General features: G+C 68.2%; 56 protein-coding genes and 1 pseudogene (1 of these 57 cut by a window edge). 27 read left to right on the top strand and 30 right to left on the bottom strand.

Annotated features, from left to right (window positions below; genetic code table 11):
• Positions 1-281: 281 nt before the first annotated feature.
• The 6 genes from HCN51_RS42135 (at position 282) to HCN51_RS42160 (ending at position 4,213) form a co-directional block, all read left to right on the top strand.
• Positions 282-584, top strand: coding sequence for a hypothetical protein (locus tag HCN51_RS42135; RefSeq protein WP_168017605.1), 303 nt, complete (start codon positions 282-284; stop codon positions 582-584).
• Between the two features lie 18 nt (positions 585-602).
• A complete protein-coding gene (locus tag HCN51_RS42140; protein WP_168017606.1) occupies positions 603-1,322 on the top strand; it encodes a hypothetical protein in 720 nt (239 codons plus the stop codon).
• 57 nt (positions 1,323-1,379) lie between these two features.
• Positions 1,380-1,814, top strand: a complete 435-nt coding sequence (locus tag HCN51_RS42145) for a YbaB/EbfC family nucleoid-associated protein (RefSeq protein ID WP_240973822.1) — start codon at positions 1,380-1,382, stop codon at positions 1,812-1,814.
• Positions 1,815-1,949: 135 nt separating this feature from the next.
• Positions 1,950-2,297, top strand: coding sequence for a hypothetical protein (locus HCN51_RS42150; protein WP_168017608.1), 348 nt, complete (start codon positions 1,950-1,952; stop codon positions 2,295-2,297).
• Positions 2,298-2,339: 42 nt separating this feature from the next.
• The gene (locus HCN51_RS42155) at positions 2,340-3,626 is read left to right on the top strand and encodes a hypothetical protein (protein WP_168017609.1); all 1,287 of its coding nucleotides are present in this window, start codon (positions 2,340-2,342) and stop codon (positions 3,624-3,626) included.
• A 239-nt stretch (positions 3,627-3,865) separates the two neighbouring features.
• Positions 3,866-4,213 carry a hypothetical protein gene (locus tag HCN51_RS42160; RefSeq protein ID WP_168017610.1) on the top strand — a complete coding sequence of 116 codons (348 nt, stop codon included), beginning with the start codon at positions 3,866-3,868 and terminating at the stop codon, positions 4,211-4,213.
• Positions 4,214-4,617: 404 nt separating this feature from the next.
• On the opposite strand, the gene HCN51_RS42165 is transcribed toward HCN51_RS42160, so the two are convergent.
• Both HCN51_RS42165 and HCN51_RS42170 read right to left on the bottom strand, forming a co-directional pair.
• Positions 4,618-5,031: a hypothetical protein gene (locus HCN51_RS42165; RefSeq protein ID WP_168017611.1), complete on the bottom strand. Its 414-nt coding sequence runs from the start codon at positions 5,029-5,031 to the stop codon at positions 4,618-4,620.
• 308 nt (positions 5,032-5,339) lie between these two features.
• Positions 5,340-6,614 carry a serine hydrolase domain-containing protein gene (locus tag HCN51_RS42170; protein WP_240973817.1) on the bottom strand — a complete coding sequence of 425 codons (1,275 nt, stop codon included), beginning with the start codon at positions 6,612-6,614 and terminating at the stop codon, positions 5,340-5,342.
• Positions 6,615-8,356: 1,742 nt separating this feature from the next.
• Between HCN51_RS42170 and HCN51_RS42175 the strand changes: the two genes are divergently transcribed.
• From HCN51_RS42175 to HCN51_RS42185, 3 genes are read left to right on the top strand one after another with little or no spacing between them, the layout of a single operon-like run.
• Complete coding sequence (locus HCN51_RS42175) at positions 8,357-9,505, top strand: bifunctional DNA primase/polymerase (protein ID WP_168017612.1); 1,149 nt, start codon at positions 8,357-8,359, stop codon at positions 9,503-9,505.
• Positions 9,502-11,016: a DNA primase family protein gene (locus tag HCN51_RS42180; RefSeq protein WP_168017613.1), complete on the top strand. Its 1,515-nt coding sequence runs from the start codon at positions 9,502-9,504 to the stop codon at positions 11,014-11,016. The genes HCN51_RS42175 and HCN51_RS42180 overlap by 4 nt, the downstream gene beginning before the upstream one ends.
• Entirely contained in the window at positions 11,013-11,414 is a 402-nt protein-coding gene (locus HCN51_RS42185; protein ID WP_168017614.1) for a DUF6009 family protein, read from the top strand. Before HCN51_RS42180 ends, HCN51_RS42185 begins: the two co-directional genes overlap by 4 nt.
• Positions 11,415-11,694: 280 nt before the next feature.
• Here the strand turns inward: HCN51_RS42185 and HCN51_RS42190 are convergent, their stop codons facing one another.
• The 10 genes and pseudogenes from HCN51_RS42190 to HCN51_RS42235 form a co-directional block, all read right to left on the bottom strand.
• On the bottom strand, positions 11,695-12,258 hold the full coding sequence (locus tag HCN51_RS42190) for a hypothetical protein (protein ID WP_168017615.1): 564 nt from the start codon (positions 12,256-12,258) through the stop codon (positions 11,695-11,697).
• Positions 12,259-12,719: 461 nt separating this feature from the next.
• Positions 12,720-12,947: pseudogene (locus HCN51_RS42195) on the bottom strand (ATP-binding protein); the annotation flags it as partial.
• Positions 12,898-13,179, bottom strand: coding sequence for a hypothetical protein (locus HCN51_RS42200; protein WP_168017616.1), 282 nt, complete (start codon positions 13,177-13,179; stop codon positions 12,898-12,900). The gene HCN51_RS42200 and the pseudogene HCN51_RS42195, both read right to left, overlap by 50 nt.
• 12 nt (positions 13,180-13,191) lie before the next feature.
• Positions 13,192-14,025, bottom strand: a complete 834-nt coding sequence (locus HCN51_RS42205) for an alpha/beta fold hydrolase (RefSeq protein WP_168017617.1) — start codon at positions 14,023-14,025, stop codon at positions 13,192-13,194.
• A 27-nt stretch (positions 14,026-14,052) separates the two neighbouring features.
• Positions 14,053-14,475, bottom strand: a complete 423-nt coding sequence (locus tag HCN51_RS42210) for a DoxX family protein (protein WP_168017618.1) — start codon at positions 14,473-14,475, stop codon at positions 14,053-14,055.
• A gap of 102 nt (positions 14,476-14,577) precedes the next feature.
• Positions 14,578-15,423 (bottom strand): ABC transporter permease, encoded by an 846-nt coding sequence (locus tag HCN51_RS42215; protein WP_168017619.1) that lies wholly within the window; start codon positions 15,421-15,423, stop codon positions 14,578-14,580.
• The gene (locus tag HCN51_RS42220) at positions 15,420-16,385 is read right to left on the bottom strand and encodes an ATP-binding cassette domain-containing protein (protein WP_168017620.1); all 966 of its coding nucleotides are present in this window, start codon (positions 16,383-16,385) and stop codon (positions 15,420-15,422) included. The genes HCN51_RS42215 and HCN51_RS42220 overlap by 4 nt, the downstream gene beginning before the upstream one ends.
• 104 nt (positions 16,386-16,489) lie before the next feature.
• Positions 16,490-17,083 carry a PadR family transcriptional regulator gene (locus HCN51_RS42225; RefSeq protein WP_168017621.1) on the bottom strand — a complete coding sequence of 198 codons (594 nt, stop codon included), beginning with the start codon at positions 17,081-17,083 and terminating at the stop codon, positions 16,490-16,492.
• A gap of 151 nt (positions 17,084-17,234) precedes the next feature.
• Positions 17,235-17,483, bottom strand: a complete 249-nt coding sequence (locus tag HCN51_RS42230) for a hypothetical protein (protein WP_168017622.1) — start codon at positions 17,481-17,483, stop codon at positions 17,235-17,237.
• A gap of 266 nt (positions 17,484-17,749) precedes the next feature.
• Positions 17,750-18,109 (bottom strand): TnsA-like heteromeric transposase endonuclease subunit, encoded by a 360-nt coding sequence (locus HCN51_RS42235; RefSeq protein ID WP_168017623.1) that lies wholly within the window; start codon positions 18,107-18,109, stop codon positions 17,750-17,752.
• A 487-nt stretch (positions 18,110-18,596) separates the two neighbouring features.
• Between HCN51_RS42235 and HCN51_RS42240 the strand changes: the two genes are divergently transcribed.
• The 5 genes from HCN51_RS42240 to HCN51_RS42260 all read left to right on the top strand — a co-directional run bounded on the left by HCN51_RS42240 (position 18,597) and on the right by HCN51_RS42260 (position 25,114).
• Positions 18,597-19,394 (top strand): hypothetical protein, encoded by a 798-nt coding sequence (locus tag HCN51_RS42240; protein WP_168017624.1) that lies wholly within the window; start codon positions 18,597-18,599, stop codon positions 19,392-19,394.
• Positions 19,395-20,179: 785 nt separating this feature from the next.
• Positions 20,180-20,875 carry a CTP synthase C-terminal region-related (seleno)protein gene (locus HCN51_RS42245; RefSeq protein ID WP_346433991.1) on the top strand — a complete coding sequence of 232 codons (696 nt, stop codon included), beginning with the start codon at positions 20,180-20,182 and terminating at the stop codon, positions 20,873-20,875.
• Positions 20,872-21,741: a LysR family transcriptional regulator gene (locus HCN51_RS42250; RefSeq protein WP_168017625.1), complete on the top strand. Its 870-nt coding sequence runs from the start codon at positions 20,872-20,874 to the stop codon at positions 21,739-21,741. The genes HCN51_RS42245 and HCN51_RS42250 overlap by 4 nt, the downstream gene beginning before the upstream one ends.
• A gap of 1,358 nt (positions 21,742-23,099) precedes the next feature.
• Positions 23,100-24,041, top strand: a complete 942-nt coding sequence (locus HCN51_RS42255; protein WP_240973824.1) for a ParA family protein — start codon at positions 23,100-23,102, stop codon at positions 24,039-24,041.
• Positions 24,038-25,114, top strand: coding sequence for a hypothetical protein (locus HCN51_RS42260; RefSeq protein ID WP_168017627.1), 1,077 nt, complete (start codon positions 24,038-24,040; stop codon positions 25,112-25,114). Before HCN51_RS42255 ends, HCN51_RS42260 begins: the two co-directional genes overlap by 4 nt.
• A gap of 1,610 nt (positions 25,115-26,724) precedes the next feature.
• On the opposite strand, the gene HCN51_RS42265 is transcribed toward HCN51_RS42260, so the two are convergent.
• Positions 26,725-28,029: a M50 family metallopeptidase gene (locus tag HCN51_RS42265; RefSeq protein WP_168017628.1), complete on the bottom strand. Its 1,305-nt coding sequence runs from the start codon at positions 28,027-28,029 to the stop codon at positions 26,725-26,727.
• Between the two features lie 221 nt (positions 28,030-28,250).
• Positions 28,251-28,613: a carboxymuconolactone decarboxylase family protein gene (locus tag HCN51_RS42270; RefSeq protein ID WP_346433992.1), complete on the bottom strand. Its 363-nt coding sequence runs from the start codon at positions 28,611-28,613 to the stop codon at positions 28,251-28,253.
• Positions 28,614-29,242: 629 nt separating this feature from the next.
• Between HCN51_RS42270 and HCN51_RS63150 the strand changes: the two genes are divergently transcribed.
• Positions 29,243-29,539 (top strand): transposase, encoded by a 297-nt coding sequence (locus tag HCN51_RS63150; protein WP_206068527.1) that lies wholly within the window; start codon positions 29,243-29,245, stop codon positions 29,537-29,539.
• Positions 29,540-29,681: 142 nt separating this feature from the next.
• Here the strand turns inward: HCN51_RS63150 and HCN51_RS42280 are convergent, their stop codons facing one another.
• Positions 29,682-29,822: a hypothetical protein gene (locus HCN51_RS42280; RefSeq protein ID WP_168017629.1), complete on the bottom strand. Its 141-nt coding sequence runs from the start codon at positions 29,820-29,822 to the stop codon at positions 29,682-29,684.
• Positions 29,823-29,881: 59 nt separating this feature from the next.
• Between HCN51_RS42280 and HCN51_RS42285 the strand changes: the two genes are divergently transcribed.
• From HCN51_RS42285 to HCN51_RS42295, 3 genes are all read left to right on the top strand, one after another.
• Positions 29,882-30,427 carry a TetR/AcrR family transcriptional regulator gene (locus tag HCN51_RS42285; protein WP_346433993.1) on the top strand — a complete coding sequence of 182 codons (546 nt, stop codon included), beginning with the start codon at positions 29,882-29,884 and terminating at the stop codon, positions 30,425-30,427.
• Between the two features lie 13 nt (positions 30,428-30,440).
• Entirely contained in the window at positions 30,441-31,436 is a 996-nt protein-coding gene (locus HCN51_RS42290; RefSeq protein WP_168017631.1) for an AraC family transcriptional regulator, read from the top strand.
• A 65-nt stretch (positions 31,437-31,501) separates the two neighbouring features.
• Entirely contained in the window at positions 31,502-32,659 is a 1,158-nt protein-coding gene (locus HCN51_RS42295) for an alpha/beta hydrolase family protein (RefSeq protein WP_168017632.1), read from the top strand.
• Between the two features lie 3 nt (positions 32,660-32,662).
• On the opposite strand, the gene HCN51_RS42300 is transcribed toward HCN51_RS42295, so the two are convergent.
• A complete protein-coding gene (locus tag HCN51_RS42300; RefSeq protein ID WP_168017633.1) occupies positions 32,663-33,373 on the bottom strand; it encodes a sulfotransferase family protein in 711 nt (236 codons plus the stop codon).
• An 825-nt stretch (positions 33,374-34,198) separates the two neighbouring features.
• Between HCN51_RS42300 and HCN51_RS42305 the strand changes: the two genes are divergently transcribed.
• The 4 genes from HCN51_RS42305 (at position 34,199) to HCN51_RS42320 (ending at position 37,727) form a co-directional block, all read left to right on the top strand.
• On the top strand, positions 34,199-34,972 hold the full coding sequence (locus HCN51_RS42305) for a GNAT family N-acetyltransferase (RefSeq protein ID WP_168017634.1): 774 nt from the start codon (positions 34,199-34,201) through the stop codon (positions 34,970-34,972).
• 111 nt (positions 34,973-35,083) lie between these two features.
• Positions 35,084-35,890, top strand: a complete 807-nt coding sequence (locus tag HCN51_RS42310; protein ID WP_168017635.1) for a hypothetical protein — start codon at positions 35,084-35,086, stop codon at positions 35,888-35,890.
• Positions 35,891-35,930: 40 nt separating this feature from the next.
• A complete protein-coding gene (locus tag HCN51_RS42315) occupies positions 35,931-36,725 on the top strand; it encodes a hypothetical protein (protein ID WP_168017636.1) in 795 nt (264 codons plus the stop codon).
• 156 nt (positions 36,726-36,881) lie between these two features.
• On the top strand, positions 36,882-37,727 hold the full coding sequence (locus HCN51_RS42320) for an SAM-dependent methyltransferase (RefSeq protein ID WP_168017637.1): 846 nt from the start codon (positions 36,882-36,884) through the stop codon (positions 37,725-37,727).
• A 29-nt stretch (positions 37,728-37,756) separates the two neighbouring features.
• On the opposite strand, the gene HCN51_RS42325 is transcribed toward HCN51_RS42320, so the two are convergent.
• The 8 genes from HCN51_RS42325 to HCN51_RS42360 all read right to left on the bottom strand — a co-directional run bounded on the left by HCN51_RS42325 (position 37,757) and on the right by HCN51_RS42360 (position 45,572).
• On the bottom strand, positions 37,757-38,638 hold the full coding sequence (locus tag HCN51_RS42325; RefSeq protein WP_168017638.1) for an SDR family oxidoreductase: 882 nt from the start codon (positions 38,636-38,638) through the stop codon (positions 37,757-37,759).
• Between the two features lie 115 nt (positions 38,639-38,753).
• Complete coding sequence (locus HCN51_RS42330) at positions 38,754-39,443, bottom strand: carboxymuconolactone decarboxylase family protein (protein ID WP_168017639.1); 690 nt, start codon at positions 39,441-39,443, stop codon at positions 38,754-38,756.
• Positions 39,444-39,612: 169 nt separating this feature from the next.
• Entirely contained in the window at positions 39,613-41,727 is a 2,115-nt protein-coding gene (locus tag HCN51_RS42335) for a molybdopterin-dependent oxidoreductase (protein ID WP_206068528.1), read from the bottom strand.
• 174 nt (positions 41,728-41,901) lie between these two features.
• Entirely contained in the window at positions 41,902-43,122 is a 1,221-nt protein-coding gene (locus tag HCN51_RS42340; protein WP_168017640.1) for a cupredoxin domain-containing protein, read from the bottom strand.
• A 336-nt stretch (positions 43,123-43,458) separates the two neighbouring features.
• Positions 43,459-43,791: a hypothetical protein gene (locus HCN51_RS42345; RefSeq protein WP_168017641.1), complete on the bottom strand. Its 333-nt coding sequence runs from the start codon at positions 43,789-43,791 to the stop codon at positions 43,459-43,461.
• Positions 43,792-43,826: 35 nt separating this feature from the next.
• Entirely contained in the window at positions 43,827-44,663 is an 837-nt protein-coding gene (locus HCN51_RS42350) for a CU044_5270 family protein (RefSeq protein ID WP_277350224.1), read from the bottom strand.
• Positions 44,660-44,905, bottom strand: coding sequence for a hypothetical protein (locus HCN51_RS42355; RefSeq protein ID WP_168017643.1), 246 nt, complete (start codon positions 44,903-44,905; stop codon positions 44,660-44,662). The genes HCN51_RS42350 and HCN51_RS42355 overlap by 4 nt, the downstream gene beginning before the upstream one ends.
• 67 nt (positions 44,906-44,972) lie before the next feature.
• A complete protein-coding gene (locus HCN51_RS42360) occupies positions 44,973-45,572 on the bottom strand; it encodes a TetR/AcrR family transcriptional regulator (protein ID WP_168017644.1) in 600 nt (199 codons plus the stop codon).
• Between the two features lie 202 nt (positions 45,573-45,774).
• On the opposite strand from HCN51_RS42360, the gene HCN51_RS42365 reads away from it, so the two are divergent.
• The 3 genes from HCN51_RS42365 (at position 45,775) to HCN51_RS42375 (ending at position 49,068) form a co-directional block, all read left to right on the top strand.
• Complete coding sequence (locus tag HCN51_RS42365) at positions 45,775-46,581, top strand: SAM-dependent methyltransferase (RefSeq protein ID WP_346433994.1); 807 nt, start codon at positions 45,775-45,777, stop codon at positions 46,579-46,581.
• A 144-nt stretch (positions 46,582-46,725) separates the two neighbouring features.
• Positions 46,726-47,649, top strand: coding sequence for a DnaB-like helicase C-terminal domain-containing protein (locus tag HCN51_RS42370; protein ID WP_168017645.1), 924 nt, complete (start codon positions 46,726-46,728; stop codon positions 47,647-47,649).
• 990 nt (positions 47,650-48,639) lie between these two features.
• Positions 48,640-49,068: a hypothetical protein gene (locus HCN51_RS42375; RefSeq protein WP_168017646.1), complete on the top strand. Its 429-nt coding sequence runs from the start codon at positions 48,640-48,642 to the stop codon at positions 49,066-49,068.
• Between the two features lie 74 nt (positions 49,069-49,142).
• On the opposite strand, the gene HCN51_RS42380 is transcribed toward HCN51_RS42375, so the two are convergent.
• The gene (locus tag HCN51_RS42380) at positions 49,143-49,505 is read right to left on the bottom strand and encodes an SPW repeat protein (protein WP_168017647.1); all 363 of its coding nucleotides are present in this window, start codon (positions 49,503-49,505) and stop codon (positions 49,143-49,145) included.
• A 162-nt stretch (positions 49,506-49,667) separates the two neighbouring features.
• Here HCN51_RS42380 and HCN51_RS42385 point away from each other — a divergent pair, with 162 nt between their 5' ends.
• Positions 49,668-50,597: a hypothetical protein gene (locus HCN51_RS42385; protein ID WP_168017648.1), complete on the top strand. Its 930-nt coding sequence runs from the start codon at positions 49,668-49,670 to the stop codon at positions 50,595-50,597.
• A 620-nt stretch (positions 50,598-51,217) separates the two neighbouring features.
• On the opposite strand, the gene HCN51_RS42390 is transcribed toward HCN51_RS42385, so the two are convergent.
• Positions 51,218-52,435 (bottom strand): MFS transporter, encoded by a 1,218-nt coding sequence (locus HCN51_RS42390; protein WP_168017649.1) that lies wholly within the window; start codon positions 52,433-52,435, stop codon positions 51,218-51,220.
• Between the two features lie 329 nt (positions 52,436-52,764).
• On the opposite strand from HCN51_RS42390, the gene HCN51_RS42395 reads away from it, so the two are divergent.
• Positions 52,765-53,229, top strand: coding sequence for an ester cyclase (locus HCN51_RS42395; RefSeq protein WP_206068529.1), 465 nt, complete (start codon positions 52,765-52,767; stop codon positions 53,227-53,229).
• A 668-nt stretch (positions 53,230-53,897) separates the two neighbouring features.
• On the opposite strand, the gene HCN51_RS42400 is transcribed toward HCN51_RS42395, so the two are convergent.
• The 4 genes in view from HCN51_RS42400 to HCN51_RS42415 are tightly spaced (at most 39 nt apart) and all read right to left on the bottom strand, a layout consistent with a single transcriptional unit that may run on beyond the window.
• Positions 53,898-54,368: a flavin reductase family protein gene (locus HCN51_RS42400; RefSeq protein WP_206068530.1), complete on the bottom strand. Its 471-nt coding sequence runs from the start codon at positions 54,366-54,368 to the stop codon at positions 53,898-53,900.
• A gap of 1 nt (position 54,369) precedes the next feature.
• A complete protein-coding gene (locus HCN51_RS42405) occupies positions 54,370-55,476 on the bottom strand; it encodes an LLM class flavin-dependent oxidoreductase (RefSeq protein ID WP_168017652.1) in 1,107 nt (368 codons plus the stop codon).
• Positions 55,460-56,281 carry a TetR family transcriptional regulator gene (locus HCN51_RS42410; RefSeq protein WP_168017653.1) on the bottom strand — a complete coding sequence of 274 codons (822 nt, stop codon included), beginning with the start codon at positions 56,279-56,281 and terminating at the stop codon, positions 55,460-55,462. The genes HCN51_RS42405 and HCN51_RS42410 overlap by 17 nt, the downstream gene beginning before the upstream one ends.
• Before the next feature lie 39 nt (positions 56,282-56,320).
• Positions 56,321-56,500, bottom strand: the 3' end of a protein-coding gene (locus tag HCN51_RS42415; RefSeq protein ID WP_168017654.1) for a hypothetical protein. Its footprint extends 315 nt past the window's final position; 180 of the gene's 495 nt are visible here — the last part of the coding sequence; its start codon lies beyond the right edge, outside the window — the gene reads right to left on this strand; it ends in the stop codon at positions 56,321-56,323.

Here is a 56,500-nt window from a genome sequence, read left to right on the forward strand (position 1 = left end):
CCTCAACAGGCATCCAGCTCATCGACGGCCGACCCTACAAGACCTCTCAAGCCGGCCTCCCCATAGCGGTGAGCCGGGCTCCGTCCACGAAGACCAGGCGGCGGAGGGGTTGGCGCCGATGCTGTCGGCGCGACCCGCGGGCGACAGCTGATGACCAGTCAATTGACGGATTCACCGTCTTGCTCGGTTTACCTAATGTTCACTGCGACGTCCATCCCCGGCGAGCCCAGCCGACTCATGGCGGCGCCGAGGCCAGCCACTATTGCGGGGAGGAGCCGACCATGGCCCAGGAGATTTATGTCACTTCGGCTGCGATCTCCAGCATCCAGCACCACCTTGACGAGACGTTCATTCCGGCCCTGGAAGCCTTGAAGAAGACCATCGACGACACCGACGTTCCCGCTCCGGGTTTCGGCATGCCTTTGGGCTTGGCGCTGAGCCAGGCGTACGGGGCGAGACAGGATGACGTGCGGGGTGCCGTGGACAAGGCAGTCAAGACGGTGGAGGCGTGGGTCACGGCCCTGGAGACGATCAAAAAGAATTGGCGGGACGCCGAGGAGAGCAGCACCGTCGTCTACAAATAAGATCGGAGGGGAACCCGCGTGGTCTACTTTCCTGCTTTGCAGCAGGCGGCCGCCTGGAATTCTTTCAAGGAGGCCGCGAGGTGGGAGAAGCGGCTCGTCCCGACCGTCGTCATGTTGAGCACGGCGGTGGCGAATGTTCCCGGCATGGGGGATGCGAAGGCGAACTGGAACGCGCTTGCCAAGGCTTTGGAGGTCGAGTATCCGGGCCTGCTGGGCAATGCGGTGTTCCTGTCCCGCGCCGACTGGATCGCCGATGACCGTCAGGCGTTTTTGAACGCGGCCGCCGTTTTCGGAGGCGATCTGCAGAAACTGAGCGGCCTTTGCTACACCATGGAGGGTCAGGTCGATCAGATACGGGACGCCTATGCGCGGTACTGGTACGAGATCGGGGCTCTTGCCTCCATCGTCTTGAGCTATCTGGCCGCGACCTTGCTCATGAGAGCCACGCCGTATCTGAGAGCCCAGGGGGAAATCGCGCTTGCCCGGCTCGTCGCCTTCACCAATTTCGTCCTCGCCAACCAGACGAAGATCCTGGCGACCTTCCTGGCGGCGGTGGCCGTCACCATGGCCGACACCGGCACGGCGCTGCCGAAGATATTCAACCTTACACCGACCGGGGGAGCCCGCATCGATTTCCAGAGGGCGGTGATCTCCATGGATCCCCCCTCTCAGTGGGTGGCGCCCAAGCGCGAGAAGCCGGAGCATGCCAAGAACACCGGCTCGGCCGCGTCGGCCTGAAGAGCCCGTCATCGGTGGTGAAGCAGTCACCGCGGAGAAGGAGTCATCGTGTCCGCCATGCCATTCGACCCTGCGAAGATCGACCTTGCCGATCTGGACCGCATCCGAGACGAAGCCCAGCAGACCATGCGTCGCCTGTCCGGAGCGGAGGGGGAACTGTCCAGCGTGCAGGGCGTGGGGAGCGGCGCCAGCGGTCTGATCACGGTGCTCACGGATGGCGCCGGCCGGGTGACCAAGATCGATCTGAATCCTCGGGTGACGCGGCTCGACTCGCCTACTCTGGCGGAGGAACTCCTGCGGGCGATCGGCACCGCTCAGGATGAGGCGGCGCGGCGTACGCAGGAATTGCTGGAGAACGCCCTCGGCGGTCAGCTTCCCCAGCAGATGTTCGATCCGGACAGGATCGAGGCCTTGCTGGCCGAGTCCGACGCGTCCTTCGCCGCGTTCATCAACGAAAAGACCAGGCGGATGGGAATCGACGGGGGCAGATGAGACCCCCTGCTTGGTCTCCAGGCGCTGATGCGGCTGTGAGGTGCGATAGGCGGCTCCCCGGGCGATGGGTGTCGCAGCGGGACAGTCGTGGGGCGCGCCGGTCGAGCGCAGGCGTCCCGATCTACCGTGTGGATCATGATCGAGCGCACCAGGATCGAGAGCCCGGCACCAGGCCTCTTCGACGCCGCGTCAGGGGTGCCGTCATCGCACCCCGGCCGGGAAACCTCCCTGATCACCCAGTCGCCGTTGTCGTCTCGTATTGGCTCGTGCTCCTCATCCAGCAGCTCGAGGACGTCGTTGACGATGAGCGTCTGCTCGCGGACATGCCCTGAGGCGCGGACCAAGGTGCCGGTACAACTCGGCGAGCTCGGGTTCCGGGAGGTCACCGCACAGGTCCATGGTAACCATGACTGCGTGAATGTCTGCGATGGCGGCAATGTGGGAAACGGGACCGACATTCACCGGGTGAGGCGTCGTCTGTGACCAGCCTGTTCATGATGTCGTGGACCGCCGTACACTGCCGCCGTGGATGATCTTGACCGGGTGGGCGCGGCAGGCCGGAACCCAGGTTCCCGGACGGAGTTGCTCTCCTCGATCGGTGCGGCCCTGGGCCTGGGCGGCCGCTATGAGGCGTCCCCGCTGCCACGCGCGTCCGGTTACCTCTCCCCAGCGACGATGCAGGAAGCGCCCAGCGATCGCGGTGTCGAGATCCTCGCCGGAACGATCGACCGGCAGGACGGCCGCGTCGGGTGGGTCGAGCAGGTGGCAGGCAGCCCCGCGCACGGTCACATCCCGGTGAACATCACGATCAACGTGGCCGGAGGTGGCCTGCCACATCTTCGAGTGGATCTGCCCACCTACAACCCGTTTTTCGGCTGCAATGTGAAGGAGATGCGGTTCTTCGACGAGACGCTCGTCATCGTCTACCGGGAAAAGCATCACACGATCGCCTGCAGCCTCGATCTGCCCTCCGGTGAGCAGAGGCTGAGCACCGTCGGGGCTCAATGTGTCCTCGCCGGTGCGCTGCTGTGCCACCTGTCATGGCGTGGCGATCGGGTGGACCTCCTGGCTCTGCCGGATCTGATGCCCTGCCTGCCGCTGCCGGTCCCGCCGATCGACGCCGGTAGTTCGGCCTCGATCGGCGCCGACGCTGGACCGGACGGTTCGTGGCTGCGCTGGGCCGAAGTGGGAGCCGCTGCCGAGCATGACACCGGCGGCGCCACGCTCCTGCGTGAGCGGCAGGTCCACCGGTGGTTCCTGCCGGACGAGGCGCAACGCGGCGTGCACCTTGACCGGGTGGCGGTGTGGACCAGGCTGCGCGAGTTGCTTACCGCTTTCGGCCTGAACCACCAGGAGGCCGACATCCTCATCGGCGTAGCCGCCATGCCGCTACTGTACGTTCCCCGCTTTGTCGCCGGAACGTACGCCCGCCTGCTGGATCACGACACCGGGTCGCCCCCGTGGTGGTTTCCCGTCGCGTGGTATCAGCATCTGCTCAGCAGCGAGGGGAACGGTGAGGCGGCGCGTTGGCTGGCCGGTCTCGACCGCTTGTCCTCGGGGAATGCCGAGGACTTCGCCGGTTGGCGGGCCGGGTGGAGTCGTGAGGAAGGGGCGGCCCAGCTCGCCCTGGCCCATCTGCGTACGCATGCTTCCAGGCTCGCGTCGGCCTGCCGCGCTGGCCGGCTCCCGGCCGATCAACACGATTGGCACAACGGCTGGGGTCACCCGCTGCCGATCGGTGCGTTCCCGAGGGGGTTCCGCCGCGCGTGGAATCATCTCCCCGCGCGGTTCCGGCCGGGGCGCCGGCCGTGATCCGCGATCTCCTGATGACGTCCGGGTGGAGTGTCACCGCGTCCGTTTGACGGGATGATCTCGGCAGCGGCGGGACGCGTGCCAGTGTCAGCTGACCCGTCTGCCTCCATCCGGGCGACGTCGGTTGGGACCAGCGGTACGGCCACTCGCACTTCGGACGGTGCAGCACGATCTGGCTGCGGAGCTCGCACCGGAGATCAGCCTGTACCTGCTTTTGCTGGTACGGCGCCCGTCTGACCTTGGACGTCTACCAGCAGGGGATGCAGGCCGATTCGATCGACCGGCATCCGTTCCTGGCGATCTCAATAACAGGCTATCCGGACATCACGTTCACCGGGCCTGAGGAGCAGGTGGGGTATGACTTCGAGGCCGATGAGAAGGCAGAGGACGAAATCCAGACTCCGTCGTTTCGCATGTTCGCCGGAGAGCTCGGGGACGCGGTATCCGTCACTGTCCACTGGGACCGTATCGAGGTGCCGCCCTTGCGAGGGGAGGTCGCGCGAGAGGGAGACGTAGTCGCACTGCGCCCGCTGCCCGGGCACTTTGAGCACACTGCCGAGTACGGCTACCAGGATTTCGAACTCTGACGGCGGTAGAAGAACGACCCCGCCTACCGCGACCGCACGTTGAACCGAGCTCATCCGATCCCCGATCGGGAACTGCACCCATCGACCTTGATGCCGTAGCTGCCGACCTGCGCATAGCTGTCCCCACAGGGGCCGGCGGCTTGCGCCGGTGCGGCCTTGGCAGGAAGGCAGAGGCAGGCCAGCATCGCACCTGCCAGTACAGCGATCCTTTCGTGATGCTGCATCGGTTTCCATCCGCTGAGCGATTCGGCGGCTGGAAACGGTAGGGGAAGGATCTGTCGGGGTGAACCTGTCAGCGAACCTCAGATGACTGGTGTGCGGATCGGATCTTCGCCGTCGGCCTCGGGTCAAGGGCCGGCGCAGCATGGACTCGACCGAACGGGCCGAAGGCGTCGTCCGAGGGATCAGTGGCACTGTTCGCCGCTCACCTGGCGGGTGAGCGGGCCGATGATGGCGATCAGATCGATGCAGGACCGGCCCCCCGATGACACGTACACAGGCCCTGCTCGATGCTTGCGCATACCGAAGTCGGCATCAGCCGACTTCTTGGCACCAGCGAGCGCGATGTCCACGGACATGAACTGCCTCTCCCCCGACGCCTGCGCCTGGACGATCGCGCAATTCCTCTCCATGTCCGGGTTGTAGTAGACCTCGATGGAGCCTGTCTTCGGCCCATGGTCGGGGATACGGTGGCTGTCCACCCACTCGTAGCCACGACCGCACGGCCCGGCGGCTGCGGCGGGTGCCGCGTTCACGGCCAGCCAGCATCCTGCCAAGGCCATTCCTGCAAGAGCCGCGAGCTTCTTGCGGTAGCGCATGTGTGTCCTTTCTTGCGGAAACGTGCGGCATGGCAGGCTATGAGAGGGACGGGGACGGGCGCATCCGTCACGCGACTGGCATGCGCCGCGTCGGCGGCCTTGGCTCGCTTCGCCGCACCCGCAGGCGGGCGGCCAACTGGCGGCGCGCTGGCTCATTCTGCGGCCTGAGTTGCGCGCGACGGTCAGATCGCGTCAGGGGGTCTTGAGAGAAGGATGCCGATGCCGCCAGGTCTGGCGAGCGCGTGGAGCGATGCCACGGCTCGCCGGTCGAGATCCCTCATGGACTTCGGTTCGCGCCCGAGCCGACCTCAGAGGTAGCGGGGGAACAGGTCCGTCGTGGGCCAGGAGGTCACCTTGCCGATCTCGGCGTTGATACGGGGGCTGAGCACGTCGAAGTCCGGTGACCCGCTCTCCTCGTTGCGGTTGAACAGGGCGGCGTAGGTGAAGCCGTTCTGCAGGCGCGCGGTGTAGGTGTAGGTGCCGGGCAGGCCACCGCTGTGCCAGGTGTTGAGGTGTCCCGTGACCTGGCGGACCCACAGACCGGCGCCGTACCAGGAGCCGCTCTCGGTGACGCCGGTCTCCGGTTGGGCCACCATCCTGGAGATGGAGGTGGCATTGAGCACCGTGCCGGGCGCGTCGAGGATACGCGCGAAGCGCACCAGGTCCACCGCGGAGGCCAGCCAGCCGCCGCCGGGGCCGCGGTTCTCCATGCTGAAGCCCCCGTACGGGGCCTGCACCGTCGCGCCGGAGGCGTCGGTGACGGTCGTACTCGTCTGTGCCGACTCATAGACGATCTCGCCGGGCGCGGCCTGTGCCTTGAGGGTACGGCCGAGCCGCATCCGGGTGATGCCGGCGGGGGCCAGGATCTTCTGCTGGACGTATGCCTCATAGGTCATGCCCGACACCTTCTCGACGATCATGCCGAGCAGCAGGTAGCCGTAGTTGCTGTAGGCGTACCGGCTGCCGGGTGTGAAGTCGAGCGGGCGGCCGCAGGCGTACTGGACGATGTGCTCGCGCGTGATCGGCAGGGGCACGCCGAGGGAGCGGGCGATCGTGTGGTCCAGGTACAGGTAGTCGCCCGACAGGTCGCGGTCCCAGCCGCCGGTGTGCTGCAGCAGCCGCCACACTGTCACGTTGGCCAGCCGGGGGTCGGCCGTGGTGGGCAGTCCGAGCAGGGAGGCGACGGATGTGCCGAGGTTCAGCTTGCCGTCCTGGGCGAGCCGCACGATCGCCACAGCGGTGATGTGCTTGCTCAGGCTGGCGATGCGGAACAGCGAGGTAGGGCCGAGCGTGGGCACGGCCGGATCGTCGCTGTAGCGGTAGGCCCGTGCGAGCACGAGCTTGCCGTCCTTGGTGATGGCGAGCTGGGCGCAGGAGATGGCGCGCTCGACGATGTAGGTCTTGATCACGTTGTCGAAGCCGGCCAGCGCGGCCGGGGCCACTCCGGCGGTCTGCACCGTCGCGGCGAGCGCGGGGTGGGAGGTTCCCAGAACGAGGGCGGGCACGGTGGCGGCGCTCGTCGCCAGGAACCGTCTGCGGCTCAGACCGGTCGACATGGACGTGCGCGGCTCATTGATCGTCATGAGCAGATGTGTAGTGGATCGGTGACCTCTGGTGGATCGATTTCACCCGGATTGCCTCCTGCGGGCCGAAACGGATCTGCGGCCATCGGCATGGTTTGGGGGCCTCCCTCTCGGGGAGAGGCGTGGGGAGCCCGTGGATGTCCTCGTGATGGCCGGCACAGGAACGGCCTAGCGGCCGCGAGCGTGCCTGCCGCGTACCCTTCGGGGAGGTATCTCTGAACGCGGAGGGGCGAGCGGCATGAGGTCCCCGCACAGGCAGTGGATCCGCCCCGGCGCGCGAGTCGAGAGGATATCCGAGATTTCGGTCGCTTCAGTCGCTGTGAGCCGGCGGGGCGGGCGCCAGACAGCGACCGGAGCGACCGAGGGTCGCTGTCATGCAGTCGCCCTTTCGAGGGAGCAAGGTGCGTTCCGCGGCGTGCGAAGGCATGGGTCGCTTCGGTCGCTGGGACGAGCGACTCTTCAGCCATCGCCGATACCCTCGCGGAACTGGCCTGGAGGCCTGCTGGCCATCGCCATGATTAAAACCACTCGGCTCCGCCAGCGAATCTGTCACGTGACTGGTGAGTTCCCTTGCCCGTACGGCGTCGCCTGATCGTGGAGAGGGGCGGGGGCCCTGTCAGCGGAGCGACTGTAGCGATCCTGATCGGCCGTTGTCGTCGAGCTGGCATGCAATCGGGGTGCTTGCTGGATGTGTCAGCTCGGCACGGTGAGGCGGCCGGCCGAGACAGCGACTGTTCCAGGCGGCTGTCAGTGCTGTTGCGGCCAAACCCTCCTCGGGCTGGAGGGCGCGGCCGCCGTCGGCGAGCGTGTAACCGTTTTGATCAGGCCGTTCGTGGCCGGCGGCAGCCTTGGAAAGCGACCCAGAAGCTCTCGCGTCGCCGGGGCTGGGGCCCGCCGTGAGGGTTTTGTGTGCATCCGTCAAGTGACTGGTTGTGCGCGTTCAGGTGGGAAATGGCCGTTTCCGGAGGCGCGAGCTGGCGTAGGGTCGGTCATGGTGCGGCCTCGGTCGCTCTGGTCGCTGATGCCGGGAAGACGGGGCCTGCGGGACGCTCTCATGAGGGGCGGATGTGCAGGCGAAGACAGCCAGCGACCGAAGCGACTGATTCTCACGTCCGAGAAGACGAGGTCGCGGTCAGGGGAAGACACGGAAAGTGGAACGAAACTCACTGCGTCCCCGGGAGGGCGGGCACCGTCGACATCGGTGTAGTGGTCCCGCAGGGGGCTTGGCTGGGAGGGCTCGTGATGTCAGTGACCCAAGCTCATCAGGCCAGGCGGCGTTGAGTCGCTGCGGTTCGGTCGCTGTCGTTGAGTCGCTGGACGAAACAGCAGGTCAGCAGGTCAGCCGTGGCTATCGGAGCGACCCAAGCGACTGTCCCTGCCCTATATGGCCCCGTAATACTGCTCGTTTTGCAGACACTCATAGATGGAGACCTGAGTCGCTTCAGTCGCTCCCAGGTCGCTGCTGTCCTGCTCAGCAATGTGTTCCTGCTCATGACTGAAGCGACTCAAGCACCAGCGACCGAAGAACAGGGAACCAGCCGTCGACGGGCCTGGGGCAGAGGCAGCGGATGGCCTCTCCCCGTTGTTCCCCCTTTCTCCCACCCGCCACGCCTGCCTAATCCGCCGCACACGCCCCCCGGTCCGCTACTCTGTTGTGCCATGTCCGAGGGTCGGTCGCTTCAGTCGCTTCAGTCGCTCAGCTCCACGGCGACCGCCGAGCTCGACTCGTCCCACCGCCGGGCATGGCCCCAGCACACCGACGGCCGAAGAGAAGGGACGATGTGACGCTGCTTTCCCCTCTTCAGACAGCCGATGCCGTACAGCCTTTCCCGAGTGAGTCGCTCTCTCTTGCGCGATGGTGCGCCGCTCAAGGCTGGCCAGTCCACCCACTGGCCCCCGGCCGGAAGTTCCCCGCCCGAAACTGCGCCGTCTGCCAGGCCCCCGGTCATGTGGCTGAGGGCTGCCCCTGCCTCACCGAAGGGCGTTGGTGCCACGGCCATCTAGCGGCCACTCTCGACCAGCAGGTCATCAACCGGTGGTGGCGGACCCAGCCAAATTCCGGGGTGGGCGTGGCGTGCGGCCCAGCCAGACTTGTCGTCATCGACATCGATGCCCACCCCACGCCTGTGCCGGAACGCGACCAGCTGTTGCCCGGCATCCCCATTCACCCGAAGGTCGACCTGACGGGGCTGGCCTCGGGCTATCACACTCTGGCTCTTTTGGCCGCGTTGCGCGGCCAAAGAAGCCCCGCCGAAGACGCCACCACCTTGCGTGTCCGCACCCCCTCGGGCGGGCTGCACGTCTGGTACCGAGCTGATCCTGGTATGACGTTCCTGTGCTCCACCGGCTCTGGTAAGGCGCGTGCTCTTGCCTGGCAGGTGGACGTCCGAGCGCACGGCGGCTACATCATCGCCCCGGGCACCCGGACGAAGGACGGCCTCTACACCCCGTTGGGAGAGAGCCGTCAGCCTGCGGCACTTCCCCGCTGGCTGGCCCAAGAGCTCGCCCGGACCGGGCATGTGCCTGGCGACAGGCCCCGTACGCTCGCCGAGACGAGCCCGCCTGTCCCGCCCCGTGCCCGCGAAGCCGTCACGAAGGCAGGAGGCGGCGCGCATCCTGCTCTGCGCATCCTGCACACTCTGGCGGCCGAGGTCGAAGCGTGCGCCGCCGTCGACGAGGGCGCGGGCTTCACGGCGAAACTGAACCGCGCCGCCTACACTGCCGGCGGCCTGGTAGCGGGAGGCTACCTCAGCAGGCAGGACGCGGAACAGGAGCTCACCAGAGCCGCCCGGCACGCCCGCGCCGGACAAGAGAACCGCTCAGCGAAAATCATCGCCAGTGGCCTGACCCGAGGTGCCACTCGCCCGCTCTATCTTCAGGGACGCTCATGACTCCCAGAACGGAGCCAGGCAACTTCAACGCCGAAGCCGTCGCACAGCAGATGCTCGACCTGGCCGACCTTCCCACCGCCGCGCCGGCCCAGGAGTCCTCCCTGCCGCCGTCGGCCACCAAGAACGGCCTGCTGCCCGAACATCTCAGCGACCGCGGCAACGCCAAGCTGTTCGTCGACCTCTACGGCCGCGACTTCCGGCATGTGCCGGGGCTCGGCTGGTACCGGTGGGCCGACTACCGGTGGGTGCTCGATGAAGGTGACACCGTCCTGTGGGCGGCCGGCGACATGGCCGAGCAGCTGGCGACGATCGATCCATATCACCGCCACTCCCCCGCCGAGCTGAGACGGCACAAGAAGCGGGCGCTGTCGACGGCCGGCATCCACGCCATGCTGCTGCAGGCCAAGGCCGCCCCTGGCATGGCGCTCAATGCCACCATGCTGGACGCCGATCCGTACGCCTTGTGCACTCCGGCAGGCGTCGTGGACCTGCGCACCGGCCTGATCACCCCGCCCGACCCGCACAAGCACCTTCACTCGCGTGCCACGACCCTGGCCCCGGAAACCACCCCTATTCCTCGCTGGGAACGCTTTCTGGTCGACACCTTCGGAGATGACGCCGAAGGCGAACAGACCATCGACTTCCTGCACCTGCTGCTCGGCTACTCCATCTCGGGCGATGTCGGGGCGCAGGTGCTGCCGTTCCTGTTCGGCGCCGGAAAGAACGGCAAGTCGGTTCTGCTGGAAGTGATGCTGCAACTGCTGGGCGACTACGCCGACGCCGCGCCGCCGGGGTTCCTCATGGCCAAGTCGTTCGACGGCCATCCGACCGATCTGGCCGAGCTGCATGGCCGCCGCATCATCGTCTGCTCCGAGCTCAAGCCCGGCGACCGCTTCGACGAAGCTCGGGTCAAGCTCCTGACGGGCGGAGACAAGATCAAGGCCCGTCGCATGCGACAGGACTTCTTCAGCTTCGACCCGACCCATCACCTGTGGCTGCTGGGAAACCATCGGCCGGAGGTCAGTACGGGGGGCTTCGCCTTCTGGCGGAGACTGCGCTTGATCCCCTTCGAGCGCGTGGTGTCCGATGCCCAGAAGATTGACAACCTGGCGCGCATCCTGGTCGATGAGGAAGGGCCGGGGATACTCGCATGGCTCGTCGATGGTGCACGCCGCTACCTGACCGGGGAGAAGGACTTGTCCGGTCCTGAACGGGTACGTCTAGCTACTGACGCCTATGAAGCGACGGAGGATGTGGTGGGGCGATTCATTGCGGATGCGTGCATAATGGCCCCCGGAATGCGTGCAGAACAGACCAGCCTCTACACCGCCTACACTCGCTGGTGCGGTGAAGAGGGAGCTTCGCCGGTCTCAGCCCGTAACTTCGCTGCACGCATACGCGACACACTCAAGATGGCCTCACCCAAGGACATGGTTCTGTCCAACTCACGCAAGTACTACCCAGGGATCGCACTCAGCGCCGACTTGCAGGATCAGGAGCCGCAGCGATGAGTCTGATCAACGAAGCGAGCTTGATCCACGAGATCGACATAGTCTGGCTCGAGGACATCGACAAGCTCGACTACGTCCGCCAGAGTCTCGATCGGCTGCCCACGCGTCGAGGCAAACCGGCCTATCACCGCGATGGCCGGATGGTGGGATACGCCGTCCTGGGGCCGTCAGCCAAGGGGGCTGCGGCATCCGGGACCTTCCACCGCAGGGTGTTCTGGCTCGCTCCGCACGATCGCGACACGCTGCCCGGCGGTGAATACAGCACCGGCGCTCCGCTGGAGTCGGTCGATCCGCGCACGCTCGCGCCACGTCAGCCCGGTCACAAGACCGAGCGTTCCGAAGGAGGTCCGCCTTCTCCGGCCATGGTCGCCCTGGGCCTCACCCTTCCGAAGGCTTGATCCGCAATGCCCGTCGGCGTGCTCCTCGAGCTTGCCGCATGCCTGGACGGCAGCGTCGGCCCTGAGGAGACGCAAGCAAAACCGACCCCCGCAGACAGCTCTTGAGAGAGGCGAGCACGTTGCGGTGACCGACGACGTGGTTCGGCCGGGCACTCGCAGGGCGACCTGCGCCCGGCTCCGCGCGACGGAGGTCAACCTCTCAGCGCTTCGTGACGACCATGACGAGCCAGCCTTTGTTGATCTGCATGATCGGCCCTTGCGCGACGGTGATGTGGCCAGGCTATGACCGGTCACGGGGCAGCGAATCTGTCACGTGACTGGTCTCAGGATCGCTTCCTAGGACGCTCATAGGGCAGCACGGAGCGGGCCATGGACAGTGCTGGGACCCAGCCTGGACGCATCGCTCCGGGGTGACCGTTCGCGTCAGCAGGAGTGCCGCGTCCACCGACTTGGTAGCCGGCCGGAGCCCGCCCGCGGTGACGGTGCGGGTGGCCCGGTCGACCATACCGGTGAGCTCGACTCGCCCGACCACGCCGTCGTCGAACGTCACCAAGATGTCCAACGGCGTGGAGTCGATCTCCATCCGTCCGCCCGGACGGTTGGCGGTGACCTGGCTGAACTCGCCATCCGGGCGGCTGGCCAGCGATCGGCGGGTGCGGGCTGAGCCGGTGACGTGGCCTCCACGGGAGAGCCGGTCGAACAGGCGGCAGAAGGTTGCGCGAGAAGGCATGCGGACATCAGGTTGGTCGGCAACGAGCTGGCCGATCTTCCCGTAGAAGTAGCTCGCCGTTCGAGCGGATCGCTCCGTGGACTCCTCAATCGCCTGAGACAGCGTCGCCAGCACGTGCGGGTGGACTCGTCCGGATTGGTCCGCTGGCGCCTTCGCGGCGTCCGTCGACCAGCCCGGCCAGGCCTTGAGCCTGATAGCGCTGACGCTTGCGCTCGATGGCGCGCAGGCTGACTCCCTCACGGCCCGTCTTGGCCGGTTCGCGGGCCTTGGCCTGGTCGCGTTCGCGGACCGCGGGCAAGCCGGGGTCGAACTCAGGTCTCGGTCGAGTGCCAGCCGGGGCATCGGGGCGCACGCCGGTCAGGATCTCGACGATGTAGTGCTCCCACCAGCAGGGCCGCCCAGGAGCTCAAAGGAAGGGTCGGCCAGCAAGTGCGGCAGGTGCACCGCGATGGTGCCGCCGCTGGCTGCGGAGGTTCCGTCCGACGCCGCTTATTGGCGAGTTCTGACACCGCCGGGCACGTGTCGGTGCCGCGGATGTTGGTTTGCGTCGACACCGCTTCCGCGCCCGACGGGTGTCAGGTTGTCCGCTGCTTTGTAGCTTGGGCCAGACGGTATGAGTCGGTGCCGGTCTCGAGGATGGTGCCGCCGAAGGTGAGTCGGTCGACGATGGCTGCGCATAGCCGGGGGTCGGTGAAGGTCTTGGTCCAGCCGCCGAAGGACTCATTGGACGCGATCGCGACCGAGGCCTTCTCCTCACGCTCGGTGAGGACCTGGAAGAGGAGTTCCGCGCCGCGGCGGTCGAGTACCGACGACGGAGCCGATGAGCAGCGAGTGGGCCAGGTCGAGTCCCACTGAAGCCCAGGTCAGTACGACGGCCCGGCCTTGCGTGGTGACGAGGACGTTGGTGATGAGCACGCCCAGGATCAGGCCTGTGATGCCGCCGACGACATCAACCTCGACATCACCTGTCCGCCCCGTGTCCCTGGCGCGACGAAGATCTGCTTGCGCGGTGCCTAATGGGTCTTCCTGCAGCATCTCGCGGGTCCCTCAGTGTTCGCTGCTGAAGAACCGTAGCAACAGCGGGCCGACGGTCTGTGGGTCGACGACATGATCCGGCCCCTCGAGGGTCTCCCGTTGAGCGTGGGGTAGTAGGTCTGCGAGCTCGTCGGCCGCGCGGTCGAAGAAGTCCGAGGGCAGGCCTGCCATGTAGGGGACCGTGATCGGTCCTCCGGTGGTGACCAGGACCGGTTGGGTGACCGTTGCCAGTCGATCGGCCGGCAATTGGTAGCGGTTGAGGAAGACGCTGTCGTGGACCAGTGTGGGCGCGAGGGCGACCGAATCCGCCCAATGCGCCGTCTGCTTGCCTGCCGCTTTCCTGGCCGCGATGTTGTCGTCGGAGGCGCCGGTCATGCGCATGAACAGTTCGAGAACCTCCTCGTCTCGCCCGGCGTCGAAGGCGCGTCGGGTGTCTGCGATGTACTTCTCGAATCGCGGGCGTATGTCGTCTCCGACCGCGTAGGGCACCTCCCACACGGCGATCGTGTTGATGGCTGACCCGGCCGCGGCGGCTTCCAGCGCCAGCGCGCCACCCGAGGACGCCCCGAACAGGTGTGCCGAGCCGCCCGCCTCCGCGATCAACGCATCCAGGTCTTCGATCTCCCTTTCCACGGCGTAGGGCTTGGTGAAGCCGCTCGCGCCGCGTCCCCGACGGGCATAGTTGTAGACCGTGAAGTGCTCGGCGAGAGCTGGTGCCAAGGGCGCGTTCTCCACCCCGTCGTCGAGTGCTCCGCCCACCAGGATGACGGCCGGGCCGCTTCCTTCCCGGTCGTAGGCGATGGTGGTGCCATCGTTTGATGTCACGCGAAAGGCCATCTCGTTCATCTCACATCTCCGTTCGAGAGGTTTGTCTCAGCGCCTGAGCAGCGTGCCGACGACGGCCTTGGTGCGCGACCACCGCGCCCTTGCGATCACGGCCGCCACGACGAGTAAGGCGAGCGGCAGCCAAGGGCTCTGCTCGAGCACGAACTGATCGGTGATGACAGCACCGGTCAGCAATGCCGCCAACCCGAGACTGGCCAGGCCGGCCAGAGCCGGGATCAGAAGTCCAACCCCTCCCGCGACCTCCAGCGCTCCGACCAGGTACCGGAGCCACTGGCCAGCCCCGATGTCGGCGAACATGTCCACCATGACCGGGTCGCCGGCGAGCTTCGAGATTCCGCCGCCGGCGATTATCGCCGCCAGCACGACTTGCAGAATCCAGACTCCGATGCTGCTCGCCCGCCCGGGCGTGTGCGCAACGGTTTCCGAGTTGTTCTTGGGGATGGTGCTCATGCGTCTCTCCTTGTCGTGTCCGGGCCTGGTACCGGTGATGCGTTGGCCGAGTGGGCCGGGTTGTCGGAGTTGATGTCGACCAAGTGCTCGCGGTAGCGGGATCTACTTCTTGTTGCGGTAGAGGACCATGGTGATGGGACCGAAGACCGCGACGAGAAGGACGGACGAGACGAGCACCCAGCCGATTTCCCCGGCGGGCACCGAGCCGTCCATCAGGCCGCGTACCACGGTCGCCAGGTGGGTGATCGGGCTGACCTCGACGACCGCCTGCATCCACCCGGGCATCGTCTTCGGGTCCACGAAGATGTTGCTCACGAACGTCAGTGGGAACATCACCATCATGCTGACTCCCGCCACCGAGTTCGGCGTGCGCAGGATCAGGCTGAGCATCGTCCACAGCCACGACAGGCAGAACGAGAACACCAGCAGCAGCGCGACCGACAGCACCACGCCGACGGCGCCACCCTCCGGCCGGAACCCTAGGACCAGTCCGAGCATGATGACGATCGCCGACCCGATCGAGTAGCGCACCAGATCGCCGAGCAGGGCGCCGACCAGCGGGGACGGTCGCCACACCGGGAGCGACCTGAACCTGTCGAAAACGCCTTTCTGAATGTCGGTGTTCAGCGTAATACCAGTGTTCATGGTGATCATGACGTTCGCCTGCACCAGGATGCCCGGCAATAGGAACTGCAGGTATTCCTGCGTCGACCCGGCGAGCGCGCCACCGAACAGGTAGGTGAACATCAACGTGAACATGATCGGGAACATGGTCACGTCGACGAGTTGCTCGGGCACGTGCTTGATCTTCAGGAGGGCGCGCCAGCCGAATGTCAACGAGGTGCTCACCGGACCGGGTTGGGGCGGGCGCTCACCGGCCAAGAGCACACCGCGCAGCGCGTCCTCGGTGACCGGCGGCGACGCCTGCTCCGCGGACGTGGCATTCATGCGGCATCCTCCTTGGGTGTCTCCTCGGACGGGTGTCCGGTCAGGGCGAGGAACACCTCGTCCAGGCTCGGCTGACCGAGCGCGAACTCGGTGACGTCGATGCCGCTGCGGGATAGCTCGGCCAGGGCGCGGGCGACCCGCTCGGGGTCGGAGATCCGCGCGGACAGCGCGACCGGGTCGGCGGACGGCTCGGCCGGCACGTCGAGAGCGGCGGCGAGGACCCGCTCGGCCTCGGCCCGCTGCTCGGGACTACGGAGGCGTACGTGCAGCGAGCCGGCGCCGACCGATGCCTTGAGCTGGCCGCTGGAGCCCTCGGCGATGACCTTCCCGTGGTCGATCACCGCGATGCGGTCGGCGAGCTGGTCGGCCTCGTCGAGGTACTGCGTGGTCAACAACACGGTCGTGCCTTCGGCGACCATGCCCCTGACGATCTCCCAGACCTGGTTCCTGCTGCGCGGGTCGAGCCCGGTGGTCGGCTCGTCGAGGAAGATCAGTTCCGGGGGGACGACCAGGCTCGCTGCGATGTCGATGCGCCGGCGCATCCCGCCGGAGTACTTCTTCACCTGCCGGTCGGCGGCATTGGCGAGGCCGAACGCGTCGAGCAGGTCGGCCGCTCGCCGCCTGCCTCGGCGGCGTGAGTAGCCGAGCAGCCTGGCGAGCAGCAACAGGTTCTCCACCCCGGTGAGGTCCTCGTCGACCGACGCGAACTGCCCGGTAAGGCCCACCCTGCTTCGCACCGCCTGGGCGTCACGCACGACGTCGTAGCCGAGCACTTGCGCCTCTCCGGCGTCGGGGCGCAGGAGCGTGGCGAGCATGCGGATCGTGGTGGTCTTGCCGGCCCCGTTCGGGCCGAGCACGCCGTACACGCCACCGGCGCTCACGGCCAGATCCACACCGGCGACCGCATGGGTCTTGCCGAAGCTCTTCTTCAACCCTCTCGTCTCGATCGCGAGCTTTCCCATGGTTCGAGTCCTTCTCTCGGTGTTGCGAACGGATTGGTTGAGCTAGTCAAGTTTGACTACTTGGCCAGAGTGATGCACGAGGAGGAACGTCTACTCAAGTTTGATTAGAAGCGCATCTTGAGGGGATCGTGGACCGTTCGCCACGAACCCGGATCATCGGCCATGGTGTAGGCGCCCTCAGACAGTCGTTTGCTCAGGCTCTTCGCCCAATCCAGTTCGGTGCGTGCGTGTCCCGCCCACAGTTCGGCCTGATCGCGGACGTGTTCGGGAATGTGGGGGTTCGGGTTCTCCCACCCCTTGGCCTGCCCTACGAGTTCCGCTTCCAGGCGCGCGACCCGCTCGTTAATGTGCGCGATGGCATCTGTCCTGGTCAGCATGGGCAACATGGCGATGGCCGCGTTGAGCATGTCCGCGTCGTGGGTGCGCCGCAGACCATCGCGGACCAGTTCGACCATCTCGTCACGTCCCCGAGCTGTCGCGCGGTACAAAACGCGCTCCGGCCCGGAGTTGCCCGGCTCGGCGTGTTCGGTGAGGAGGCCATCAGCCGCCGCCTTCTTCAGCGCGTGATAAATCGAGCCGGGCTTGATCTTGGCCCAACTCTCCGCACCCCAGCTCTGCAGTTCGGACCGCACCTGGTAGCCATGTGCGCCGCCGGAGAGGTGCACGATACCGAGTACCAGGAGCTTCGTCGCCGACATACGCCCACCTCCGCTCAATCTGCTTGTCTCGATCGCGAGCTTTCCCATGGGTTCGAGTCCTTCTCTCGGTGTTGCGAACGGATTGGTTGAGCTAATCAAGTTTGATTACTTGGCCAGAGTACACGAGGAGAACGTCTGTAGTCAAGGTTGATTAGAAGCGCATCTTGAGGGGATCGTGGACCGTTCGCCACGAACCCGGATCATCGGCCATGGTGTAGGCGCCCTCAGACAGTCGTTTGCTCAGGCTCTTCGCCCACTCCAGTTGGGTGCGTGCGTGTCCCGCCCACAGTTCGGCCTGATCGCGGACGTGCTCGGGGGCGTCCCGATTGGGGTGCTCCCGCCACTTGGCCTGCTCTACGAGCTCCGCTTGCGCGCCCGCCAGGGTGGTGTCAACTCCCACCAACACTAGGGTGCCCTCCTGGTCCGGGTGGTGTCAGCACTGACCTACAAGCGGTGCTGGTGGAGACCTCCAAAGCCACGCCGCTCTCGGCGGCGAGCCGTACCAACGTACCGGCCAAGCCGACCACAGTATGCATCGTCTTCTCAAGGGTGACTCGCTCCCCGAGATGCGGCCCCGGCGGCCTCGGCGTTCGTGCCGTACTCATCGCAGGTCCGATGCTCGAACGATGGCGGCCGGGCCGAGAATCGAGGACTCAAGGCCGGTGGTCAGATACCGTTCCAGAGCAGGCGATAGAGCGCCGGAAGCGTCACCAACTGGTCGCCCACCTGCTGAGCGCCGCGCAACAGCGCGGTCGGAGCGCTGAATACGTGGAGCAGTTCTCGGGCGAGCTCTTCCCGATAGCAGCGCCGGTGGCGATAGCCTGCCAGCCAGCGAAGGTTCGCTCGCAGCGCTGGGTCAGGGCCGCCCGTTCGATGGAACTTCCAGCCCACCTCCTCACAGGCCCGCCCCATGGCCGCGAATGCCTCAGTCGCCGCCGGATCGACTCGGTCGTCAGGTCGGACATCCACGACCATGCCTTGGCCGTCCCGCGTCCGGGCGAAGTAGTCCGGTGCATGCCGTCGCACGCAGATCGTCGGTGGCCCAGGTGAGCCAGAGAGGTTGGGAGGCGAAGGTGACGATGTCTTGGTCGAAGTCCATCACCTCAGCACGTCGCGCTCGACCCACGACTCGCAGCCAACGTGATCGCCAGTCGTGGCCGCCCACCACCAGCCTGGAAGGTTCTTCTGCTCCGGAAAGACGGAAACGACCGCACCGCCGGCGCCCGCTCAAACCAGACATGCGAGTTCACAGCCAGCGGCGCATGCTGCTCGACCCCTGCACCATCCAGGAAGGTCAGATGAACTCGGCCCGCTCGACGCGAGCCGCCGATAACGCCGTCAAGGTAGCCCGCCGCCACATCGTACGCAGTGCAGCCATACGAGGGCGCACTGTAGTTGTCAAAACGCCAGGTGGGTGAGAAACACGCCAGGTCTCGTGAGACAGGACAACGGAGGGGTTGGGTGCCTTCCGTAGTGGCTTCCGCATGATCATTTATGTCAATACACTATTGACATGCCGAAGCGGACACTGGTTCAGATCGATAAAACCGCAGGTCAGGAGGCCATCGAGCGAATCGTACAGCGACGAAGGAAGGTAGGCGACCCCGATTTGGCCGTGCTGGAGAGCGTCGACCCGATCGAGCATCCGCTCACCATCGTCCGTCACATCCTCACCTGCCGACGGGTGCCGGACTGGGTTACCGTGCAGGACGTTCTGGATGCTCTGTGGGTCCTCGCCTACGTCCGCCGGCATTGTCCGCACCGTCCTGACGAAGCCGAGAAGCTTGAGCACGAGCTGCTGGAGCTGGGGGTGAGGATGCAGATTGCGATGATCCGCATGGCGCCTGCCCTGAACGTCCGCAGCCGGCAAGCGGTTGAGCATCGCCTCTTGCGACACCGGGCGGCCAAGCTGGGCCTGGCCCGTAGCGAACGGGCGGAGCGTGCGCACCGCTTGGCCAGGAGCCGACCTGGCACGACCTCTGCCGAGGCTCGTTGGTACGACCGGCATGCGTTGCCGCTGTGGGAAGCAGCCTCCGAACTGGTCGCCGCCCGGAGCCAATACGACCATCTGATCGATGACGAGCTCGCCGAGAGCATCATCGCCCTGCGACGGGCAGTACGGCAGATGCAGTGGCCGTTGTCGGCCACGCAGTATCCGACGTTGCGGGAGATCGGCTGGTGGATGCAGGAGGTGGTGGACGTGCTCGGCGAACCTCGGTACGCCGCCTTCTGCGAGCAGTTGGGCGAGCTTGTCCCCCGTCTTACTGAGATCACCGCTGAGCACCATCGCGCTGTATTCGGTGATTCCTGAGGGGGCAAGTGACGAGAGGCCCGGTCCGGCTGCTCAGGCGAAACCCCGCTCATGAGAAGCCCGGGGTGCGAGTGGGTAAGGGAGGCCGAAGGACGTCGACAGCTGGTCGTGAGATGGTCATCACCTCGGGCCTGGCACTGGCACCTGCCTTGTGGCTGGTGTCGGGGCGCTGCGCCTTGAGAGGCGAGCGACCGCAGGGTTGTGGTGCCGGCTCGGTTCCGCCGATGGTGTGTGAAGCTGAGGGCGGGACGATGAGAGCAGGGTGGGGACGCGGCCGCGCCCGGTTCATGGCCGCGATCGGCGGTAGATGGCTCGCGGGTGCGGCCTTGTTTGGAGCGAGGCGGTCGCCGGTCAGTTTGGTCAGCGCTTGAGGGCTGGCCGAGCGCGGAATGCCGGTGAGAGAGAGCAGCACCCAGGAGGAAAGGCCCTCCCCCTCCACCGTCAGGTATCCGTTGCCAGTGAGGTCGGGTCCTGTGCCATCGAATCAGGGCCGCCCAGGTCAAGGGCCGGACATCGGGCCGTCTTCGCTGTCCAAGGGCATCAGGGAATCATCGACATGCAGGTGCTGCGGCCGGTGGCTGAGGAGAGCCAGGTTGCAAGGTCGTTGGCGTCGTTAGCGTGCGTGTCATGGACATCGCGGTCACTCCCATCACAACGCCACCCCCGGCCGTACCCGGACGTCGGCTCGCCGGCTCTCATGGCCCCCTGCTGTCATGAGCGTGAGCTCATGGCGCCTGCGCGATCAGGTATTGGAGCTCATGCCGCCGTCCCCGCATAGTTGGCGTGTGAAGCCTTCCTTGCAGGTCGCGGTCGTCGGCGACTACGACAAGACGTACACCCCGCACGTGGCCACCGACGATGCGCTGCGTCACGCCGCCGACCACCTCAGAGTCGAGATCGAGGTCCGCTGGCTGGCCACCGAGCCGCTCGAAACGGACCTGTCCGCTGTGCGCGCCGCGGACGTGCTGTGGTGCGCCCCGGGCAGCCCGTACCGCAGTCTGCGCGGCGCGCTTGCCGCCCTGCGGCACAGCCGCGAGCACGGCGTCCCCACCCTGGGGACGTGCGGCGGCTGCCAGCACATCATCATCGAGTACGCCCGCCACAAGCTCCGGTTCGAGGACGCGCAGCACGCCGAGTACGACCCCTATGCCTCCAGTCTGTTCGTCACCGAGCTCGCCTGCTCGCTCGCCGGCCGGACCATGCCCGTCACGCTCACGCCCGGCTCCCTGGTGGCCGACGTGTACGGGCGCGAGGAGGCCAAGGAGCAGTACTACTGCAACTTCGGCCTCAATCCCGCTTACCAGAGTGCCCTGCACGAGGGCGGACTGCGGGTGACGGGCGTGGACGACACCGGTGAGGCCCGAGTGCTGGAGATCCCCGGCCACCCGTACTACCTGGCCACACTGTTCGTGCCACAGACGAGCTCGTGGCCCGGGCGTCCGCACCCGCTGGTCGTGGGGCTGCTGCGCGCGGCGCTATGACGTTCACCCAGCTCAGGATCCTGCAGACGGTCGCACGTACCGGCAACATGACCCGCGCGGCCGAGGAGCTGAACACCACGCAGTCCGCGGTCAGCCATGCGCTGCGCGGCCTGGAGAGCGAACTCGGCCTGGCCCTGCTCGTCAGGGGCAGCCACGGGGTGAGCCTGACCGCCGCCGGGCGAGCCGTCTGCCGCCGCGCCACGCTCATCCTCACCCAGCTCGAAGCCCTGGAGCAGGAGGTGGCCACGGCGCGCGGGCAGGACCGTGGCAGCCTGCGCGTCGGCGCCATCCCCAGCGCCAACGCCCGCCTGCTGCCGCGGATCCTGCGAACGTTCGGCGAGGCGCATCCACACGTGCGCCTCACCGTGATCGAAGGGTCGGACGGGGAGGTCCTCGACTGGCTGCAGACCGGGGCCGCCGACATCGGCACCCTGACGGCCGGAGCCGTCTCCGCCAGCGTGCCCGATCTGGTCATGCACCCGCTGGCCGCCGACCAGATGCTGGCCGCCCTACCCAGCGGTCACGACCTGGCCGTACGCCACTCCGTGCCGGTCGCGGACCTGGCCCGGCAGCCGTTCATCATGTCGACGGGCGGATGCGAGCCGCTCATCACGGCGCTCGCGCGGGAAGCAGGCGCGAGCCTGCGCTGCCACTATCGAGTCCGCGACACCAGCAGCATCCTCGCCATGGTCGCCGAAGGGCTCGGCGTGAGCATCCTGCCCGAGCTCTCTCTACCCGCTCACCACGCTGGCGTTCACGCCATCCCCCTCGAACCGGCTTCCGTGCGCACCATCCTGCTGGCCCTCCCGGCCGACCCGCTCCCTGCGGCCACCGCGCTCCTCGAACATGCGCTCGAAAGGGTCTGAAGCACGCCAGCGCTCTCACCGTAAGCCCTCGGCGCTGTCGCTTCTCAGCGACAGCGTCTTCCATCGGAAACGATCGCTCTCGCAGGAGGATCGGCAAGCGCTGTCCCTTGTCATCGACAGAGCCAATCCGTGATCCGTACGGGCCGGCACTGGGCGGGACACGATGGAGAAGCATGCATCAGTCGGTGACGCACTTGGATGTCCTGGCTGTCCACGGAGCCGAGGGCAACCGGCCCCGTGCACTGTGGCCTCCCCCTTTGGCAACGGGTCGGGCTCGTCCATGGCTCTGCCGTCAAGTCCGATTGCTGGATGGGTCCCCTTTGCAGGGGAGGTCGCGCCGTGCGAGAGCCGGTTCGCGTGCGTTGGCAAGCCCGTAAAGAAGCCCTCCTGAAGGAGCCGCATCCCCCTCCGGGAGATGTACGCCGGGTGGCGTGATGGAAAGTCTCGGGTGATGATTCGTGGCAGGGTCTCATGAGATATTGCTGTGCGCTGCGCGAATAGCTGCCTCGGCGTTAAAGGGAGAACGCTTCCATCTAGGCGGGTGACACCGTGTGTCGCAACACTTTCCCGTCGAGGTATCACGCTGGTGATACTGCTGAGGAGGCGGTACCATGGCTCTGGACATGATCATCTTCGCGGATCACCCCAGGTCGCCACGAGTAATAGGTGTAGCACAAGGTGTAGCAATAATCATTGTACTCGTGACTAAAATGGTAACAAGAAAAGGATCAACGAAATGCTGAAAGATAGTGGGAACGATATGAACGAAAAAATGTCTGCCGATATCTGCTGGAGCAGGGATAATAATGTTTATGGTGAACGGCGCAAGAACTGTGTATCCAGTAGTTGTTGAGACAGGGATAGTCTCAGGGGTAGAAACCAATAGGTCACAAGGTGTGTCGCATGCTTTTGGGCAGACTATGGAGCCAGGGCGAAAGGCAGCAAGGGCATGCGATCCCTCGCCCGCCGAGCAACCCGCCTGACGGGAGGACGATCGGGGCGATCCCCTGATCGGGGGAAGAAGTGAGCTGGGAGGCGGGGGGAACACCGACGGGTCAACCGATGGGCGGGGAAGCGGCTAGTCCGGATGAACCCTTCGTGCGGAAGATGAAGATGCCGACACTCCCATCACGATCCTGGCGTGAGTCCAGCAGATCTGTTAGTAAAGGGACGGAAGTTCCGTCCCTGTGACCGGTCCCGGGATCACCGCGTCCGTCACTCTGCAGAAGGGTCTTCCATCAACTCGTCGGCATGCACAGGAGAGCAGAGCAATGACCTTCCCCCAACCCGTGGCCTCACGTCCTGTGATGAGCACACAAGAGATCGTGGAGGCGATCCGCCCTCGGCTCAGGCGCGTGATGATCGTGTTGAACAACAAGGGGGGAGCGGGCAAGACAACTACAACGGCCAACATCTCGGCCCAGCTCGCGTCCGCTCTGCACGCCGCCGGTTCGACCAAGCGCGTCCTCGCCATCGACCTCGACCCTCAGGGCAACCTCGGACTCGATCTGGGACATCAGGGCAAGCCTGGTGACGACGAAGGCAAGAGCATCATCGACGTGGTCGAGGGGACCGGGGGGCTCCACATCATCAAGGACGTACGTCCGAACCTCGACGTGGTGCCTGGCGGCAAGAACCTCAAGAGGATCACCGCGTCCATGATCGGCACACGGTCCATCGACCCACGGCGGGAGATCCTCCTGAGTCTGGCCCAAGCCCTCGCCGAGGTCGCCGAGGACTACGAGTGGATCCTCATCGACTGCCCTCCGAACCTCGCCGATCTGCAGCACCTGGCCGCCGTCGCCGCCGAGTACGTGCTCATCCCCGTCTGCTTCGACCAAGGGGCCATTCAGGGCCTGGAGGGCGTCAGCGAGGTCTTCGACGTCGCCTCGCGGCTCAATCCCGCTCTGACCCCGCTCGGCGTCCTGCTGTTCGGCTTCGACCGGCAGAACCTGCGTAAGATCAAGGACGAGGACGGAGAGGTGGTGGGCATCAAGGAGGTCGGGTTCCTCGCGAAGAAGCGCAAGGAGATCAGCGAGGTCCTGGGCGACTCCGGCATCCCCATCTTCCAGACCGTGATCACGCGCGCCGTCAACGTCGCCGATCAATGCCGCAAGCACGGGCGGGTGTTCGCCGAGCTGGCGGACCTGACGGCCGGGGCGGACTGGAAGACCCACGCCAAGCGGCACCAGCTGACGCTGAGCAGCGAGTCGGCCGAGACCTCCGCCATCGAGATGGAGGAAGCGACCGCCGAGATCATCAGCAGGGCTCTGGAACTGGAAGCAGAGGCATACGCGTGACCAGCGAATTCTTCGATGACAAGCCTCCCGCCCCCAAGCTCGGAGGGATGACGCGGGCTCGCGGACGACGCGGCCAGACCGGCCTGTCCGCTCTGGTCGCCAAGGCCGCCGCCCCCAGCCAGGAAGCTTCGGACAAGCCCCAGCAGGCTGCTCCCAGCGAGCCGGCCCCCGTCCCGGTGCCTGACGTGCCGCCCGCTCCCGTCGCCGAGCAGGCGCCTGCCGTACAGGACGCCGGGGTGGCGTTGGTGGAGGAGGACGCGGGCGCCGAGCCCGTCCGTGGTTCCGCAGGAGGCGGCGAGCAGGCCACACCCGTGTCGCCCGACCCAGTCGAGGTGGTCGAGGATCGACGGGCCGTCGCGGAAGAGCGGGGGACGGTGCCGCGCGGCGCTGTCACGGAGGAGCGGGAAACGGCACCGCGCAAGGGCGCCGTCACCGAGAAGGCGGCCACGGCGGCGCGGAAGGGTGCCGCGCCAACCGGCGAGGCTCCGGTGGCTCCCTCCGAAGCGGGCCGCAAGGCTGTCGCTGTGCCGAGCGCTCCGGTGCCGCCCGCTGCCCGCCCCCTGGCTGCTCCGCTCGCCTCGCGGCCCGCCCCTCGTCCCGCCTCCCGCCCTGTACCGCAGGTGACGGCTGCCACCGTCTCCACCGACTATCAGACGCCGGAACAGGTCAGCATCTACATCAAGCCGGAGGCCAAGGAGCGCGCCAGGGCGACCAGCCGGGCCGAGGGTATCGAGTACGCCCAGCTGGCCATGGACGCCATCGACCACTTCCTCGCCTTGGACATGCTGACCTTCCTGGTCCGTGCCCGCCTGGAGGTGAGCCGCCCCAACGGCTCACGCTTCCCGCCGCGCAGGAACCTGCGGTCGAAGTCCAAGCCGGGCATCCGGCGGGTGTTGTGGCCGGTGCAGTTCCGCCCGGCCGAACTCGAGATCCTCAACGGCCTGGTCAAGGAGACCGGGGCCGAGCACCTGTCGACGTTGGTGTCGGTCGCGGTGGAGGCCTATCTTCTCGACGATGACGACACTTCCGCTGCCGGTGAGGCACATCACGATGTGATGGTGTCGAGAGGTTGAAGCGCGGGGCTCGCGATCGCCGCAGGCCCCGCGTGCGGTTGGGCATGACGGTGAGGACATGCTCGCTTGCAGCGATGGCTCTGCGTTCTGTCGGGCTGAGGGGAGGGTGCCGGTAGAGGGCTTGCGTGCACCGCCTTGTCAGGAGGTCCTGGGCCGGGGGAGAGGTGACCGGGGCAGCCCGAACGGTCGCCGGTGTCGGCGGCTTCGCAGGCGCGACTCGTTCTCGAGGACACAGGTCGATAGGGTGCCGCTTTCCACCTCAGGCGAGACTCTTCGATGAGAGCTCGGTGGTACAGACGAACGAAGAACCATTTCCGGCGGCCCAGACGCGTGTGAGCGCGGCGTGTCGGCCGGAGCCGCTTTCCTGCTGATCTGGCTGGTGCGCCTGCCCGCGACGTTGGTCACGCTTTCCACCCGGCACTCCCTGCCGTTGCTTGACCAACGCAAGCGATCGATCCATCGTCCCGGCCCGACTGAAAAGGGTTGGCGCTGCTCGCCGATTCGGCACTGACCTGGATGAGCCGCCCGGAGCCGGCGGCGCTGATCGAGTGGCTGCCATCCTGCGCGCCGCGCTGCCGGGCGTGGCCATGCTGACCGCCGCGTTCCTCGCCCTGAGCTGGCTCTTGCCTGCCGGGCTCGGCCTCGGACCAGGGACGGGCCGCAGCGCTGGACATCAGGAAGGAGGGCGGGGTACTACATCATCGAGATCAAGGACCTGTACGCCGACGCCGGAACGTACCAGACGCAGCTCCGTGACGCCGGGCTGAACGTGACCCTCCGGGTCATCCCCTCGACGCCGTCGTGGATGGGCTCCATCTTCCCCACCTCCCCCACAGAGCACCGGTACCTCGACGAGATCAAGACCATCGACCAGCCGGGGACCTGCGACAGGATGGGCGGCTGTCCCATCGGGGTGAAGATCCCGGAGAACTTCCAAGGACCCGCCGACATTACGCTCGGGCGCGAGGCCAGGCCCGGCGAGCCGTTCGAGAACGGCACCACGATCGAACGGCTTGGGCGAGCCGCTGCACTGCCTGCCCTACATCGGACGGACCGTGGCCGAGGTACGCGGCATGTTGCGGGAACGCGGCGTGACCATCCAGAGCTTCGAGGACATGGACCCCGAGTTCGGTGGACGAAGCAGTCGGTTCCGGACTCATGGCTGGTGGAGAATGGCTCCATGACCGAGCCGTGCAAGGCGAGTGTGAAACGGGGAGCCGCCGTCAACACTCACGCCTCCCGTGACAAGACATAGATGACAGCTCGACGAAGGACGCAGTGCTGAACACGGTCGAGCCTGTGCATGTCCGGTGACGATGAGAGAGCATATGAAGGTCATCCACGGAAACACTCGCCGTGATCGTGATGGGGTCTCTCGTCGCCGGCGGTACCACGAGCGCCACCCGGGCCGAGCTGGCACCTTCCGTGACCAGGGTCGCCGGATCAGTGACGTTACTAATGGGTGACCGGGGGGAGCGTCGCGGCGAACGGCTACAGGATCGAGCGGGGTCCGGGCAGGAACGTGCGCTTCGACGTGCAGCGCCGCCGGGGCCATCTCCATGTCGTTCCCGCGGACGCGAAACGGCTGCCGCACCGCCCGCGGGGCGGTCTCAGCGGGTGAGCGTGAGGGGGTTGACCAGGTCGGCGTACACCAGCAGGCCGGCCATGACCATCACCAGCAGCGCCACCGCGTACGTCAGCGGCAACACCTTGGCGACATCCACGTACGCGGGCTTGGGCCGCCGGACGGCCTTGGCGTAGGCCCGCTTGATGCCCTCCCACAGGCCGCCCGCGATGTGGCCGCCGTCGAGCGGGAGCAGCGGGATGAGGTTGAACATGCCGATCGCGAGGTTGAAGCCGGCCAGCAGGTTGACGAAGATGGCGACCTTCTTCTCCGTGGACAGGTCGGAGGCGAGGATCTCGCCGCCCATGCGGCCCGCGCCGACCACGCCGACCGGCCCCTCGGGGTCGCGCTGCTCGCCGGAGAAGGCCGCGTGCCAGACGCCGGCCATCTTCTCCGGCAGGTTGATCAGCGAGCCGGCCACCCGGCCGGTCAGCTCGCCCATGTAGCCGATGACCTGGCCGATGCTCTGCTGCTCCATGACCTCGGCAGGGCGCACGCCGAGATAGCCGACGTTCTTGTCGATCTTGGCGGGGTCGTCGAGGTTGGGGCGGTCCTGGGCGATGAGCGTGACGGCGAGCGTCATCGGCTTGCCGTCGCGGAGGATGCCGATCTGTGCGGGGCCGGGGCCGTGGGAGCGGACCAGGCGGAGGGCCTGGTCCCAGGAGCTGATCTTGTGGCTGTTGAAGCTGACGATGTGGTCGCCGGGCTTCATGCCCGCCTGCGCGGCCGGGGTGGGCCGGTCGCCGGGTGCGCAGGTGGTGCGCTGCTCGGAGGCGGGGATCACGCAGGTACGGGTCTCGGGCGAGACGATGGGCGCCTCCACGGGCAGGCCGATGCCGACCAGCAGGATGGTGAAGAAGATGAAGGCGAGCACGAAGTTCATGGCCGGGCCGCCGGACATGATGATGACCTTCTGCCACCACTTCTTACGGTAGAAGACGCGGTCTTCGTCGCCCGGCCGGACCTCCTCCTGGGCGGCGTCGCGGGCCGACTCGATCAGGCCCTGCCACGGGCCGGTCGCCGTGCTGCGCAGCTTGCCCGGCTCGTCACCGGGGCGCGGCGGCAGCATGCCGATCATGCGGATGTAGCCGCCGAACGGGATCCACTTGATGCCGTACTCGGTCTCGCCCTTGCGGCGCGACCAGGCTGTCGAGCCGAAGCCCACCATGTACTGGGTCACCTTGACCCCGAAGAGTTTGGCCGGCACGAGGTGGCCGATCTCGTGCAGCGCGATGGAGACCATCAGCCCGAGGAGGAAGACGATGATCCCCACGACGTAGAGCCAGTTCATCGGGCCGCTCCGCAGAAGATGACAAAGGGCCCGAGCGGCCCGGCTTTGCCCCCAGGGTAGTGGAATCCACCACCGAGGGCGGCCCACCGCGGCTCACGAAGTGGCGGCCCGCCGGTCGGGCGCGAACCGTACGGCAGTCAGCGCGGTGCCGGGGCAGCCGCCTACCTCGATGAGCAGGCCGCCTCTCGGCAGGAGAAGTCTGGGGCGTGTGGGCGGGCGCGTCAGGTACCTGGAGTGACCCCGGCACCCACGAGGATCCGGTTCCAGTTGTTGATCATGCCGATGGCGACCAAGAGCAGGGCGAGCTGCTCCTCGCTGTAGTGCTCGGCCGCCTGCTGCCACACCGCGTCGGAGACGACGGCGCGGTCGGCCAGCCGGGTCGCCTCCTCCGTCAGCGCCAGCGCGGCCCGCTCGGCTGCGGTGAACACCGCGGCCTCACGCCACGCCGCCACCATCCAGAGCCGTTCATCGCTCTCCCCCGCCTGCTTCATGTCCCGGGTGTGCATGTCCACGCAGTACGCGCACCCGTTGATCTGGCTGGCCCGCAGCTTGACCAGCCCCAGCGTCGGGGTGTGGCAGCTCACTGTCGGTAGATGCCGGGGACGAGCTTGGCGACATCGATCCTCTGACTCATCACGACCTCCGCAGCCGTCACGGTTTCCAGGGGGCAACACAGCCCGCCTGTTATGACCGGCGCGGAGTCCGGCATGCCTGATGACCACCCAGGACCGCGTCGAGCTTGAGCCCGAGGGCGATGCTCCTTGGGCCGCCCGGGAAGGGGGCACTACGAGCCGTACAGGCCATCGGTGTGTTGTTCGGCGGACCGCTCCGAGTGCTGGAGTTCGGGCTGGCGGTCCACGTCGTGGACGACTACGGCCTGTATGACGCCAACGACCGTCCACCTTGATGGCACCGGTATCTGCGGCCCGCGGCGGTGCACTCGAAGACCAGTGCACATCCCTTCTCCCTCAACGCCCAGCCGCTCGTGGCGGACGTCATCAACGACGGGATGATGCTCCGCGTGGTGGATCAAGCTCTCCAGCAGGAGGCGAAGAGCCCAGGACGCGCGCTCACAGGGAGTCCGGTCATCGCGGATGAACGACGGCTTATGAAAGTGCGGTTCGCGAATTCATGCCCTCAATGTCGTAGTGTGATCGCATGGATGTGTAGCGTTACCGTTGATTGGTGGGTCCGTGCGTGCTGTGACGGTTGAGTGACTGATCGCAAGCCGTACCCGAGCGACTTATCCGACGCGCAGTGGGCGGTGATCGAGCCGGTGCTCACGGCGTGGACGGCCGCGCACCCGTCCGTCAGCGATCACGAGAGCGGCCCCGAGTTACGCGAGATCGTCAATGCCATCCGCCACCAGGGGCGGACCGGCGTGCAATGGGACTATCTCCCGCATGACCTGCCGCCAAGAGCGCGACGTACTACTACTTCTCCCGCCGTCTGGTCCGCGACTACGAGCACCTGCCGGCCAGCTCCGAATCACGGGTGTATTGGGCGATGACGGATGTGATGTCCCGCCGCCTGACCCGTGGCGGGGCGCCGCCGTGGCGGTGGACATGACGGGGCCAGACGGGCACCCGGCCGATCCCGGCAGCTGGCTGCTGGATCGGATCGATGCCCGCGAACACTGGCTGACCGGCCAGTCACTTGCCTGACGCCTTCTCAACACCCCAGGTAATCGCGGAAGCGGTGGCCTCTGCGTCCAGGTCGGCGCGGAGGCGCGAGACCTCGCTCATGGAGATGCCGGTGTCGGCGCCGTCGATCGGTTGTGCGGTGTCCATCATCAGCCGGATGCTCGCGGCATACCACCTGAAGCCAACAGATGTTGGCCTACACTTGTGGGGTGAGAAGGTCATCGCGTGAAACCAAGGCCCTGATCCTGGCGGCAGCGCGTGAACGCTTCGCCGCCGATGGCTATGACCGGACCACGATCAGGGCGATCGCCGGCCAGGCGCACATCGACCCCGCCATGATCATTCGCTACTTCGCCAGCAAGGAGGACCTCTTCCTCGCGGCATGCGCCTTCGACGTCCCGCTGCCGGACCCCGCCGGTATCCCGCGGGAGAAGGTAGGCGCCACTCTGGTCGAGTTCTTCCTGAGACGGTGGGAGGCCGACGCGGCGCTGCACATCCTCCTGCGCGGGGCGACCAGCCCTCTGGGAGCCGAGCGGCTGAGGTCCGTCTTCGCCGCCGAGATCGTTCCTCTGGCAGCCACCTGGTGCGACGATCCGGTGGAGGCCGCCCGGCGGGCGGCCCTCGCCTCCACGCAGATCCTCGGCCTGGCGCTGTGCCGCTTCGTCGCCGCCCTCCCGCCCATGGCCGACATGACCCATGAGGAACTTGTCACCTGGGTCGGGCCGACCGTGCAGCGTTATCTGGTGTCCGGCTGAACGGGGGAGTGGAATGCCAGGCAGCCTCACCGCCTCCGTGGTCAACGTCCTGCTCACCGCCGTGGCCCGTGCGGGCGCAGACCCCAGGCGCCTCGTCGGAGAGACGCGGCTGGACGTCGCCGGGGTTCCCGTGCCGGGCTCCCGTGTTCCGGCCGAGGCCGTGACGGAGTTGTGGAACCGAGCGGCCCGCGCGGTAGGGGACCCCGACTTCGGCATGAATCTGGGGTTGTCCTACGAGCCGGGGCGTTTCGCGCTCCTCGACTTCTTGTTCCTGTCGTCGGGCACGCTGAGTGAGGCGTTTGGCAGCGTCGTCCGGCACATCGACCTCGTGACGACCGGCGGGTCGTACGAGATGAGCACGAGCGGCGACCTGGTCACCCTGACCCGGCGGATGCCCGCGATGGACGAGAACCGGCATCCCGCGAGCGCAGCCCTGGGCTGGCAGTTGACCCTCGCCAGGGCGGCGGTGGGCGCGCCGGTCCGGCCCGTGAGCATCGGGATGGCGATGCCCGCGCCACCCCGCCACCGTGATCTCGCTGCGGCGTACGGCACCAAACTGATCGAATTCGGGCAGGACGCCAACACTCTCACCTTCCGCCGCCGCGACCTCGACCGCCCGCTGCTCGGAGCCGATCCCGCCCTGGCCGCCCTGCTCCGGCGCACCGTCAGTCGGCTACGGCACGGAGAGGGGCGGCCGTGGCGGGATCGGGTGCGGTCCTTCCTGGCCGCCGGGCTCGACCATGACAGAGCGACCTTGAGAGCGGCCGCGCACAGCCTCGCGCTCAGCCCGCGCCGGCTGCAGCAACTGCTGCACGAGGAGGGGACGAGTTGGCGGCAGGAACTGGAGGCGGAGCGCGCGAGGCTGGCCGTGGAGCTCCTGTCCGGCACCGGCATGCCGGTCGCGGCGATCAGCGCCCGGCTCGGTTACGCCGACGTGCGCGCCTTCCGGCGCGCCTTCAGGCGCGTGCACGGGCGCACCCCTCAGGAGTACCGCAGCTCCATTGCGTGAACGGTCCCCCTCACCGCGTGTTCTGTCCTCACCACCGCCAAGGGGCCGGGCCTAGCCTCGGCGGCATGACAGACGAGACGGTGCAGCGCAGCAATCCCCTCCGGTACCGCTTCGACGACCGGGACATGGACTTCATCTTCCAGTGGTCCGCCGGAGCCGCCAAGACCGGCGGCCTCGACGCCGGCGAGCTCTACCACATCGCCTCCCGGATCTCCGACGGCGACACCGCGAGCTGGACGGAAGAGTTCGAACGTTACGGGGATGCCCAGCGCGACCTGGCAGACGGCTGGGAGGTGGATGGCCGCCGGCGCAGCGCCGGTGAGGTCATGATGAAGGCCTATTACTGCTATCGGCAGGCGTGGCAGTTCGCCGGGCGCGGCGATGGGTTCATCCGTCTGATCAACAAGTACGAGGCCGCGTTCGAGCGGGCGGTGACGCTGTTGGACCTGCCCCTGGACTACCTCGAGGTGCCGTTCGAGGGCACGTCGCTGCCGGGGCTGCGACTCGACGCCGGACCCGACGCTCCCACGCTCATCGTCATCGGTGGCGGCGACAGCGGCCGGGAGGACATGTACCACCTGATCGGCCTGAACGCCTGGCGGCGCGGCTACACCACGGTGATGGCGGACCTGCCCGGGCAGGGCAGCACGCCGCTGCGAGGCCTGCACCTGATGGCCGAGACCGAGCGGCCGGTCGGCGCCGTCGTCGACCATCTGATCGACGCTTACGGCCAGGACCCCGCCACGCTCGCCATCATCGGCTTCTCCGGGGGAGGCTACATGGTCAGCCGCGCCGTCATGTCGGAGCGGCGGATCGCGGCGGCCGCCGCCACCACGCCCATCTCCGACTTCGGGTCGCTGCTACCCGTCGAGGTGGTGCGGCGGATGGCCGAAGAGGGGGCGATGAAGGACAACTTCCAGATGTACCTGTGGCGTTCCGGACAGGCGGGGCCGGTCGACTTCGCCCGCCTGCTCGCCACCTTCACCGCCGACCCCGCCCGGGTCAGCTGCCCGTTCCTGTCCGTCGTCGGCCTGGGGGAGTCGCCCGCCCTCGTCGAGCAGGTACGGAGCTGGCACCACGCCCTGCCGTCACCGCGCAAAAAGCTCCTGGAACTCGACGCCGCCACAGGCGCCGACGCCCACTGCCAGATCAACAATCCCACCCGGCTCGCCCAGGAGGTGTGCGACTGGCTCGACCGGATCCTCCCGGCGGGAGGTTCGTGATCGTCACGCGTACGCCGGGCCGTCCCCGCCGGGCAACGGATCTCCTCCGGGCAGGGAAGGGCGTTCCCCGCGGCGCAGCTGCTCCACCGCCTCCTGAGCGGCGTGACCCCTGTTGAGGGCCGGATAGGGGATGCTCGGCACCTTCACCCCGAGGAACTCGCACAACGGCTCCCATCCCTGAGTGGCGTCGTGCACGAGCACCCGGTCCGAGCTCACGCTCGAGAGGACTTCTGCGGTGTGCCGCTCGAACACCTCTGTCGCCTCCCGCTCGGTGGGGAGCACGACGTCCGAGCCGTGCCCGAAGACAGCGCTCCACAGGTGCCGTGAAAGGGACACGATGCTCTCGGCTCCGGGCATGCCCCGGGTCAGGGCCGGGTTCCGGATGAGCTCGAATACCGTGCTCCGCATGCTCGCGTACCAGGTGGCAGGGGACCGCACGGTCAGCACCGCTTTGGCCGCGGGGAAGGCGAGCACCAGCTCGCGCCAGAGGAACGCGCTCGGCCAGTCCACCGCCGACCGGTGCCCGCCGAGCACCTCCTCCCAGCCGGACGGGCGGTTCGTCAGGACCTCTGACCAGCGATCGCCCTGCTCGGGATGCCGGGCAATCTCCTGCATGTGATGGCAGGGGCCGAAACCGAGATGCTCCAAGGCCGCCTTCATCGACGTGGTCCCCGTGCGTGGCAAACCCGCCCCGATGACATCGACATGGCCCATAGCAACCTCCTCATGGACGCCGGCGTCTGATCGCCAGAGTTCCTGCCGCCAGGACGGTGGGCATCTGTCTTCCGACTGGTGCGAAATGACCGGTCGCTTGGGTCCCTGGTCGCGGGCATGTCCCGCCGCGGCCGATGCCGCATGTCATCCGCTGCGCGCCGCGCGCCCGGCCGAACGGCACCAGTCACTCGACGGATTCGGACTGCCGCCGCATGTCCTACCTTTGAGCCGTCCCGTGCTCGGCAGCCGCCTGTAAGAACGCGCGGACATCGTGGCGGCCGTGCCGGGATTCGTGGCCAGGCGGCGAGTACCGTGGCAGGACGACGCCGCCTGGCCGCAACCTCTGCAAGCCGCGCAGCCTCCCAGAATCCTCCACCGCTGAGGCGCCGCGGCCCGGGGGTGAGGTCATGGCGCTTCCTCCCGTCCCGGCTCGCCCCCGGACGTGCTGGACGCCTGCCGGGAGCTCCTGGGCGGCGAAGCGGTGGCGGTCTCAGGAGGGCCCGCCTACCTCGTGGGCCCGCCCGTGTGGGCTGTCGGCGTCGTGGCCGAGGTGCTGAGTCGGACGCGTCTGATCGCGTCCAGCTCGCATGGTCCCTGGCCCGTCCTGACGAATGGGAGCCCGACGAGTGGGACGACCTCGTCGGCGAGGACGAAGGCGTCCCCTGGGCGATGATCGCCCCCGGCCGCCGGAATGCACTGCCCGGCCCAGTACCCGGCCGAGCCGCCTGCTGTCGCCATTCGAAAGGCGGGTCCACCGTCTGTGGCGGATGGTGATCCGCCGCCCCGTGCACTGATCCGGCTGCGGCATCATGAGGTGTGCCCGTCATGAGCGTACGGCCCGCGGCCGAGGCAGACATGCCCGCCGTCCGGCAGGTGGCCCGGCACTTCGGGCTGCCGGACGGCTGGCCCGTCGGCGGTGACTTCCTCGACGCCGAGCGTGAGCACGGCACTCTGCTCGTCGCGTTGGCCGCACCGGGTGAGGCCGCCGGCTTCGGCGGCACCTTGCTCCGGGGCGACGTCACCCGCCTGGGAGACCTGTTCGTGCTGCCCGGCCGCCAGTCGTCCGGCGTGGGGCGCGTCCTGCTGGCGCGGCTGCTCGGCGAGGCTGGGCCCAGGGTGACGTTCGCCTCGTCCGATCCCCGGGCCGTCGCCCTGTACGCACGATCCGGGCTGCGGCCGTGGTGCCCGCTGCTCTATCTCACCGGCAGGCCGGTCGAAGGCCCGCCCGGCCCGCCGGCCAGGACGGTGGGGCCGGACGAAGTCGCCCCGCTGGACGCTGCCGTGTCGGGCGGAGACGCTCGCGTGGTACGCCGCGATCCCCGGCGTCACGGTGCGCGCGACGGACGCCGGTTACGCCTTTGCGCGCCTGGCCGGGGACCGGCTGACGATCGGGCCGGCCGGGGGATCGCGCCGCAGGACTGTGCCCAGGCCGTCGTCGCCGCCTTGACCGCCACAGTTCTCTGCACGACGGCACAGGTGGCGGTGCCGGGTACGCATCCGCTAGTGCCGGTGCTGCTGGGCGCGGGGTGGCGGATCGCGGACATGGACACGTTCATGGCCGACGATGCCGCGCTGGCCGTCATCCGCCCCGACCGCTAGCTCCCGCATCCCGGCCTGGGCTGAAAACGCCGGAGGTGAAAGTGCGGGCGCCGGCCGCTCAAGTGCACGCGATCCACGCGGAGACATGATGCAATGCTCGGAGGAAATCGCATGACATCGGCTCCGGAGCCGTTGTTCGGACTGGAACACATCGACTGGACCGCATTGGTCGACTGTCGCGGAGACAGAGGGCAAATACCCATCCTGTTACGCTGGCTCTGGGGAACGTCGGCCGATCTCCTCGATGTCACGGACAATCGGGGTGTCCGGGCGATCAGGGACTTGGAGGGCCGGTTCGTCACCTCTTCCGACATGCTCGCCTGCTACTGCATCCGTGCTGCCACTCCGCCGGCCGTGCCATTCCTCGTCCGGCTCGCTCAGGATCCGCGCACCCTGCGTCGCGACCTCAGCCTGAGCCTGCTGCTGGACATCGCCGTGGCCGTCGACGCGGGCCCTGCCGGATGCTGGGGGCAGAGCTGGGAAGAGGCCTCCGCTCTTGTCCGCTCAGCCGCCCGAGGCATGGCCCGCACCAGGCCGGACGGCTGGTTCGCGCTGCTCGAGGAAAACCCTGACCGACGGGTACGCGGGCAGATCCTGGAGTTGTTGGCCATCATTCATCGATCCGGTCTGCTGGATCTGCTCGGCAGGCTCTGGGACTCGGTGTTGCGCGCCACTGACGCCATATCGATGACCGAGCGCGTCATTTGCCTGGCATATGCGACAGCCGAGCACCCGGAATATCGTGATCGCATGCGTCAACCGTGGGCCGATATGCTCCAGGGCTGGTTGCGCGCCAACGATCCGGCGCCCCGGGAAACTGCCGAAGCCGTGAGTGCCGCTCTCCTCCATCTGCCCGAATGGATCGACGAGGAAACGGTGCGGGCGCTTCGTGAACTGGTCCAGGAACAGCTCCCGTGACAGTCATCGGCAGGTATACCGTGTCGCCAAGTACGCGCTCATGGCCGTCATCGGCGAATTCGACCGCCTTAAACGCCATACCGCTCACCTGGCGCGGGCTTTGGTCGCTCCGCTCGAACAGCGTATGGGGCTGCTTGTCGTCGATGAAACTCTCATCGATGAACTGACCCGCTCACTGCCGGTCCGGAATCGGCGGGGCGGCTCCCTCGAATTCCCGTTCTCGCAGACGTCCGGATCCTTCGAGCGAACCTTGCTGGATTGGTCGCACAGCGGGTCGCACAGCGGGCCGCTCGCCCAAATCGAGGCGTCCTTCCACGGAGGCCACGGATATCAGTCCGCGGCTGTGTGGCAGGCCGGCGTCAAGACGTGGGGACCGGCACATACGTGGGATTTCAGCGGGCCAGACCGAGACTGGCCGATCAACGCGGCTCTCGACCGCATCGGCGTGGTCCCGTCATCGGCCGCGGACCTGTTCCTGGAGGCCGGGCTGGGCAGGGGGAGGAATCACGAGGACTGGATGTGGGCAGCCCGATTCGCTTCCTGGGCAGCGAGCTATGACGAGTGGTACGAGCGGCGCGAAGCGGAGCGCGAGGAGGCGGAGCGAGCCGCCGCGGAGGCGGACCGGTATCAGCGTCGGCGCGACGTGCCCGTGATCCTCGACGGCAGGGCCGTCATGGAAGTGCTCGCGATCCCTTCGGGGCGCATGGTCGGGGCCGCCATCCGCCATCTGCAGGACGTGCACGCCGAACGAGGCCTGGCCACCCGGGAAGAGGCCGTGCGAGAGCTGCGAGCCTGGGCGGCGGAGTCCGGGATCGAGACGCCTACGCCGCAGTAGGGTCTGTCCCAGAGCGGGGAACCCGGAGGCATCCTGCTGGCCGCGTCCGGCGCTGGCGTGTCCGAGGTCCACATCGAGCCGGAGTCTTGACGTGGCGCGGGTCCGGCGAGCACTGTCAAGGATGATCAACGATCACAGGACTGCCAGGAGGCGAGGGTGACGGAGAAGGCCGGAACGGAAGGGTGGGTGCCGGCGGGCATCGACACCACGCGCCCCACGTCCGCGGGCATCTACAACTATGTCATCGGCGGCAAGGACCACTTCCCCGCCGACCGCGAGGCCGCCGAGGCGATGCTGGCCGGCAGCCCGAACACGGCCGTCGGCATGCGGGCCACCCGGGCGTTCCTGCGGCGGGCGGTCCGGTGGCTCGCCGACCCTGACGGCGGCGCCATCGGCCAGTTCCTCGACATCGGCTCGGGTTTCCCCACCGCCGGCAACGTGCACGAGATCGCCCAGAGCATCGATCCGGACGCCCGGGTGGTCTACGTCGACTACGACCCCACCGTGGTGGCCTGCGCCCGTGCCCTGACAGCCGGCAACGATCGCGTACGGGTGATCGGCGGCGACCTGCGGCGCGTCGAGGACATCCTCGGCCACCCCGACGTGGGGGACTTCCTGGACTGGCGCCGGCCGATCGCCCTCGTCCTGAACGCGGTTCTGCACTTCGTCACCGACGAGCAGAACCCCAAGCGGCTGATTGCCACCGTCCGCGACCGGATGGCTCCCGGCAGTTTCCTCGCGCTCAGCCACGGCTCCATGGACGGCCTGGACAAGACCCTGTCCCCGGAGCAGATCCAGACGGCCGAGGAACAGTACCGGCGAGCCGCCGACCCGCTCGTGCTGCGCACGCACGACGCCATCCAGCGCTTCTTCGACGGCTTCACCCTGGTGGAGCCGGGCCTGGTGTACGTGCCCCGATGGCGGCCCGACGGCGCGGACGACGGCGCCCTCCCACCGGAGATGTCCGGCGTCTACGGCGGCGTCGCCCGTTTGCCGGTCTAAGGGACGGTTCGCAGGCTCGGGTGAGAAGCCTAGGAGAGGCTGCCGAACTTGCCCGGCAGGTCGAACAGCTTGAACCTGGCCTGGTCGAATACGCGATCGGGGAGCCAGCGGGCCACGAAGGCGAGGAGCCCGGAGTCCTTGCCGACCTTGTACCGCGTCGCCGGCCGAGCGGCCGTCAGGGCCTGCAGCACCACCTTCGCCACCACGGAAGGATCGCTGCCGCCCTGCTCCCTCTCATAGGCTTTGGCGGTCATCGCACGGTAGGTCGTCTCGTAGTATCCGCGCTGTTCCGCGGTCATCTGGATCAGTGTGTCCTCGGCGTCCTTGCGCAGCTTCTGCACCGCGGTGGTGGAGATCGTGGCGGGCTCGATCAGCACGACGTGGATGCCCCACGGGTGCAACTCCATCCGCAGTGCCTCCGTCACCGACGCGAACGCCCACTTGGAGGAGCAGAGCGGAGCGCCGAACGGCAGGGTCAGCCGGTCGCCGATGGAGCCGATGTTGATGATCCGCCCTTTCGTCCGGCGAAGCGCGGGCAGGAATTCCTGGATCACCCCGACCTGTCCGAACACGTTGACCTCGAACTGCCAGCGCAGCGTTTCCAGCGGGATGGCCTCCACCGGCCACGTCAGACCGATTCCGGCATTGTTCACCAGGCCGACCAAAGGCACGTCCGACTTGTCGACGGTCTTGGCGGCCTCCCGGACCGCGTGTTGATCGGTGACGTCCAGAATAAGGGGTGTGAGCCCTTCTCCGGCCTGGCGCTGCAGTGCCTCGCCGTCCGCCTCTTTCCGCACGCCCGCGAAGACGTGATAGCCGGCCTTGGTCAGCCCGAGGGCCGTGGCCTGACCGATGCCGGTGGAAGCGCCGGTGACGACGACTCCTCCGCGGCTGGTCCCGTACGTCGGCATGAGCGCCCTCCAAGAATGTGAATGCTGTGGGAATCGGTTTGTCCGCCGTGAGAGCGCGCAACAGCCTCACGGCGAACGGCCTTCGCGGGGCGGAGGCCCGTGCCAGGAGAGCGGGTCATCGCCTGGCGGCCAGGACGTCCGCCAGCGCGGCGAAGGCGCGCCCCGCCTTGGCCACGCCGAACTCGGCGACGAGCAGCAGGACCGCCTGCACCTGCTCCTCACCGGCTCCGTGCTCCAGCGCCAGCCCGACGTGCTGGGCGAACGACTGCTCCAGCGTCCCGTTCAGCACATCGGTCGCGATCGTGCACAGCGCCCGCTCGGCCACCGTCAGGTTGGGCCGGCCCCAGCGCTCGGCGAACACCTCCTGCAGGAAGGCGGCGAAGTCCTCGTTGAGCGCCTTGGTCGCCTGCACGACGTGCTCGGGGAGTTCGATCGCCTGCCCCGCGTGTCCGTTGCCGGACTCCTTCTCCCCGGAGGTGGCGAGGCCGGCCTCCACGGCCGCCTTCTCGATCTCCCCGAGCCGCATGAGAGCCTCGGCCGCCGTGGGATATCCGACGTAAGGCGCCAGATGGCGGACGGCCTCCCGGATGTCCTCCAGCGCCACGCCGTTCGACAGGGCCATCATCACGTGCGTCTGCAGCGGGAATTGCAGCGAACGGCTGCACAGATCCGCCGCGACGAACACGAACGCCTTCTCCCGCATGGAAAGCTGCGGCAACCCCCACGCGTAATGCCCGCGCTTCACGGCCATCGCGGCGAAATCGGCGTCCAGCGCCTGAATGGCGTCCTGGGAAGCGAGTTTCATTACTGATCTCCTTGTGTGGGGCTGTGATGACGCAGTCCGCGTGACGGCGCGTGTCAGAGGTCTGACCGACGCTAGTCCGTGCCGGAGCCGGGGCGAATCTGTCAGGCAACCGGAATGCGCACCAGCAAGGCTCAGGGCGCCTTTCCTGCTCGAACCGAGTTCGGACGGTTCAGACGACCACGTGGGGCGGCGTGACCGTGATGGGGACACCGTTGAGCGCGGCCGTGCCGCTGATGTGGTCGAGGTAGTGCGGGTCGGTGAGGTCGTTGACGCTGGCGCCCGGCAGGGTGCCGGCGATCGACAACGTCTCGCGGGCCAGGGCGTGGCCGTAGCCGTGCGGCAGGCTCGCGGTGCCCGGCATGAGATCCTCGCTCGCCGACACCTCGACCTCGACCGTGCCGGCGTCGGACCGCACGCTCACCAGGTCGCCGTGAGCCAGGTCCCGGGCCTTCATGTCATCCGGGTGCATGAGCAGATGATGGCGCGGCCGGCCTTTGACCAGGCGGGCGGAGTTGTGCAGCCAGGAGTTGTTGTCGCGCAGATGGCGGCGTCCGATGAGCAGCAGCTCATCGGCGGGCCGGGGCGTGAGCAGCTCGCCGCGGGCGCGCTGGAGCTCGGACATCAGCAGCGGCGGCGCGAGGTCGATGCGCTTGCCGTCGGTCTGCAGGCGTGCGGGCATGCTGGGCCGCAGCGGGCCGAGATCGAGGCCGTGCGGATGGCGGCGCAGCTCGGCCACGGACAGCTTGTACTGCCCGGCGGCCAGCCCGTAGTCGAGGATCTGCTCGGGGGTCAGGCTCAGGGCGGGCTGGTCCTTGCGCTCGTCGGGTGGCAGGAGCTCCTGATAGCGCCGGGCCAGCTCGCCGATGATCTGCCAGTCGTGCCGGGCCCCGTCGGGCTTGGGCAGCACGGCGGGGGTGAAGCGGGCGACATCCCGGATCGTGAACATGGAGAAGAACAGGTCGAAGTGGTCGCGTTCGAGCAGGTCGGTCGGCGGCAGGATCACGTCGGCGTGGCGGGTCGTCTCGTTGATGTAGAAGTCGACCGACGCCATGAAGTCCAGCTCGCCGAGCGCCCGGCCCAGGGTGTGACCCGCCGGGGTGGACAGCACCGGATTGGCCGACACGGTGAACATCGCCCGGATCTGCCCCTCGCCGGGAGTGAGGATCTCTTCGGCCAGCACGGCCACCGGCAGCTCTCCGCTGAACTCCGGCAGGCCGCGTACCCGGCTGTGCCACCTGGCGTAGTGGCCGGGGCTGAGCTGGCCGCCGGCGATCATGTCGATGGCGGGCTGGGTGACCAGGACGCCGCCGGGACGGTCGAAGTTGCCGGTCACCAGGTTGAGGATCTGGATCGCCCACTGAGACAGCGTGCCGAACCGCTGGGTGGACACCCCGGTCCGCCCGTAGCAGGCGGCGGAGGGGGCGGCGGCGTACTCGCGGGCGATCCGGACGATCGTCTCCGCGGGCACGCCCGAGACCTCCGCCACCCGCTCGGGCGTGAACTGCTCGATCGCGGCGCGGAAGTCCTCCAGGCCGTCCACGTACGGGAGCGGCCTGGCCAGGCCCTCGTCGACGATCGTGCGCACCATGGCCAGCATCACCGCGGCGTCCGTTCCCGGGCGGATGAAGTGGTGCTCGTCGGCCAGCCTCGCCGACTCGGTACGCCGGGGGTCGAACAGCACCATCCGCCCGCCCCGGCCGCGCAGCTCGCGAATGCGGCGGGTGATGCCGGGCGCGCTCATCACGCTGCCGTTGGAAGCGGCAGGATTGGCGCCGAAGACGAGGAAATAGCCGGTCCTGTCGATGTCCGGGACCGGTATCAGCCACTGGTTGCCGTAGAGCAGGTAGGACACGAACTGGCTGGGCAGCACGTCGACCGAGTTGGAGGAGAAGCGGTTGCGGGTGCCGAGCATGCGGGCGAAGCCGGGCGCGTGCGTGAGGGCCCCCAGGCTGTGCACGACCGGGTTGCCGAGATAGAGCGCCACCGCGTCCGCCCCGTGCTGAGCCCGGATGCCGGCCAGGCGGGAGGCGACCAGGTCGAAGGCCTCGTCCCAGTCGATCTGCTGCCAGCCGGACGAGGTGCGCCGGACCGGCAGGCGCAGCCGGTCCGGGTCGTCGTGGATGTCCTGCAGCGCGACCGCCTTGGGGCAGATGTGCCCCTTGGAGAACGGGTCGTCGTCGGCGCCGCGGATGTCGACGATCTCATCGCCCCGCAACGTGATGTTCAGCCCGCACATGGCCTCGCACAGATTGCAGGCAGCGGCCCGCGTTCGCATCTCCACCATGGACGTTGACTCCTTTACGCCGGCATCCCCGCGCCGCCGGCCACTTCCGGGGCAGCACGCGCTGTCAGCGTAAGCGGCGGTACTCGCCGTAGAGCGACAAAGAGGCGACAACCAGTCACATGACCTATTCGCGCAGGTCGATGACTGGAGGGCCGTCACAACAGTGCCGGATGCTCAGCAGTTCTTCTCATCCTTGAACACCACGTACAGCGCCTCGCGCGGCCCCACGACGAGCAGCCTGCGGGCCTCGCCGTACCGGTCGAGGTCCCCGTCGGCCGTCCGCCAGAAGCGGCCGCCCTCGTCGGCGTCCGCCCACACCAGCAGGCGCCCCTGCGGCCCGCTCACCCGCCACAAGGGCTCGTCGATCAGCTCGTGCAGCAGGTACGGGACGAGCTCGCCCGCCGCGTGGCCGGCGGACTCCCGGCGGCAGGTGGCGCTGAACGCCTCGACCTCGGCCAGGAGAGCCGGCGTGCTCAGCGACCGCGGCCCCATGCCCAGCATCCACCCGTCCGCCGCGTCACTCGCCGCGGGATCCCCCAGGTCGAGGGGGTCCCATGGATCGGCGTCGTCGTCCGGGACGAACTCCTGCGCCTGGGGGTCGTCGGGCCAGGGGAACTCGTCCTCGAAGTACTCCTCGCCGTAGCGACGGCTCCACGCGGTGCTCCTCCACCATCGGCGGACGGAGGCCAGGTCGGGATCGGGCGGTAACGTGTGCCCGGCCAGGTCGATCCGGAACGCGGCGTAACCGTCCAGGTCCAGCGGCGCCCGCAGGATCGTTCCGGCGCAGACGGCGCGCAGCCGGGCCTCGGCCAGCGCGAGGTCGTCGTCGTGCAGGGCCGGCCGCGCCTCGCACCAATGCCCCGCGAACGAGCAGGCCGGGTCGCGGTCGTTCCCTGGGCTGGCCGGACTGGTGACGCTGACGCGGATCACCCTGGAGCCGGATGAGAACACGGCATGCGTCTCGTCCCCGGCCGCGTCGGCGACCGTCACCAAGGCCGCCTCGTCCGCCACGTCGAGGATGGCCCATCCCAGTGCGGCGGAGAGCATCTTCAGGCGGCGCGTCGGCGGGTGTGCGAGTATGGCCTGCCGGACGGCGAGAATGGCGTCGTGAACGCCGGTCGGCTCGCAGCTCAGCGGCTCGCGCGCCGGCCCGTCCGGTGACAGGGTGGGGAAGAGTCCGCACTTCACCAGCGAGCCGGCATCCAGCGGGCCGCCGCAGTCCCTGACGTCCACCAGCAGGCGCCCGCTGTGAGTCGGGCTCGCGGTGGCGTCCTCGTCCAGCCATCGGTTCAGCAGGTGAGCGTGCGCCGCCACCTGCATCTCGCCCCGCCACTCGAGCGAGGGCAGGTTGTCGTGGCAGTCGTGCCCGAGGAATCGGCAGATCGTGAAGTCCAAGACGTCTTGCCCTTCGCCTGGTTCTCGCCGTCCGTCAGATCGGGGGGACACAGCCGGACAAGGGAGGCCGTCGAGGGTGATGGTGGCGTGCCGCCGGCTCCGCCGCAACGGGTGAGGATGCTGGTTGTCCTGGGCAGAGCCGGGCCAGTCGCGTGACGGATACCCGGGCCCGCCCCGATGCCTCCACAAGATAAGTCCTCGCATGAAGACTTGAAGGTCCCTGAGCGGGGATATAGGTTCGGGGGTGAGGGGTATCGGGATACTCGTTACCGGGATGCCGGCCGGGCTCTCGCGTCCGGCCGGCATGTCCCTTCCGTTTCGGCGCGGCCGTACGGCTCACATGCGGCGCAAGGGGACCAGCGCCACGCCGTACGCCAGCCCGTACGATGCGGGAAGCCAGCCGCCTCCGGCCGCGGCGGCGGCGAAACTGATCACCGAGACCGCCGCCAGGATCAACGTGCCGGCAGCGCGCTCCCGCCCCGCCAGCGCCGCCACCCCGGCGGCCCCGAGCCCGCCGGCGGCGGTCAGAAGATCCACCACCAGCCACGCGTCGAGCAAACCCGCCCGCGCCAGCAGGTCGAGCAGCGGCAAGGGAAGCGCCGGCGTCCAGATCCAGGTCAGCCCGCAGATCAGGTTGACGGCCGAGGGCAGCACCAGCAGCAGCGACACCGCGGCCAGTGCCTATCCGCGGCGCCGTCCGCCGTTCAGGGTCTCACCCCGGGCCGATCGGTGACCCCGATGTCCAGGCGCACGTTGAGCGTCAGGGTGGTTCCCTTCTCGATGGTGTGGGGGGAACCCATGTAGACGATCTCCCGATCCCCTTCCGCGCGGATGTCGGCCTCCGGAAGGGTGTGGTCGGCGTTGGCCATCACGCGCTCGCCCAGATAGGTGTAGGTGGAGCGGTCGAGCAGCAGTTCGTGATCCACCCAGTCCTCCCTGCGGGCCACCGCCACCGCCGGGCGCCCGTCCACGTCTACCGCGTCGGGGTTCACGCTCACCCCAGGGATCTTGGCCATCGCCCGGTGGACGGCCGCCTCCTGGGCCGGGGGTACCAGGTTCTGTGCCAGCAAGGAGTCGAACAGACGGTAGGCCCGGACGTGCCGTTCCTCGTCCGAACCGGGCGGCAACGCGTCCACGGCGGCATACATCCAGGCCAGCATCGCGTCAGGATCGGTGGGAAGCGCCGCCACCGTGGCGTAGTCGGTAGGAGGCATGCCGCCGCCGGTGGGCGAGCGCACCAGGTCGCCGTTCTCGTAGGTGGCCACCTCCCTGCCGTCGCCCCGGGTCCATGAACGGCTCACCTGCGTTTCCAGAGGTGCTCGCGCACTCTGGGTCGCGCCCGGAGCCGGCTTCCCGGCGCCTTGCCGGCGCGTCTCGATGTAGATCCACTGGTCAGGCCGTGGAGCGGTGAACCCGCGTTCGCCGGCGGCCTCGGCGGCGCGGCCGAGCTGCACCTGCGCGTTGGAGACCGGCATGATCGTCGCGGGCAGCACGGTGCCCGCCTGAACGCGCGGCGGCCTTCGGCGGTGAGGGACAATCAGGTCCGCGGGCGTTTGCCGACGTAGCCTTCGGTGATCTCGACGTGAGTGCGGCGATCACGGGGATCCAGATCATCATGCTGGCCGCGCCGCGCAGCCAGCCGTCGAGAAGTGACCGCGAGCACCATCACCGTCCACGCCGTCCCGTACACGAGCGGGAAGCGGATCACCCAGCGCGAACGCCGGCCCACGGCTGTCGTGATGCGCTCGGCCTGTGCCAAGAGGTCCGCTCCGCTCATCTCCATGTCATCGATCGTGGCAAGTACTTGCTGCTGGAGAAGGAACGGGTCGCGAACTCAAACCCCTCCATGATCAGGCAGGCCGGGCGGGGGCGCGGCCGGTGAGGTAGCGCTGCAGGGCCGGGGCTATCCAGGCGATGAGTTCGTCGGGCTCGGCGGCGACCAGCGCGTCGACGCGGACGGCGTAGCGGGCTATGGCGATCCCGACCAGATGGCCGGCGGCCAGGGCGGCACGCAGCTGGGGCTGATCCACGCCGAGCTGCTGGGTGAGCTTGCCCAGCATGTCGTTGGCCAGGAACTGTCGGATCAGCGCCGCCGCGTGATCGTTGGTGGCGGCGGAGCGCATCAACCCCAGGAGAGGGCCGGGCTGCCGCACATCGCCGAGCAGGTCGAGGACGTAGGCGGCCAGGCGCTCACCCAGCTTGCCCCGCGGGCCGTCCAGCAGCATGGCCACGGCCTGCTCGGGCTGGAACACCGAGGTGACGACGGCGGTGAACAGTTGCTCCTTGCCGCCGTAGAAGCGCCGGACGAGGGCCGGGTCGACGCCCGCGTCGGCGGCCACCTTGCGCACGCTCACGGCTTCGTAACCGCTGGCGGTGAAGGCCGCGGCCGCCGCCGAGACGATCTCGTCGCGGGTGGTCGAGGTGCCCGGGCGGCGTCCTGTCCTGTGCATCTCTCCCCCCTCGATGACCAAGCTATATCCTCCCATAAAGACTTCCAAGCCCCGCATGGGGACTTCAAGCCGGGAGGCGCTGCAGGCATCCGCCGCGCGGATGACACGCTGGCAGGTTGACAGATTCGACGGGCGGCCTCCTCCTCTAGCCTCGTCCTTCAGACCGGTCGCGATGCCCATCGTGTGAAAGCAGGTGATGACCGTGACGGAGCAGGAACACGCGCCGGCCGGGGTGGATCCGGCCGTGCCGAGCGTGGCCCGCATCTACGACTATCTGCTCGGCGGCAAGGACAACTTCGCTTCCGACCGTGAGGCCGCCGCGCAGATCCTCCGGCTCTCGCCCAACGCCAAGGAAGTCGCGCGGGCCAACCGGGCGTTCATGGGGCGTGCCGTTCGCGCGATCGCCCGGAAAGGGGTCCGGCAGTTCCTCGACATCGGCACCGGCCTGCCGACCCAGGAGAACGTCCACCAGGTGGCGGCGCAGGTCGCCCCTGGTGCCCGCGTGGTCTACGCCGACAACGATCCGATCGTGCTCGTGCACGCTCGGGCCCTGCTGGCCGAGACCGCGGACACGATCGTGGTGGAGGGCGACATGCGCGAGCCCAAGGCCATCCTCACCCATCCGGAGGTCCTTCAGCACCTCGACCTGCAACGGCCGACGGCTGTCCTGCTGATGGCGGTGCTGCACTTCATCCCCGACGATGACCAGGTCCGGGACATCCTTCGGATCGTCCGCGAAGCACTGCCGTCCGGCAGCTATCTGGTCATCTCGCATGTCACCGAGGGAAGGCTCGACGGTCGCGCGGTGGGGGAGGGGCGCGAGGTCTACCGCAGGACCAGCACCGGCAATGTGACCCCGCGCAGCCGCGAGGTGATCGCCGGGTTCTTCGACGGGCTGGAGATGGTGGAGCCCGGCCTGGTGTCGGCGACCGCCGAGGACGCTCTTGACGCCTCCGTCGCCGGTCCCGGAGGTGCCGACGTTCTCTGCGGGATCGGGCGCGTTCCCTGAGCGAGCGATCCGCGCGCGGCCATACCCGCTCACTGGTTTGATGACAGATTCGCCGCGCCACCGCGGTTGCCTATCGTCGGCGAGACGGACGTTCTCACCAGCCCCGACGCAGGGGATCGCCACGCACACCCACCAGGAACCCTCATGCCAGTGCCCGATGAGGACGGCCGGACGCCCGCGCCGGACGCCCAGAGACGCGACCCGCTGGACGAAGCCGTCCCGATGGCGGTGCTGCTCTTCTCGGCCCTCGACACGATGGACGCCCGCGCGGAGAACACCTTCAGCACCCCTTCCGGCTTCCAGGAGCTCGACACCCTCCTCGGCGGCGGCCTGAGCCCCGGCACCTTGACCGTGGTGGCCTCCCGCCCGTCGATGGGCACGTCGGCCCTGCTCCTGCACCTGTGCCGTGACACCGCGTTCCGCCGCCACAGGCCGGCCCTGCTGGCCAGCTTCCAGATGCCCGATCACGAGCTGACCCTGCGGTTGCTGGCCGCCGAGGCGAGCGTCCCCCTCGATGAGCTGCGCGCGGGGACGATCGGCTTGGACGACTCCGCTCGGGTCGTACGCCGGACGGCGGAACTGGCCGGCGCGCCCCTGTCCGTCATCACGCCCGCGGGCTGGACGGCCACGCATCTGACCTCGTACATCGCAGACCTGGCCACCGACGGGAAGTTCGAGCTGATCGTCGTGGACGGGCTCGACGACGTCCGGCCCTGGCCTTCGGACGAGTCGCGGGACCCGCCGGTCGCCGAGGCGGCTCGCGCGCTGAAGGAGCTGGCGATGGAGCTCAAGGTGCCGGTGGTGGCCGGTGCCCAGCTCGGCGACCGGTCGAAGGAGCGGGCCGATCGCCGCCCGGGGCCGCTGTCGGACTTCCGGAACTCCGACACAGTGGGTCACATCGCCGACGTTGTCATCATGGTGCACCGGGAGGACGCGTACGACCCGTGGTCGCCTCGCGTGGGTGAGGCGGACCTGATCGTGGCCAAGCATCGCTACGGGCCCAAGGCCACCGTGACGGTGACCTTCGATCAACGCTACGGCCGCTTCGCGGACCCGTCCCGGCCCTGACTCGTCCCGTCCGGGCCTTGACCGGTGCGGTGCGGCCAGTCATGTGACGGATTCACCGGCCCAGGGCGCCGCCCTAAAGTAGCGACTGGGACCGAACAACGGCAGAGCAAGTCGTTCGCTCAGGTGACCGGAGCGACTCACGTCCTCGCATGGCCTCGGCACGCCGCCTCTCTATCAGAGAAAGCAGCGCGAACCACGAGCGTGAGTCGCTTCGGTCGCTGCCGGGCTCGCTACGTGAGACGAGCGGTCCCCTTGGCGTCCGTGAGACAGGCGCAGCGACTGAAGCGACTGAAATCTCGGATTGGTCGGCGAGAGACGCTGGACGGTACAAAGCGTCGATCGTGTGATCGCGGAGGGTGGGGTTGGACGACGGCCGGACATCCCGTGTCCTTCTCCCGCCCGGTCGGGCGTCACCGCCAGACCCCGCCCTCCGCGACGGCCTTCAGGGGCGAAGCACAGGTGTGGTGGTCGCGACATGCTGGACGGCGTACGCGGCGCCGCCGGTCATCGGAGCCAGTAGCCCCGCGCTGACGTTCCGCGGATCATCGCAGCTTCGGTGGTAGCACGCGTCGTGGAGTTCGCCGACCTTCTCGCCGTAGGACACGGCTTGCTCCACAAGAATGCCTGCCGCGGCGAAGACCGGAGGTGTTCCCGCGCTTGCCGGCCAGCACCGAGTAGGCGGAGAAGGTGGCCATCGCGTACTGCGCGGCGGCGGGCCACCGGCCCATCTGCACCTGGTTGGGCGCGCCGTTCAGCTGAAGACCGGCAGCGACCCGCCCACTCCCGGGGCGCCGCTCGTCGCCGTGGTGGGGGAGACGGTGAGACTCTTGAACGGCTCGACATCGCAGGCGTGTCCTTCAGGGAGGTCAAATTTGCCATGCGACCGGGCGCTGAGGGCCCTGAGCTCCAGTCACGTGACAGATTCGCTCCGGCCCGCCGCACCCGTAGCGTCTCTGGCCGGTTATGTCGCGTGGCACAGGGAGAAGAGCCGTGAGGTTTCGCAGGACGTTCGGAGTGGTGGCAGGCGCCTTGGTGGCTTTGGCCGGGATGCCCCTCGGTGCCGCGCCGGCGCAGGCCGCGAGCAACCTCTGCAAGGATGCCAGCTACGTGCAGGTGGGCAGCTACAAGATCATTTACGGCGGCAGGCACCGCGGGTCCATCGAGGTGTTCTACAGCTCCAGGACGCAGAAGAACTGCGCCGTCGCCGTAGGCGTCGGCGATTTCTACGGAAAGAGAAACTACAAGGGCGTCGGCATTCGCGTGTCCGGGGCGAAGGGTAACGGCTGGGCGGAGCTCGACCAGGCCATGTACAAGTACTACGCGGGGCCTGTCTTCGTTAAGGCACCCGGCAAGTGCATCGACGTCTACGGGGTCATGGCGACGGCCACCCGGACGGTGAAGTCCAAGCACTGCGGCTGAGCACCTGCCTCTGACACACGGACAGCGAACGGCCGGCGCCGTTCGCTGTCGGGCTGTTCCGCGGCGATGTCGGATCACCGCCTGGTGGAGACGGCAGTGCTTCCTGCGGCGCTCTTCGCGGCGGGCAGGGCCCACAGGGCCAGGCATGCTACGACGATGCCGCCGATCCAGGACGTCCAGGCCGCGCCGCCGAGCCCGGTGTAGGAGATGGCCCAGGGAGCGATGATCAGCAGCACCGCCCACGTGACGTTGGTCCACTGGCTGGCCGCCGAGGCCGGCTGGATCAGGGCCCAGAGGGCCGTGCACACGATCAGGGCGCCGAGCACGATGAGCGTCGTCGCGGCGCCGGTGTCACCGGCCGTCCAGATGGGGGCGAGTGCGAGGTACAGGCCGGCCACCAGGTTCGTCCAGTCCTGCCACCGTGTCCATGGCTTCATGTGATTCTCCTTTTGGGGTGAAGCCGATTGGCGGCCAAGCCTCGGGGTGGGAGGCTTCGCCACATCTCACGGTAGGTTGGCCCGCTCATCGGACGAATCTGTCGCCGCACAAAAACATGACTGGTTGCTGTGTTCCCCGCGATGCATGGCAGAGTGGCGTCCGTGATCAATCTGGTGCGAAGCGGGCCGTTCTGGTGCGCGTTGGTCGTCGAGGAGAACGATTCGGTGGACGCCGGGCTGCTGACCGAGCTCGCCGCCCGGACGGGCACGACCCTGACCGGCATCGGCCACGGCGGGTTCGGTGGCGGACCGGTGGCCGACGTCTATGCCGACGAGTCCCGCGGCATCGTCCTGATCGAGGCGGTCGACCCCGACACCGGGTCGAAGGCGCTGCTCGTACGCGCGGACTCCGAGGAACGCGCCATCGCGGCCCGAGCCGCCATCGGCGAGCGGTACCGCGTGTGGACGGAGCAGGAGCTGCGCGCCCAGGCGCGGGAGGACCTCGCCGGGCAGTCGTGGATCCTGGTGCCGCTGGTGATGGCCGCCGGAGGCACGAATCTTGAGCCCGAGACGGCGGAACTGCTCAGGGAAGCGCTGCGGCACGAGGACGAAGACGTACGAGCCGCCGCCGCATACGCCGAAGAGGTGGCCGAAGAGCTCCGTCACGACCCGATGGTCCTCGCAGCCGCGCAGGAGGAGCGGGAGCCGGCGGAGGTGCTGCGCCCGGCGCGGCCCGTGGACGGCGAGGAGGACTGGGTCACGGTACGGCCGGGCGTTCCCGGGCGGGAGGTTCCTCGTCCGGTGAGCTGGTGGCAGATCCCCGCCGGTGTCACCGATCCGCTTCCGGCGTTCACCGTTGATCACGACTGGTTCATCGAGGTCCTCGCGCGTCAGGACGCCCCCTTCTATGAGGAGATCTGGATCGACGAGGACGGCCGTACCGCGATCCACGCCGTGTCGCACGCCGAGCTGGCCGGGCGTCACCTCGCCGTGCACGGCCAGGACGTCGAGGCCGTCATGACCGCCTTCCGGGAGGCGGGCCTTCTGGCCCTCGACGGTCCGCCCGCCGGTCTGGACCGCACCGCCCCCTGACCAAGGCGCGGGTGATTCGCATTCCGTCTTTCACCCGGTGCCTTCCAGGTCGTTCCAGCCCGGACGGAGGGTTGTGCCGTGACGTGAGAGGGAGACCGCGGTGCCGGGCAGGCGCATCGTCACCTGCCCTGAGACAGCACCGGTGGGCGCTGGGGAGGCGGCCTCAGAGAAGTGCCCCCCATCAATCCTCAGGGCCTGAGGCGCGACCTGGCCGGACGGCCTCCGCTCCGGCGCTTCGCCTGACGGACTCCAACTTCTCCTCCAGACCCGCGCCCGTCCTCGGCCCAGGCTTCCGCCGCACCGAGCTCGGCCCGTGGTGAACGCCCAGGATGTGGCCGACAACGCGATTCCTGGCCGCGGCCGAGCCCGCACAGTGGGGCCACGTGAAAGGCATCAGCGTCCGGACCCGGACGGATGGCGGGCTGTGGCTGCGCGGCGGGCCGGCCGTGACGAACACCCGCGAGCCGTGGTGACGGTTCGACGATAAGGCGTTCGCCTGCATCGAGAAGGGCGAGACCCACGACGGGGACGCCGTGCTCGAAACCGTCGTCGTGGACAGGGCCGGACAACGACCCCGCTGAGGATCGCCTGGCGCCAGGTCATGCACGACCCTCACGCGGTCATCGCTTGTCAGCGGTCTCCCGGACCGGTGTGCCGAGGCCGGCAGATGAGGAGGACGAAGGGGGAGGGGTGTCGCGTGCCCACGTCAGTGCGGCAAGGAGCGCAGCGAGCGTGGCGGCGGCCCCGCATCCGGCCCAGAGCGCAGCCGGGTGCAGTCCGGCGCTGCTGAGCGCACCGGCGAGCAGAAACCCCAGTCCCTGCCCGCCGGCCAGGCCCGCGACCGCCACTCCCATGGCTCTGCCGCGGAACTCGGGGGAGACCCGCTGCACGAACAGGGCGTTGAGCGGGGCGGAGAAGGCGCCTCCCACTCCCGAGGCGAAGAGCAGGACGACCACGACAGGAGGGGATGGTTTGGCCCAGAGCGGGATCAGCGCTGCCCCGGCCAGGATGGCGAACGGGATGAGCAGGCGGTCACGCGTACGCGGTGGCACGAGCCGGGTCAGCAGCACGGTGCCGGACGCGAAACCCAGCGCGGCGGACGACAACATCAGTCCCGCCAGGGGTGCACCGCCGCCGAGCGACGTCGCGTAGAGGTAGACGACGGCCTCCGGCGCGTACACGAACATGGAGACCGGCCACACCAGCAGCAGGCAGCCGCGCAACCACGGGTCGGCGAAGACGTAACGTACCCCCGCACGGGAGCCGCCGAGCACCGAGCCCGAGCCGGCGGGCCGCGGGCGCGGACGCAGCCCGGCGGACAGGGCGGCGGAGACGGCGAAGGTGAGGGCGTTGCACGCCAGCGCCCCCTCGGGCCCGATCCAGCCGATGGCCAGGCCGCCGAGCGCCAGGCCCAGCACCTGGCTCAACTGGTGGGTGACGCGGATGAGGCCGTTGCCGGTGACGGCCGCGTCCACGGGCAGGATCTCCGCGATGAGCGCCGACCGCGCCGCCATGAACGGCGGGGTGAACAGGCTCGCGGCATAGAGCAGCACCACGAGAGCCCACACGGGCAGGCCATGGATCAGCATCGCCGAGACCAGCGCCGACCGGGCCAGGTCGCAGGCGATGAGCAGGCCCCGGCGAGGCAGCCGGTCGGCGAGGGCACCGAGCAGCGGGGCCGCGACCAGTGACGGAAGGTAGGCCGAGGCGTAGGCGAGACCGGACAGGATGCCGGAGCCGGTGCGGTCGAGCACCAGCACCGACACGGCCAGCGCGGCGAGCTGGTCCCCGGCGTACGACGAGGCGAGCCCGGCATAAAGAAGGCGGAACTCGCGCACCGCGAAAAGATCTCGATAACGCACCAAGAAGCCCCGATCACGGAAAAGCCTGATGAGCGTGCAGGGGATCACGCCCATCAGGCCGGAGGACATGACGTCCGCTCAGTCCCAGCCGTTGCCCATACGCATGTGTCACCTCCTGAGGAAATCCATGTCAGGCGGCAGGCTATGTGTCCCGCAGGCCATGGTGCATCCGTCACGTGACTGGATGTGGCGCGCCGCCCGCAGCGGCCGGGGACGATGGCCGCTTGGGTGAGCTCACCACCAGTCGGGCGACGGATTCGGAAAGCGGCCGAGCGCTTTAGCGTACGAGTGATATGAGCGAAGAATTGACACCCGCCGCGGTGGTGCGGGCCCATTCCCAGGCGAAGACCAGCGGTGACATCACTGGCGCATTGGCCTGGTGCCATCAGGACGTGATTTTCGAGACGATCGCCTTCCAGTCCGCCGCGCACGGTATCGACGCGGCTCGCAGGCAGTTCCAGGGCTTCCTGGGAGCCTTCCCCGACTACTCCGTCCAGCTTGAGGATCTGCGGGAGATGGATGACCTTGTGCTGGGCGTCGGCAGGATCGCCGGCACCATGAAGGGCCCCCTGGCGGGCATCGAGCCCACCGGGCGCGCCTTCGACCTGCCCTTCGTGTGCCTGTGGTACGTCCACGACGGGCTCATCACATTGGAGCGGTTCTTCTACGACTTCAACGAGATGTGCGAGCATCTCGGCATCGACACCACGACCGCCGCGAACCGCTTCCGCACCTGGCGCGAACGGGCCGACGCCATGATAGCCCGCTGATACTCAGCGCAAGACCGGGACGCCGCCCTGTCGGTCCCTGTCGATGGTGAGGTCGGGCAGGACCCCCACCTCAGCGGTCGGCGATTTCATCAAGCCGCCCGCGTGCGCGGGAAGCGGCCCAGCCCGGCGGCAGAGCGGATCGATCCGGAGCCGGTCTTGAAGGGTCCCCGCGAGCTCGCACACCGCAGGGTCCCACGTCCGGTTCCACGCCCGCAGCCACCGCCGAGAAGCAGGCCAAAGGGCGGGATCGTTTCGCCTGCGGCGTCCAGGCCCGCACGCCGCAACGCGAACGGCCAGGCCGGCCCGTTGTCGGTCTCCGCCAGCAACTCGGTGAGCATCCAGGCGACCAACATGCCTGAGGGACGACTGCGGCGATCGTGCGGATGGGGTTAGCCCCCAAGACGCTGTCGATGAGGATGCCGCAGAGGCTGTTGTCGTGCTCGAAGGAGGACCTGAGAGCTCGGGAGATCCCGCTTCCCGCACGATGGAGGATGGCCTGCGCGGCCCAGCCGGCACTTCGCGGACGCAGGTTCAGCCATGCTGCCGGGCGACGACGGTCGCTTCGGTGACGGCCCGGTGCCGGTGGAGGATGATCCGCCGTGTCCGATATCGTTCGGCTGGCTTCGTGACCGGGGTGAGGCACCTTGAGTCGGCCGATCAGTCCAGGCTCACCTGAAGCAGCCGGCTCCGCGGAACTGGCGGTCGTAGTAGAGGCCCGGCTCTCCCTGGCCCACCCTCGCCTGGACGACCTCGCCGAGCAGGATGGTGTGGTCTCCTGCGGGGAACCGGGCACGGGTGACGCATTGGAGGACGGCGAGGGCGCCTTCGAGGATGGGTGTGCCGTGCTCACCGGTGCTGAACGGCAGGCCGGCGAACTTGTCGTCGTCGTGCTGGGCGAAGCGCCTGGCCACATTCTCCTGTTCGCCGGTCAGGACGTTCACCGCGAATCCGGCGGAGCTGGTGAAGGCCGGGTAGCACTGTGCGGAGCGGGCGAGGCAGACGAGGATCTGCGGCGGGTCGAGCGAGACCGAGCTGAACGAGGTGGCGGTGAAGCCCCAGCGGCGGCCGGCGCCGTCGACGGTGGTCACCACGGTGACGCCGGTGACGTACTTGGCGAGGGCCTGTTTAAAGTCCCGCATGTCAACCGGCATGGCCCGCTCCGATCGCCGGCCGGCGCAGGCCCAGCCGCTCCATGCGGGGCAGCACCTCGTCGCGCAGGATGGGGAAGTCGTCGAGGTAGTTGACCAGGGCGACGGCCATGCCGGTGAGCCCGGCGTCGCTGAGCCGCTTGAAGGTCTGGGCGACATCGTCGGGGTCGCCCTTGACGGGGAAGGTGCCGCCGCCGCTGACCATGCGCTCGAGCATCCGGTCGGCGAGCTCGGGCGGCAACGACTTCTGCCCTGTGCCGAAGATGCTGCGCCGCACCTCCTCGGCCGCCTCCCAGTCGCCCTTCTCCTCGACGATGTAGTGGTAGTACTCCTCGGTCTCCTGGCGGGTCTTGCGGCAGATGACGTGGCCGCTGGCGTACACCGGCATCGACCGGCCGGCATCGGCGCGGACGGCGGTGATCTGGTCGGCGAGGCCCTCAGGCGAGATGATGATCATGAATAGGCAGTCGGCGTGCCGGGCGGCGAACCTGCGGCCGGCCGGGGAGGAGCCGGCGCTGATCAGGGTCGGCCGGTCGCCGCCGTAGGGGCCCGGCAGGGCGAAGACGCCCTTGAGGTCGAAGAAGCTGCCGTGGAAGTCGAACGGCTCGGGCTCTCGCCACAGACGCTTGACCAGCGTCGTCCATTCCTCGGTGTAGGCGTAGCGCTCGTCGTGGTCGCGCATGGGCGTGCCGAACATCGCGAAGTCCGGCCCGGCCGAGCCGGACACGATGTTCAGGCCGAACCTGCCCTTGCCGATGTGGTCGCAGGTCACGGCCTGTCTCGCGGCGAACAGGGGGTGCACGAACGGACTGTGCACCGTGGCGAACACGGTGATGCGCTCGGTCGCCGCGAGCATGCCGGCCGCCCAGCTCAACGCCTCGAAGGTGTGGCCGTCGGTGTCGGAGGCTCCCTTGAGCTGCGACCACTGTGCCAGCGGCAGGATGAACTCCAGGCCGGCCTCGTCGGCCATCTTTCCGAGCGCGGCGTTGTTGTCCCAGGTGGCCTGCCAGCGCTGCTCGGCTGTCGTCTTGGTGAGCCCGCCCCAGACGTTCGGGGCGAACAGGCCGAGCTGGAAGGTGTTGTCACTCATGACGCGCATGTACGTCTCCTGCGGGGGTTGAAGTGGTGCCGCGCGGCTGGACGGCGAGGGCGAAGGACTCCGCGAGCTCGCGAGCCGTTCTGCGGCGGTAGGCGGGGCCGGGACTGGACCCGGCGGTGGCATGGGAGAGTGCTTCGGCCGCGATCGGGCCGCCGAACAGGGTCATCAGCAGGCGGAGCCGCATGGGGCGGATCGTGCCGCGGCGCAGGTGCTCCTCCAGCCACTGCTCGATGAGCCCGACCGTGCTGGCCACGTAGCTCTCGCGGACGTAGCGGCCGAGGGCACTGTCCGGCCTGGCCAGCACTTCGGCCAGCATGGGCGCGATCGCGGGGGTGTCGAGCACGGCGTCGAGGATCGCCAGGTAGACCGCCTGCGCGCTGGCGGTCAGGTCGGCGGGCGGGTCCGCCAGTGCGGCGGCGATGCCGTCCATGGGGCTGTAGTGCTTGAAGATCGCGACAAGAAGGGCGTCCCTGCCGCCGATCTGCGCGTGGATCGCCTGCACGCTGCATTCCGCGGCGGCCGCCACGTCCTCCAGCGTGGTGCCGCCGACGCCGCGCTTGGCGATCAGGTCGGCCGCGGCGGCGATCGCCCGATCCGCCACGCGTTGGCGGGGTGCTCCCTGCGCGCCCAGTTCGGCGAGCGCGGCGTCCAGTGCTTTGCGGCTGCCGATCTGGCGCAGCAACGTGGAGCGCGACACCCCGTACAGGGCGGCGATCTCCTCCAGGTGCAGTGCCGCCAGCGGGCCCGCGCCCGTCTCCTCGGCGCGGGCGAGCAACTGCCGGGCGATCTCTTCCACCAAAGCCATGGAATGAGACTAGATGTTAAATCAACCTCATTTCAAGTGTCATGCGGGGGGAGTGCTGGACCGGCCGGCCGCAGGGGGCCTGTACGGGCAGGTCAGGGCATACACCTCGCCGGTGTCGTCCTGAATGGCCAGCACCATCGAGCGGGGCTGCCAGTACTCGCGCACGCCTGAGGTTGTACTGGGCAGCCTGACCAGGTCGATGCCGAGCCCGGCCGCCGC

It is taken from the genome of Nonomuraea composti (genome assembly GCF_012034275.1).
Classification (GTDB): Bacteria; Actinomycetota; Actinomycetes; order Streptosporangiales; family Streptosporangiaceae; genus Nonomuraea; species Nonomuraea composti.

What these genes read in the sequence shown, in the direction of transcription:
- HCN51_RS42300 (WP_168017633.1), bottom strand. Translation starts at nt 33,373, where the DNA reads ATGGGCCATGTCGATGTCATCGGGGCGGGTTTGCCACGCACGGGGACC.
- HCN51_RS42305 (WP_168017634.1), top strand. Translation starts at nt 34,199, where the DNA reads ATGAGCGTACGGCCCGCGGCCGAGGCAGACATGCCCGCCGTCCGGCAG.
- HCN51_RS42410 (WP_168017653.1), bottom strand. Translation starts at nt 56,281, where the DNA reads ATGGCTTTGGTGGAAGAGATCGCCCGGCAGTTGCTCGCCCGCGCCGAG.
- HCN51_RS42205 (WP_168017617.1), bottom strand. Translation starts at nt 14,025, where the DNA reads ATGAACGAGATGGCCTTTCGCGTGACATCAAACGATGGCACCACCATC.
- HCN51_RS42165 (WP_168017611.1), bottom strand. Translation starts at nt 5,031, where the DNA reads ATGCGCTACCGCAAGAAGCTCGCGGCTCTTGCAGGAATGGCCTTGGCA.
- HCN51_RS42175 (WP_168017612.1), top strand. Translation starts at nt 8,357, where the DNA reads ATGGCCCCAGCACACCGACGGCCGAAGAGAAGGGACGATGTGACGCTG.
- HCN51_RS42290 (WP_168017631.1), top strand. Translation starts at nt 30,441, where the DNA reads ATGCCAGGCAGCCTCACCGCCTCCGTGGTCAACGTCCTGCTCACCGCC.
- HCN51_RS42170 (WP_240973817.1), bottom strand. Translation starts at nt 6,614, where the DNA reads ATGACGATCAATGAGCCGCGCACGTCCATGTCGACCGGTCTGAGCCGC.
- HCN51_RS42250 (WP_168017625.1), top strand. Translation starts at nt 20,872, where the DNA reads ATGACGTTCACCCAGCTCAGGATCCTGCAGACGGTCGCACGTACCGGC.
- HCN51_RS42335 (WP_206068528.1), bottom strand. Translation starts at nt 41,727, where the DNA reads ATGGTGGAGATGCGAACGCGGGCCGCTGCCTGCAATCTGTGCGAGGCC.
- HCN51_RS42185 (WP_168017614.1), top strand. Translation starts at nt 11,013, where the DNA reads ATGAGTCTGATCAACGAAGCGAGCTTGATCCACGAGATCGACATAGTC.
- HCN51_RS42330 (WP_168017639.1), bottom strand. Translation starts at nt 39,443, where the DNA reads ATGAAACTCGCTTCCCAGGACGCCATTCAGGCGCTGGACGCCGATTTC.
- HCN51_RS42210 (WP_168017618.1), bottom strand. Translation starts at nt 14,475, where the DNA reads ATGAGCACCATCCCCAAGAACAACTCGGAAACCGTTGCGCACACGCCC.
- HCN51_RS42400 (WP_206068530.1), bottom strand. Translation starts at nt 54,368, where the DNA reads ATGCGGGACTTTAAACAGGCCCTCGCCAAGTACGTCACCGGCGTCACC.
- HCN51_RS42370 (WP_168017645.1), top strand. Translation starts at nt 46,726, where the DNA reads ATGCCAGTGCCCGATGAGGACGGCCGGACGCCCGCGCCGGACGCCCAG.
- HCN51_RS42310 (WP_168017635.1), top strand. Translation starts at nt 35,084, where the DNA reads ATGACATCGGCTCCGGAGCCGTTGTTCGGACTGGAACACATCGACTGG.
- HCN51_RS42355 (WP_168017643.1), bottom strand. Translation starts at nt 44,905, where the DNA reads ATGGAGATGAGCGGAGCGGACCTCTTGGCACAGGCCGAGCGCATCACG.
- HCN51_RS42225 (WP_168017621.1), bottom strand. Translation starts at nt 17,083, where the DNA reads ATGTCGGCGACGAAGCTCCTGGTACTCGGTATCGTGCACCTCTCCGGC.
- HCN51_RS42255 (WP_240973824.1), top strand. Translation starts at nt 23,100, where the DNA reads ATGATCGTGTTGAACAACAAGGGGGGAGCGGGCAAGACAACTACAACG.
- HCN51_RS42180 (WP_168017613.1), top strand. Translation starts at nt 9,502, where the DNA reads ATGACTCCCAGAACGGAGCCAGGCAACTTCAACGCCGAAGCCGTCGCA.
- HCN51_RS42215 (WP_168017619.1), bottom strand. Translation starts at nt 15,423, where the DNA reads ATGAATGCCACGTCCGCGGAGCAGGCGTCGCCGCCGGTCACCGAGGAC.
- HCN51_RS42240 (WP_168017624.1), top strand. Translation starts at nt 18,597, where the DNA reads ATGCCGAAGCGGACACTGGTTCAGATCGATAAAACCGCAGGTCAGGAG.
- HCN51_RS42265 (WP_168017628.1), bottom strand. Translation starts at nt 28,029, where the DNA reads ATGAACTGGCTCTACGTCGTGGGGATCATCGTCTTCCTCCTCGGGCTG.
- HCN51_RS42360 (WP_168017644.1), bottom strand. Translation starts at nt 45,572, where the DNA reads ATGCACAGGACAGGACGCCGCCCGGGCACCTCGACCACCCGCGACGAG.
- HCN51_RS42150 (WP_168017608.1), top strand. Translation starts at nt 1,950, where the DNA reads ATGATCGAGCGCACCAGGATCGAGAGCCCGGCACCAGGCCTCTTCGAC.
- HCN51_RS42325 (WP_168017638.1), bottom strand. Translation starts at nt 38,638, where the DNA reads ATGCCGACGTACGGGACCAGCCGCGGAGGAGTCGTCGTCACCGGCGCT.
- HCN51_RS42315 (WP_168017636.1), top strand. Translation starts at nt 35,931, where the DNA reads ATGGCCGTCATCGGCGAATTCGACCGCCTTAAACGCCATACCGCTCAC.
- HCN51_RS42135 (WP_168017605.1), top strand. Translation starts at nt 282, where the DNA reads ATGGCCCAGGAGATTTATGTCACTTCGGCTGCGATCTCCAGCATCCAG.
- HCN51_RS42145 (WP_240973822.1), top strand. Translation starts at nt 1,380, where the DNA reads ATGCCATTCGACCCTGCGAAGATCGACCTTGCCGATCTGGACCGCATC.
- HCN51_RS42405 (WP_168017652.1), bottom strand. Translation starts at nt 55,476, where the DNA reads ATGCGCGTCATGAGTGACAACACCTTCCAGCTCGGCCTGTTCGCCCCG.
- HCN51_RS42200 (WP_168017616.1), bottom strand. Translation starts at nt 13,179, where the DNA reads ATGCTGCAGGAAGACCCATTAGGCACCGCGCAAGCAGATCTTCGTCGC.
- HCN51_RS42295 (WP_168017632.1), top strand. Translation starts at nt 31,502, where the DNA reads ATGACAGACGAGACGGTGCAGCGCAGCAATCCCCTCCGGTACCGCTTC.
- HCN51_RS42280 (WP_168017629.1), bottom strand. Translation starts at nt 29,822, where the DNA reads ATGATGGACACCGCACAACCGATCGACGGCGCCGACACCGGCATCTCC.
- HCN51_RS42220 (WP_168017620.1), bottom strand. Translation starts at nt 16,385, where the DNA reads ATGGGAAAGCTCGCGATCGAGACGAGAGGGTTGAAGAAGAGCTTCGGC.
- HCN51_RS42380 (WP_168017647.1), bottom strand. Translation starts at nt 49,505, where the DNA reads ATGAAGCCATGGACACGGTGGCAGGACTGGACGAACCTGGTGGCCGGC.